This is a genomic window from Micromonospora sp. NPDC049101, assembly GCF_040648675.1.
Taxonomy (GTDB): Bacteria; Actinomycetota; Actinomycetes; order Mycobacteriales; family Micromonosporaceae; genus Micromonospora.
The window spans coordinates 56,886-113,806 of record NZ_JBEZED010000027.1 but is presented as its reverse complement, the minus strand read 5'-3'; the positions used below and the strand labels follow the sequence as shown (position 1 = coordinate 113,806).

Here is a 56,921-nt window from a genome sequence, read left to right as displayed (position 1 = left end):
GGCGTCGGAGGAGCCGCGTCGGGGCGGGCAGCCGAGCGGCGCCCGCCCCGACGGCGGATCACTTGGTCGGTCGACCGCCCGTGACTCCCAGGATCTCGCCGGTGACGTAGCTGGACTCCTGCGAGGCGAAGAAGACGTACGCCGGAGCCAGCTCCGCCGGTTGGCCGGGGCGACCCTCGGGGGTGTCGGTGCCGAACTGCTTCACCTTTTCCTCCGGCATGGTGGCCGGGATCAGCGGCGTCCAGACCGGGCCGGGGGCGACCGCGTTGACCCGGATGCCCTGCTCGGCCAGGTCGGCGGCGAGGGCCTTGGTGAAGTTGGCGATCCCCGCCTTGGTGGTGGCGTAGTCGAGCAGTTGCGGCGACGGGTCGAACGCCTGGATCGACGCCGTGTTGATGATCGCCGACCCCTCGGGCAGGTGCGGGATGGCGGCCTTGCAGAGCCAGAACATGGCGTACAGGTTGGTCTTGAACACCCGGTCGAACTGCTCGGTGCTGATCCCCAGGATCCCCTTGTCCTGCGACATCTGGTACGCCGCGTTGTTCACCAGGATGTCGATGCCGCCCAGGTCCCGCACGGTCCGGTCGACCAACTCCTGGCAGTACGCCTCGTCGGTGATGTCGCCGCGGACCGCGACGCCCCGCCGGCCGGCGGCCTCGACCAGCCGGATCGTCTCCCGGGCGTCGGCGTCCTCCTCCTCGCTCAGATACGAGATGAGCACGTCGGCGCCCTCCCGGGCGTACGCGATCGCGATGGCCCGGCCGATCCCGGAGTCACCTCCGGTGATCAGCGCCCGCTTGCCGTCGAGTTTGCCGCTGCCCCGGTACGACTCCTCCCCGTGGTCCGGCTTCGGGGTCATCTCCCCGGTCGAGCCGGGCGCTGACTGCTGCTGTGGGGGCTGACCGGACTGCTGGCCGTACTGGCTGGTCGGGTCCTGCTGGGTGTGCTGGTCCTCGCTCACTGAAAACTCTCCTCGCTGCGCGCGGGAAGCGGGGCCTTCCCGCGAATGTCCTCCCGGATCGCCCTACCCCGCCGTGGCCTGCGGAAACCGCTGCAACGATCGGGGCTGCCGTGGCGGGAGTGACCGGCGCTGGCTATGGTGCGCGAGGCGCCCACGAAGCGCGTCCACCCCCACGGAAAGGCACGTCATGACCTCTCCCTCCGGCCCGTCGCGCCGTCAGGTGCTCGTCGCCGCCGCTGCCGCGGCGACTGCTCCACTGATCGCCGCAGCGCCCGCGCAGGCGGCCGGCAGGCCCCGGCCGCGCACCTGGGACCTCACCCTCCTGGGCACGTCGGACACGCACGGCAACGTCCACAACTGGGATTACTACCGGGACGCCGAGTACGACGACAGCAAGCACAACGACATCGGCGTCGCGAAGTTGGCCACTCTGATCAACCAGATCCGCCGCGAGCGGCGCGGCAAGGCGACGCTGGTTCTCGACGCCGGTGACACGATCCAGGGCACGCCGCTGGCCACGTACTACGCCAAGCAGGAGCCGATCACCGCCACCGGCGAGAAGCACCCGATGGCCCGCGCGATGAACGTCATCGACTACGACGCGGTGACGCTGGGCAACCACGAGTTCAACTACGGGCTGCCGTTGCTGGACCTGTGGATCCGCCAGCTCGGCTTCCCGGCGCTCGCCGCGAACGCCGTCAACGCGAAGACCGGCAAGCCGGCCTTCCAGCCGTACGTCATCAAGAAGGTCTCCCTCGGTCTCGCCGCGCCGACCCTGCGGGTCGGCATCCTGGGGCTGACCAACCCCGGTGTGGCCATCTGGGACCGGGGCAACGTCGAGGGCAAGCTGCGCTTCGACGACATGGTCGCGACCGCCGCGAAGTGGGTGCCGATCATGCGGGCCCGCGGCGCGGACCTCGTGCTGATCTCCGCGCACGGCGGTGACAGCGGCACCTCCAGCTATGGTCCGGAGTTGCCGAACGAGAACCCGGTGGCGCTGATCGCCCAGCAGGTGCCGGGGATCGACGCGATCCTCTTCGGTCACGCGCACAACGAGGTGGTCGAGCGATTCGTCACCAACGAGCGGACCGGCGCGCAGGTGCTGCTCTCCGAGCCGTCGAAGTGGGGCCAGCGGCTCACCCGGATGGACTTCACCCTCACCCGGGAGCGTGGCCGCTGGGCGATCACCACGAAGGCCGCCACCATGCTCAACACCAACACGGTGGTCGAGGACCCGAAGGTCCTCGCGGCCGTGCGGACCCAACACCAGAAGACCATCGCGTACGTCAACCAGGTCGTCGCGCAGTCCACTGTCGAGTTGTCGGCGGCGGAGTCGCGCTACAAGGACACGCCGATCCTGGACTTCATCAACCACGTGCAGACCGAGGTGGTCGGCGCGGCGCTGGCCGGCACCGCGTACGCCGACCTGCCGGTGCTGTCGATCGCGGCGCCGTTCAGCCGTACCGCGGTCTTCCCCGCCGGCGACGTGAAGATCCGCGACGTGGCCGGGCTGTACGTGTACGACAACACCCTCGAGGCGGTCGTGCTCAGCGGTGCCGAGGTGCGCGCGTACCTGGAGTACTCGGTGAAGTTCTTCCGCACCCTCGCCCCGGGCGCCCCGGTGGACCCGGAGCAGATCAGTGACCCGGCCGTGCCGGACTACAACTACGACGTCTTCTCCGGCGTGGACTACGACATCGACATCGCCAAGCCGGTCGGGCAGCGGATCACCCGCCTGGTGCTGGCCGGCACCGACACGCCGGTGGCCGACAACGCGCAGTTCGTGGTGGCGGTGAACAACTACCGGCGCAGCGGCGGCGGCAACTTCCCCGGCATCGTGAAGACCCAGGTCTACAACGCGCAGCAGGAGATCCGTCAGCTGCTCATCGACTGGGCGCAGGCCAAGGGGACGATCAACCCGGACGACTTCTTCCAGCCGAACTGGCGGCTGGTACGCGAGGGCGTGCCGGTCTTCTGATCCTCGCGCAGCACACACGGGCCGTGGGTGGCGACACCCGCGGCCCGTTGCGCGTTCTCAGCCCTGCACGTTCCAGCGGATCGGGTCCTCGGACTCCTCCGGCCGGTCGCGCCCGGGATCGGTCTCGGTCAGCGCCACCCGCTCGTCGGGACGGACGGCGGGCGGCAACTCCCCGAACCGCGCGTGGCGCAGAAACGCGTACTCGTCATCGGTGAACGGCTGCTCGGTCATCAGCGCCTCCTGCTGCTCCGCTGTGATTGTCCGGCGGCCACGCCGGTCGGCGCCAGTAGCCGTGCGCACACCCCGCAAGGCATCCTAGGATACTGGGTGAGCGGTGGTGGCCTGGCGCGATGGATGGGACAACCGGTCCAGCACCGCGAGGGCCGCCCGGATCGGCCGCCGTCCCAGCATCTCGTCGAAGCTCGCCCGCCCCTGGCAGAACTGGACGAACATCCGCCAGCCCGGCGGGGTCGCCAACAGGGCGTGGAACACGTCCGGGCGGCGGGTGAACACGTCGAGCAGCCGAAACCCCGCCCGCATCTCCGGCAGTAGACGCTCGGCGGCCGCCCGCTCGTACCCGGCCAGATCACCGGCGGCGACCGCCGCGCCGGCCAACTCACCCGACCGCAACGCGAAGCTGATGCCCTCCCGGCTCCACGGCTCCAACAGCCCCGCCGCATCCCCCACGACCAGCACCCGACCGTTACGCAACGGCGAATCCTCCTCGCGGCACCGGGTCAGGTGGCCCGAGTCGTGCTCCGCCGGCAACCCGGTCAGCCCCAACCGGTCGACGAATTGCCGCAGGTACTCCCGGGTCCCCTCCCCCGCGCCCCGCCCGGCGATCACACCGACGGTCAACCGGTCACCCTTGGGAAAGACCCAGGCGTACGAGCCGGGCATGGCACCCCAGTCCAGCAGCAGCCGACCCCGCCACCGTTCCTGCTCGGCGGGCGGCACCGGAATCTCCAACTCCAGACCCAGATCCACCTGCCGGTACCGCACCCCGACGTGCCGGGCGGTCACCCCCGACGAGCCGTCCGCCCCGATCACGGCACGAGCCGCGATCGTCGTACCGTCGGCCAGCCGCAGGCGTACCCCCTCGGGGTCCTGCTCGATCGCGCGGACGGCGACCCGCTCCCGCACCTGCGCGCCGGCGGCGACCGCCGCCGCACGCAGCCGGTCGTCGAACTCCTCGCGGCGCACCATCGTCACCACCGGGCTGTCGTTGCGCCGGGTGAACTCCCGACGGCCATCCCGGGTGAACGTGACCCGGTCTACCCGGTCGTGCGCGGGCACCTCGATCCGATCACCGACGGCCGCCAGCGAGGTGCCGATCAGACCACCACCGCAGGTCTTGTACCGCGGGTGCGCGGCACGCTCGACAACAAGTGTGGAGACACCGGCGCGGGCAGCGGTGTAGGCCGCGGAGAGCCCGGCGGGGCCGGCGCCGACGACGACGAGATCCCAGACGATCACGGAAGCAGCCTAGTCTCCACCACCGTCGGACCCGCCGGCCGCCGCGACCGCCCGATCGGGTGTGCATCTTCGGTCACCGAGGGGGTAACCGACCCCGCGCAACCGCCACCGCGATGGCGGACGACACCGCCACGATGGCGGACGAACGAGTTCGATGGCGAACGAAGGAGGAACCATGCAGCAGGTGCAACTGTCGGAAGCCGAGCAACGGGTATACCAGGCGGTCACCACCCTGGAGGCACGCGGACAGGTGCCGTACCCGGACCTGATCGCCGAGGAGTCCGGGCTGACCCAGGAACAGGTGGGCAGCCCCCTGCACCTGCTCACCGAGAAGGGCCTGCTGCACCGCGAGGACTCGCCGATGGCGGGCCTCGACTTCGGTCCCCGGTTCTGCGCCCGCCAGATGGCGTGACCCGCGGAACCAGCCGAGACGATTCGCCCCCCGGTGACCCGGGTAGCGATCAACAATGCTGATCGACTGTCAACGGGGGGCACGATGAGTGCGGCGCACCCGCCGCAGCCGGTGGACGCGGCCGCGAACCGACGACGCTGGCAGGCCGTCGGCGTCGGACTTGTCGCCGCGTTCATGACATTGCTCGACGTGAGCATCGTCAACGTCGCGGTGCCGTCCATCGACCGGGCGCTGCGCGCCTCGTCGAGCGACCTGCAGTGGATCCTGTCCGGGTACGCGCTCACCTTCGGCCTGGCACTGGTGCCCGCCGGCCGCTTCGGCGACGCCCGCGGCCGAAGAAACGCGTTCGTCTTCGGCATCGCCCTGTTCACCGTGACCAGTGCGCTCGCCGGCCTCGCCACCTCCCCGACCTGGCTGGTCATCGCCCGACTGCTCCAGGGCGCCGCCGCCGGCATCGTCAACCCGCAGGTCATCGGGCTGATCCAGCAACTCTTCCGAGGGCCGGAACGGGCCCGCCCGTTCGGGCTGCTCGGCGCCACCATCGGCATCTCCACCGCCGTCGGGCCGCTGCTCGGCGGGCTGCTCATCGCCGTCGGCGGCGAGGAACACGGGTGGCGCTGGGTCTTCTTCGTCAACGTGCCGGTCGGCATCCTCGCGGTGATCCTCGGCTGGCGGCTGCTGCCCGGCCGTCCCGCGGGTCAACCCGGCTGGCGTCGACTCGACCCGGTCGGCGTACTCCTGCTCGGTGTGGGTGTGGTCCTGGTCCTGCTGCCCCTCGTCCAGGAGCAGCAGTGGCACAGCCCCTGGAAATGGGCGCTCATCCCGGCCGGCCTGGCAGTGCTCGTCGCCTTCGGGCTCTGGGAGCGGCGGTACGCCCGCAACCACCAACCGCTGTTCGACCTCGGGCTGTTCAGCCTCCAGTCGTACACCCTGGGCTCGATCCTGGCGCTCGTCTACTTCGGCGGCTTCACCGCGATCTTCTTCATCTTCACCCTGTTCCTCCAGATGGGCCTCGGCTACAGCGCGCTCGTCGCGGGCCTGGCCATCACCCCGTTCGCCCTCGGCTCGGCTGCCGCCGCCGTGCTCGGTGGCCGCATCGTCAACCGCATCGGCCGACCACTCGTCGCCATCGGTCTGCTCACCGTCGTGGTCGGGCTCGCCGCAACGGTGGTCGCACTGCACCTCGCACCGGACGCCCCGGCGCCCTGGGTCACCACCGGCCCGCTGCTCATCGCCGGCATCGGCAGTGGACTGGTGATCGCCCCCAACCAGACGATCACCCTCGCCGAGGTGCCGGTGGCGCAGTCGGGCAGTGGCGCGGGCATGCTCCAGACCGGTCAGCGGATCGGCGCCGCCGCCGGCATCGCCGCCGTCGGCTCGCTGTTCTTCTCCTCGCTGGCCGACAGCCGCGGCAACTGGACCACCGCCTTCGAACGGTCGCTCATGCTGGCCACCGGCATCATCGCGCTCGCGCTGATCTGCGCGCTGATCGACATCCTCCGCACGCGCCACCACAAGAACTGACAACAACACCAGGGGTACGCCGCTGGCCGGCACCCCGGTTACGGAGTGCCGGCCAGCGGCGGTGGTGCTGGTGCGGTGGCGCTCTCGTGCGGTGGCGCTGGTCGTGCGGTCGTGCGGTCGTGCGCTGGTGCTTTCGTGCGGTGGTGCCGTGCGGTGGGTCAGCTGTTCCAGTGCTGGCCGACCAGGTCGGTGGCCTGCTGCTCCCACTGGGCGTACGCATCCGGGTAGGCGGAGACCTGCACGGTCTGCGCGGCCTCGGTCAGGGGCATGTCCTGCCAGCCGTCGACCTGCTTGAGGCCCTTGAGGAACGCCGTCGTCGAGTAGGCCGGGTCGGTGATCTGCTCCGGGGTACCCCAACCCGAGCTCGGGCGCTGCTGGAACAGGCCCAGCGAGTCGTGGTCGTTCATATCGCCCAGGTGGCCCAGGTTCTCCAACTTCGACTCCTGCAGACTCGTCGCGATCGAGATGACCGCGGCCCGCTCGGGCAGACCCGCCTTCTTCGTCGCCGCGATGATCGCCTTGACGTTCGCGGTCTGCTCATCGTTGAGGGTGATCCGGGACTGCTCACCCTGCGGCTTCAGGGCGGTGCCCTGCACAGTAGCCGCGACGGGCTTGGCGTCGACCGGGTTGGCGTGCGCGGCGATCGGACCGGCGAACACACCACCGGCGAACGCGAGACCAGCAACGGACAGGACACTCTTACGCATGATCGTGTTCATGGGGGTTAGCTCCTTCGGGGGTAGGACCACCCGCTGCCACCGAGGGGGAACGGTGACGGCGGGTGTGAGCACCTCGTCCGGCGCCACACATACAAGGGGGAAAAGTCTTCGGGGTTCGGCGCCTGCCGGCGGGGATCGCTGCGGGCGTCGGAGTCGGCGACCTGCGAGCGAGGGCTCGTGGCGCCGGGGTCCAGGTGTAACGACCGGCGGGCCGGGGTCATTCCGGGGGCGGCCCACCTGCCGGCACCCTCGTGGAGGCGGTCGCCGGGCGGTCGTTCGCGGGGACTGCAACGACCCGGGGGCCGGGGTCATTCCGGGTTGGCCCCATCGCGCGGCACCCTGGTCGGGGCGGTGCCTGCGGTCGTTCGTGGGGACTGTAACGACCGGCGGGCCGGGGGCATTCCGACCTGCGGGATCCGCATCCCCAACCCCTGCGGGTCGGGCGGGCGGCAGGTCGTGCTGCGATCGTCAGGGTATGTAACGACCCCGGCCCGGCCACGATTCCGGCCCACGGATGCGACCGGTCACCACCCACAACCACCCTCCACCGGACAAACCACCCACAACGCCCGCGCCAACGACCCCGAACCGCCCCCACCGGGCATGATCCACTCGCCTTCACGGAAGTCGCGGTATCCCGCACGCCAGGACACCCCGATTTCCGCAAACCCGAGTCGATCAAGGCGGGTCACCCACGGCCGGAGGGTCACGGAACGGACAAAGGGCGCAGATGGGCTCGCATTCGGCCTGCGTTGGTCGAGCGGCGCTGATTTGGGCGCCTCCGCGGCCGGTGAACCGCGTCGACCTACCCGGCGCCCAACGCGCTCGGAGCCGAGCGCACCCGAAACCGTTCACCCAGCGCCGGCACACCCAAAGTCGGACATCCTGCGCCCGGGCGCGCCCAAACCCAGACGCATCCAGCGCGTGCCACCCCAGCGGCAGGCGCACCCAAAGCCAGGCCCACCCCGGGTCAGCCACCCTCCACAACCAGGCCCACCCCAGCCGACCACACCTACCACCAGGCTCACCCTCGGCCGACCACACACCCACCACGGCTCACCCTCGGCCGACCCCCCCACCGGGCTCACCCCGCCCGACCACACCCACCACCAAGCCACCCCCGGAAGGCCACAAGCCCGGACATCCGCGGGGCCGGACCGGACAGACGCTGGCGCCCGTCGGAGTGTTCCGACGGGCGCCAGCTTCAGGTGCGATCCGGGCGGGGCCCGGTGGTGTGCGGATTAGTGCGCGGCACCCCCGAGGCGCTGGCGGCGGCGCCAGGCCAGGGTCAGCAGCAGCATGACCGCTCCGGCGCCGACCAGGCCGCCGCCGAGCTTCATGGGCGTGCCGATGCTGTCACCGGTGACCGGCAGCGGCTGCTTCTTGTGCAGCACCCGCAGCTCGGTGCTGGCGGTACGGCCGGACTCCCGGCCCGTGGCGGTGAAGGTCAGCAGACCCGTCACCGAGGGGGTGTAGCTCTTGCTGAAGCTTCCCTGGGCGTTGGTGGTCGCCGTGAAGTTCAGCGGCGCGCTCGCCTGATAGGCCACCGCGGCCATCGCCACGGTGCTGCCGTCGCTGCGGCGAGCCGGAGCCTGACCGCCGGCCGGAGCAGCCAGCGGAGCCACCGTCACCACGATGTCGACGGTCTCGTTCGGGCCGAAGCCGGTGCCGGTCAGCACGACCGTCTCGCCGAGGAAGATCGTCGGCCGGTTGACGGTCAGTGACGCTGCGGCTGGCGGGTACGGCGGCGGTTGCGGCGGGTCGGTGGTCGCGCTGGGCGTCGGCTGCGGCTGTGCCGCCCCCGCTGCCGTCGGCACGGCCACCACGGCCAGGCCGACCGTGAGCGCCATGATGATGCGGGATAGCCGCATGATTGGTTCCCTCCTACTGGTCACAGCTTGGTGCGGAATGAACTTGGGTGGTCCATGGGCTGGCGGTGGGGGTCAGCCACAGCTCGGCCTGCCCGACGCCGGTCTTGGCCGTCAGCACGCTGACCTCCAGCACCTTCTCGGCGCCGGGGCCGACGTCGACGCTGGCGGTCGCCACCTGGCGGCGGCGTTCCGTGCCACTGCCAAGCGCCGTCTCGACCCCGTCGAGCCGGGCCTCGAGCACCGCCCCGCCAGCCGGGCTGAAGATCGACACCAACGTGCGAGCGGTGTACGGGTCGCCAGCCAGACCAAGCCCGAGGACGGATTCGCTAAGTCCGGACTTCGGCGCGGTCGAGCGCAGGGTCACCCGCAGCCGGAGCTCGCGGCGGCCGTCGGGCCGGCATTCGCCGACCGTGAGGTTCGCCGTCGGCCGCAGGTAGTAGCCGAGCTTCGCGCCGCTGCCGTCGTTGAGAAAGACGCCGACGGTCGGCACGGTGTCCTGCTCCGGAAGCGTCCCGGCCATCCGGCTCGCACCGAATGTCCGCTGTTCCTCAGGTCGGGCACTCCAGAACAATATCCGCCGTTCGGTGATAGCACGGTCAAATGCGGACAACAACACACGTGGGTTGACATTCTTCTTGAAGAAGGCGTCGAATACCGAAGCCGCCGATGCCGCGAAGAACTCGTCCTGCTGCCGGACGTTCAGCCGTTGGTAGCTGTCGTTGAGCAGGGTCTGCACGACCTTCTGGCTGGCCAGCGGAACCCCACCGGGCACCAGCACCGGGCCTGTCGCCTTGAGCAGGTACGACAGCACCACCGGGTCGACGGCGAGCACACCGTCGACAGTGATGCCGGTCGAGCGCCGGAACATCTCGCGGTACAGCGTGGCGGCGCTGGGAAAGTGCGGGGACAGATTGACATCGGCGGGATAGATGCCGGGCAGGTCGGTCCAGAGTGCCCGGATCTCGGCGGGCACCTTCAGCGCCGGGGTGAACCGGCCGAGCGAGGCACTGCTGCCCTGCTTGCCCATCTTCACCGCGCCGTTCTCCGCCTCGATCATCGCGTACGCGCCGAACATGCCGCCGGTGGCGCGCAACTCGGCGAGGTTCTGCGAGACCAGCAGGTATCGTCGCGGCCCGTTCGCGCCGAGCAGCGGCGGCAGCAGGCGGGCTCCCTGATCGGCGGCCGTGGTGAGGCTGGCCAGTCGGTCGATCTCGTCGCGTAGGTCCGTCAGGGCCTGCCGGACCTGGCTGACCAGCCTGTCGGTCGGCACCGCCTCCAGGTTTCGGCGCGTCCGCTGCACCGACTCGTTGACGCCGGTCAGCTCGGTGGAGACAGCGGTGAGCTGAGCGAGATCCAACCGACCGCCGGTCGGCACCAACCTGGTCAGGTCGGTGCGCAGCAGGGTCGGGAACGCCTCCCGGGCCAGTTCGTCGATGGCGATGGCGATCCGCCGTACGGCGTCGAGATCGTCACCCGCGACCGGCGTGCGCCGAGCGAGTCGCCAACTCGGATCGGCCGTCGTCGCCCGGGCGGCGCCGGACTGCTCCTGCAGGGCGGCGAGCGTGCGCAGGGCACGGTCGGTGTCCCCACCCACCACCTGGGCGCTCAGCTCCCGGGCCAGGCCGGCGGCGTTGAGCAGGTGTGCACGCGCCTGCCAGCCACGGAAGCCGATCCACCCGCCGGTCGCCAGTAGTAGCGAGCCGACGACCAGGGCACCGAGGAGCGCACGTCGCAGTCGGGCACGCCGACGGCGCCGGGACCGGCTCCGTCGCCGGGTCGGCCGTTCGCTTTCCGTCACACCACACTCCCGTTCGCGGAACCGGACAGATGGCCGGTTCCCTGACGTTCTTAGCACGCGCTGGGGAACTTCGTACCGTTATTGAGCTCTTCGCCCTTTAAGCGAGTTTCCTTCGCAGATCGCCGGCCGGCTCCGTGACCCGGCCTGCCGCCTCGTGCAGCAGCCGCTCGATCCGGTCCACCCCGGCGGGCAGCGACATCTCCCGCAGGTACGCCGTGCGCCCCCGGCGACCCATCTCGGTACGTGTCGGCGGCGGGATGGTGGCGGCCAGCCAGAACCGGTCGGCCAACGCGGCCCAGTCCTCCGGGGGGCAGGACAGCCCGGCCCGGACCCGCTCGACCAGCTCCGCGGTGTCCCCGCCGGCCGACGCGATCACCGGGGCGGCACAGGAGAGCGCCGCCTGGAGCTTGCCCGGCACCGTGCCGCGCAGTTCCGGAAGGTCGCGCAGCATGACCAGCTGATAGTCGGCGGCGGCGTACAGCTCGGGCATGTCGACAGGCGACCGCCGCTCCACGAAGCGGACGTTGGCCGCGCCCAACTCGGCGGCGAGCCCCCGGACCTTGCGCTCGGCCGAGCCCGAGCCGACCAGCACCAGGTCCATCGTCTGGTCCAGCGCCGCAGCCGCCCGGACCGCGGTCTCCAGACCCTGCCGTGCGCCGATCGTGCCGGCGTGCATCACCACGCACCGACCGTCTCGGCGGACCAACTGGCGCGCCGCCGCGCCGGGCGTCGCCGGATAGAAGATCCGCTCGTCGGTCCAGTTGAGGACCAGCCGGACCCGGTCCGGTTCGGCGCCGGCCGCGACGACCAGATCCCGCATCGACGGCGCGGCGACCGCGATCCGCGCGGCGGACCGGTAGATCCGGGTCATCGCGCTGCCCATCCGCGCCACCCAGCGCGCCTCGCCCGCCTCGTCGACGCCGTCGCGGCTCCAGACGTCCTGGACGTGCAGCACCGTGGGCACCTGCCCGAGCAGCCGGAGCACCCCCGCGGCGGCGAACGTCGTGGCCGGGAGTTGGAAGACGTACAGCGCGTCCACGTCCCTGAGGTAGCGGCGCGCGGCAAGCGTCGCGCTGCCGGCGAAGGAGAGGTAGCTGGCCATCCGGGCGCCGGTGGACGTGGCGCCTCCCGGGTAGCGGGGCACCCTCCGTACGGTCAGCCGCTCGCTGTGCGTCTCGTGGTGCCAACGCTGTCGCCAGCCGGGATAGACGTGTCCGCCGGGGTAGTCCGGAAACCCGGTGAGCACCCGGACCTCGTGCCCCCGCGCGGCCAACTCCTCGGCGAGGCTGCCGGGGATGAACGCGGGCTCGGGCGGGAAGTGGTAGGACAGGATGCCGATCTTCACTGCTGCGCCCCCATCCACTGCGAATCGGCGACGGCCGGCGCGGCACCTCGGCCGCCGGGTGGACGGCCCGCGTACGATGCCGACAACCCCTCCCTGCGCGGCCGCCGGCACTGACACACCGTCCTCGCGGTGTGGCCGCTCGCGTCCGCACCGACGAGAGGGGCACCGATGACTGATCGCGTGTTGTTCGTCTGCCACGCCAACCTGTGCCGATCACCGATGGCCGAGCATCTGGCCCGCCGCCTGCTGGCCGACCGGCCGGTCACCGTGGCCAGCGCCGGCACCGACGCGGTCGACGGGCTGTCCATGCATCCGTACGCCCTGGAGGTCGCGACGGAGAGTGGTGCGGACGCCGCGGCGTTCCGGACCCGAGGCCTGCGGCCCGAATACCTGGTGGACGCGACGCTGGTGCTGACCGCCACCCGGCGCCAGCGCTCGATCTGCACCGCGCTGGCGCCGAGCGCCCTGCACCGGACGTTCACCCTGCGCCAGTTCGGCCGGCTGGCGGCGGCGGCCGAGGCGCCCGCCGAGCCGGCCGGCGACCCGTTGCGGGCGGCGATCGCCGCCGTCGCCCAGGCCCGGGGACGGCTGCAACCCGCCGCCCCGGACGCGGACGACCTTCGGGACCCGATCGGCGGCACCTCCGCCGACTTCCGACGCTGCGCCGAGGAGATCGAACGGTCGCTGCGACCCCTCGCCGCGCTCATCGGGGCAGCCGGGTGAGCTCCTGGGTGTGGTCGGCGACGCCGTTGACCCCGGTGGTGGCCTCGCTGTGCCGGCCGGACATCACCCGGTCTGCCGGCACCGACGCCGGCAGGGTCGAGGCGACCACGCGGTAGGCCTCGTACTGGTACGCCTCGGCCTTGGCCACCTTGGCCATGTTCAGCACGCAGCCGAGCAGGCGGACCGAGACCGCGTGCAGCGCGCGGGCCGCCGCGGCCACCTGGGTCCGTGAGGTACGGCCCTGCTGGCTCACCAGCAGCGCACCGTCGGCCTGCACGGCCACGACCACGCCGTCGGTCACCGCGAGCAGCGGAGCGGTGTCGATGATCACGATGTCCGCCGACTCCCGCAGTGACAGCAGCAGATCCGACATCGCCTTGGACCCGAGCAGCTCGCTCGGGTTCGGCGGGGCGGAACCGCTGGGTAGCACCAGCATCGACTTGTCGCCCCAGCGCTGTACGACGTCGCCGACCTTCACGTCGCCGACGAGCACGTCGGTCAGGCCGACCCCGGCGTCCAGGCCCAGGTACTCGTCGACCTTCGGGCGGCGCAGGTCGGCGTCGACGAGCAGCACCCGCCAACCCGCCTCGGCCAGCGCGATGGCCAGGTTGCAGGAGAGCGTGGTCTTGCCCTCGCCCTGCAACGCGCTGGTCACGGCGATGACCCGGGCCGGCTCGTGGACGTCCACGAAACGCAGGTTCGTCCGCAGCTTGCGCACCGCCTCGGCGCGGGCCGAGGTCGCCGCGTCGCCGATGATGAGCGGCTCGGAGCGGGCGCTGCTCTCGTAGGGGATCTCGCCGAGCAGCGGACTGCCGGTGGCGCGTTGCAGGCCGGCGGAGTCCCGCAGCCGGACGTCGGCGACACCGCGCAGGATCGCCAGGCCGACGCCGAGCATCAGGCCGATCAGCCCGCCGAGGGTGAGGTTGCGGGTCGGCTGCGGCGAGACCGGACTGGCGCTGACCCGTGGGCCGCTGACTACCTCGATCTTGATCGGCGCCTTGCCCTCGGACGTCGTCTCGACCTTCTGCACCAGGTCGACGAACTTCGCGGCGAGCGACTCGGTCACCCGCAACGCCCGGGTCTGGTCGGTGTCGTTGACCGAGGCGCGCAGCAGCACGGTGCCGGTCTCGGTGGAGGTGGTCACCCGGCTCCGCACCTCGTCCGCGGTGAGGCCCACCGGGGTGTCGGCCACCACGCTCTGCGCCAGCCGGTCGCTGGTGAGCAGATCGGCGTACGACTTGACGCGCTGTTGGAGGAAGAGCCCACCCTGGTAGGCGTCGCTGACGCCGGAGTTGGGGGTGGTGACGAAGAAGGTCACCGAGGCGACGTACCGGGGTTGTGCCCGTACGGTCAGGAACGCCGAGGCGCCCAGGGCCACCATGACCGTGACCAGCACGACCCACCAGTGCCGACGCACGTGGCGCAATTGGCGGAGCAGGTCCATCAGGAGCGCCTCCGCGTCGGTCCGGTTACGCCAAAAAACTTCACGAAAACCCCCAAGGTCGTCTTAAACTCGTGAAACCATTAAAGCGGCTCATACGGCTTATGTCCGGAGTTAGGTGGTTCTGACTCTGACTCATGCGCCCGCATAACCAACCGGACAAAGGTGCATTCGGCTGCGGTGCGACCCGGGGAAAAAAGTCGGCGACCGACCGGACGGCCCCCGGTGGTCGCCACCGCACACGAGCCCGGATAAGGTCGGCAGCGGTGTGCCGGGAAGTCTGGTCGGCGAGTGGATCCCCGCCGTCCTGATGTCCCGAGGTGACCCCACAGATGACCGCCCCCTCTCCGCCACCGTCCGAGCAGCGGCGCACGGCCCGGCTGTTCGCCCGATCGTCCTGGCCCGAGGCCCGGCGCCTGGCCGACGTGCTGCGCACCGAGACGGTCGGTGGCGCGTTGCTGCTGCTCGGTGCCGTGACAGCGCTGGTCTGGGCCAACTCGCCCTGGTCCGACTCGTACACCCGGGTCGGCGACTGGGTGCCCTGGCCCGGCGGCGCGCCCTGGCACCTCGACCTGGACGTGGCCACCTGGGCGGCGGACGGCCTGCTGGCCGTCTTCTTCTTCGTGGTGGGCCTGGAGCTCAAGCGGGAGTTCGTCGCCGGTGACCTGCGCGACCCGCGCCGGGCGGCGCTGCCCGTGGTGGCCGCGCTCGGCGGGATGCTGCTGCCGGCGCTGATCTACGTGGCGGTCGTCGTGGCCGCGGGCGGGCCGGGGCTGCGCGGCTGGGCCATTCCGACCGCCACCGACATCGCCTTCGCGCTCGCCGTGCTCGCGCTGGTCAGCTCGCACCTACCCCAGGGGCTACGGGCCTTCCTGCTCACCCTCGCCGTGGTCGACGACCTGTTCGCCATCACCATCATCGCGGTCTTCTACACCGCCGACTTCCACCCCGTGCCGCTGCTCGCGGCGCTGGCGCCGATCGGGCTCTTCGCGGTGCTGGTGCAACGCGGCCGTACCTGGTGGTGGGCGCTGCTCCCGCTCGCAATCGCGGCCTGGGCCCTCGTGCACGCCTCCGGTGTGCACGCCACGGTGGCCGGCGTCCTGCTCGGCTTCACGGTGCCGGTGCTCGCCCGCCACCGGACGGCCGGCGGCCGGCCGGGCAGCACCGGTGCGGGGACGGACGAGGACGGGCTCGCCGCGCGCCTGGAGCACCGCTGGCGACCGGTGTCGGCCGGCATCGCGGTGCCGATCTTCGCCCTGTTCGCGGCCGGCGTCACCCTGCGCGGCACCGACCTGGGCGCCCTGCTGACCGACCCGATCGTCATCGCCGTCGTCGCCGGACTCGTGCTCGGCAAGGGCATCGGCGTCTTCGGCTCGACCTACCTGCTGGCCCGGTTCACCCGGGCCGAACTGGACGAGGACATCACCTGGTCGGACCTGCTCGGGATCGCCCTGCTGGCCGGCGTCGGGTTCACCGTGTCGCTGCTCATCGGCGACCTGGCCTTCGGCGCCGGCAGCCCGGCCGACGACCGGGTCAAGGTGGCCGTCCTGCTCGGGTCGGTGCTCTCCGCGGGGCTGGCCGCCACGGTGCTCCTGCGCCGCAACGCCACGTACCGCCGGGTGGCGCAGCGGGAACAGCTCGACGCCGACGGCGACGGGGTGCCCGACGTCTACCAGCGGCCCGCCGACCGTTGAGCGGTGGCCGGGCGTCAGCGGCGACGCTCGGCTGGCGGCGGCTCCTCGGTCTCCTCGACCAACGCCTCCGCCGCCGGTGCGGTGAGGTCGTCGCCCGGCACCGCCACCTCCTCGGCACGGTCCTGCTCGTCCGGCTTGCCCCCGGACGGCGGCTCGGGAGCGGTGCCGCTGCCGGCGAAGCCGTACTCGTTCGGTTCGTCGTGCCGGCTCATGTGGTCATCCTCCCGCTGTCCCCGGTTTCGCCTCTCACCGCCAACCGTAGGTGCTGATCGTCGCCCGCGCAGGGCGCCGGGGATTGTCGCCCGGACCACGGCGGTGAGCTGCTCAGCGCCTTCCCGAGCAGCTGACGCAGGGCGATGATCGCCACGGCGCCGGCCAGACCGTTCCACCCCGGCTCCCCGACGAGCCGGAGCAGGCCGGCCGCGGTCAGCAGGTCCAGCAACACCCGTACGGCGGTCCGCAGCGCCCCGGTGCTCAGCGCGGTGACCACCCCGACGACGAGCGCCAGCGCGGTGACCACCATGATCAGGACGCCGGTCACGGCCGACGCTCCCCCTCGGTCACCTGCCGCTGCTCCTGACGGATCTCCCGACCCAGGAAGTAGTTCAGCGCCGTCCGGATCGTCGCGATCGCCGCCAACTGGCCGATCTGGTCGAACGACGGGGACACCGCCGTGCGCAGCACGTCGGCGGCCAACTGGAATTCGAGGCCGAGAGTCAGGAACCGGCCCAGCGAGAGCCGGATCGGCGTGAAGACGGCGGCGGTGCGGTGCCGCAGCCCTTCGACCACGAACCGCACCGCCGCCCAGACCGCCCCCACGAAGATGACGAGCGCGCCGGCCACCTCCACCACGGCGACCAGCACCTGGTCGCCCTGGCGCAACAGCTCGGCCGGCTCCACCGGAGGCCGTTACCCGAACACGGGCCGGCTAGTCGGCACTCAGGTCAGCTCGTTGACCGCCTCCAGGATCAGCCAGAGGCCGGAGATGGCGAACAGGATCGCGGCGCCGTACTTGATGGCCTTCTCCGGCAGCCGGCGACCGAGCATCCGCCCGACCAGGATGGCCAACGCGTCCGCGGCCACCATGCCGATGGTGGAGCCGAGCCAGGTGCCGAACCAGCCGTACTTGGTGGCCAACGTGATCGTGGCGAGCATGGTCTTGTCGCCCAGTTCCGCCAGGAAGAACGCCACCGACACCGCCACGATCGCGGTCTTGCTGGTCTTCTCCGCCTTGCGCCGCTCTTCCTCGGTGAGCTTGTCACCGCGCAGCGTCCACGCACCGAAGCCGAGGAACGCCACGCCGGCCACCAGGGAGATCCAGTCGGTCGGCAACACCGCCCCGAGACCCACGCCGATGGCCACCGACGCCAGGTGCACCACCGCCGTGGCGACCGTGATGCCGATCAGCACCGGGATCGGTTTGAACCGCGTGGCGAAGGTCAGCGCCATCAACTGGGACTTGTCCCCCAGCTCGGCGACGAAGATGACGCCGAAGCTGATGACCAGCGCGGCGAAAAATCCCTCCATGACATCCTTCCCGTTCACGCCGGGAAGAGGTGACAGGGGCGCCCTCGACCCGGCTGCAACAGCCTGAGTCGAAGGTCTCGCCCGCCCCGGGAGAACCGGGGCCGCGTGGCCGGGTGCGGAACGCACCAGTATGTCGACCACGACATTGGGGGCTACTCCCCTTCGCGGACCCAGCCTATCGGATCACCGCAGGGCCGCGCCGGGATGGGTGCACCGTTCACCGCGCCCGCGCCAGCGTGACCCCGAAGAGCCCGTCCGGGTCGGTCCAGAACTCCGTCGCGGCGAAGCCGGCCGAGGCCAACTCCCCGGCGATCCCCTCCGGGCGGAACTTCGCCGAGACCTCGGTACGCAGCTCCTCCCCCGCGGCGAAGTCCACGGTCAGGTCCAACACCCGCACCCGCATCGGCCGGGTCGCCCGCAACCGCATCTCGATCCACTCGTGGGTCGGGTCCCAGAGGGCCACGTGCACGAACGCCCCCGGGTCGAAGTCCGCGCCCAACTCCCGATTGATCACCTGCAACACGTTGCGGTTGAACTCGGCGGTGACCCCGGCGGCGTCGTCGTACGCCGGCACGATCACCGACGGGTCCTTCACCAGGTCGGTGCCGAGCAGCAGCCAGTCGCCGACCTCCAGCGCGCCGCGCATCGCCGTCAGGAACTCGGCCCGCTCGGCGGGCAGCAGGTTGCCGATGGTGCCGCCGAGGAACACCACCAGCCGACGGCCACCGGTGGGCAGCCGGTCCAGTTGCCGGGTGAAGTCACCGACGATGCCCCGGACCCGCAGGCCCGGATAGTCGGCGGCGATCTGGGCGGTGGACCCGCGCAGCGCGCTGACCGACACGTCGAGCGGGACGAACGTGCCCAGGCCGCCCTGCCAGGTGAAGGCGTCCAGCAGCAGCCGGGTCTTCTCCGACGAGCCGGAACCCAACTCGATGAGGGTCTTGGCCCCGGTCAGCGCCGCGATGGCGGGAGCGCGCTCGGCCAGCACGGCCCGCTCGGCCCGGGTCGGGTAGTACTCGGGTAACCGGGTGATCTCCTCGAACAACTCGCTGCCCCGAGCGTCGTAGAACCACTTCGGTGGCAGCCACTTCGGCTCGGCGCTCAGCCCGGCGCGAACGTCGTCGCGCAGGCCGCGCTCCAGGTCGTGCTCCTCGAGGTAGATCTCCAACGGTTCCGCGGTCATGATTCGCCTCTCTGTTCGAACAAATCAGGTGGTGCCCCGACCGGTGTCGCTCACCGGACCGGCAGCGGACGTACCCGCACCTCGCCCGGGGTGGCCACGACCAGGTGCCCCTCCGGCACCGCCCGCCATCCCGGATCGTCGTCGTGCGGCTCGGAGGCCAGCAGCACCGCACCCGGCGACTCGCGGACCGACAACGCGTGCCCGGCCACGCTGGCGACCGCCCGTCGTCCGTCGGTGAGCAGCAGGTTGAGCCGCGACCCCGGGGCCGCCGCGGCCACGTCGGCCACCGTCCGCCCGACCGCCGTCTCCGCGTCCTCGCCGGCGCGCAGCCGATGCCGCACCAGCGCCCAGAGCAACGCCGAGTCGGTGGCGGCGTCCAGGGTGAGCAGGTCACGCACCGGCAGCCCGGCGGCGAGCGGCACCACCGCGTCCGGCCAGCCGCGGACCACACCGTTGTGGCTGAACAGCCACCGCCCCTCGGCGAACGGCGCGGCGGCGTTGTCGAGCACCGCCATCCCGACGGTGGCCGAACGCACGGCCGCGAGCAACGCGCCGGTGCGGGTCACCGCCGCGAGCTGCGCGATGGTCGGGTCGCTCCAGATCGGCTGCGCCCGGCGGTACCGCACCGGCTCACCGTCGCCCGGATACCAGCCGACCCCGAACCCGTCGGCGTTGATGGTGCCGCCGCCACGCATGTCGCGCGGCGCCCAGGACTGCCGCACCAGCGAGTGCGCGGGGTCGAACAGCACCTCGGCCAGGGTGACCGGCGGCCCCAGGTAGGCCAGGTGACGACACATCAGCGGACCGCCCCCGCCGGGCCGCCGATCGGGCGGTGGATCACCGGGACGACTCGTCCGGCCGGACGTCGCGGGCGCAGCGGAAACCGCTGAAGATCTGCCGCCGGATCGGGTAGTCCCAGTTGCGGAAGGTGCCCCGACAGGCCGAACGGTCGGTGCCGAACGAACCACCACGCAACACCCGGTAGTCGTCGCCGAAGAACACCTCCGAGTATTCGCGGTAGGGGAACGCCGTGAAGCCGGGATGCCCGTTGAACGTGGTCGAGGTCCACTCCCAGACGTCACCGATGAGCTGGTGCACACCCAACGGCGAGGCGCCGGCCGGGTACGCGCCCACCGCCGCCGGCCGCAGATGACGTTGGCCGAGGTTGGCGTGCGCCTCGGTCGGGTCGTCATCGCCCCAGGGATAGCGGCGGGACCGCCCACTCGCCGGGTCCCACCGGGCCGCCTTCTCCCACTCCGCCTCGGTCGGCAGCCGCTTGCCGGCCCACGCCGCGTACGCCTGCGCCTCGTAGAAGCACACGTGCACCACCGGCTCGTCGGCGCGGACCCGGCTCCACCGGCCAAAGCGCTGGTACGACCAGTCGTCGCCGTCCCGACGCCAGTGCATCGGCGCACTGAGCCGCTCCCGCACCCGGTGGGCCCAGCCGGCCGCGCTCCACCAGCGCTGATCGGTGTAGCCACCGTCGGCGATGAAGGCCGCGTACTGGCCGTTGGTGACCGGAGCCGCGTCGATGACGTACGCCGGCAGGTCGACGCGGTGCGCCGGGCGCTCGTTGTCCAGCGCCCACGGGTCGGTGTCGGTGCCCATGGTGAACTCGCCGGCCGGCACCAGCACCTCCCCACCGACCCGGGCGGACGGCTCGGGCGGCGGCGGGGCGTGCAGCACCGCCGGCCCCGACCGCAACTGGTGGGTGGCGAGCATGGTTTCGTCGTGCTGCTGCTCGTGCTGCACCAGCATGCCGAAGGCGAACCCGTCGGCGACCAACGGCCGCTCCGTGAACACCACCGAGTCGAGCAGGTCGTACACCTTGTCCCGGACGGTGGCCAGGTAGGCGCGGGCCTCGGCGGGCGGCAGCAGCGGCAGCGCCGGGCGGTCCCGGCGCGGCTGCTTGAACGCGTCGTACAGCTCGTCGATGTCGCACCGGACCGGCTCGCGGCCCCCGACATCGCGGACCAGCCAGAGCTCCTCCTGGTTGCCCACGTGGGCGAGGTCCCAGACCAGTGGCGACATCAGCGGCGAGTGTTGGCGCAGCAGATCTCCCTCGTCGACCGCCTCGGTCAGCAGTGTGGTGCGGGCGCGGGCGCGGGCCAGCTCCCCCGCGATCCGGTCGCGCAACCGCTCACCGTCGGTGTGCCCCGTCGTGCGCACGCTCATCTGTCTCGTCCTTCCGTCGCGGCGGCGAGCCGCCGTCGTACTCCGCGCTCGATCTCGTCGTGGACACCCGTCGGCAGGTCCAGCCGGGGCAGCGTGCGCAGCGCCAGGTCGAGCAGCGCCGCCGCGGCGGCGGCCAGCGCCGGATCGGCCAGGCCCTGCCGGGCGGCGGCCGACCAGCGGTCCGCCACCGGCGCGGCGATCGCGTGCGCCACGCGCACCGTGCCCGGATCGGTGAAGAGGGCACTCAGCACCGCCAGCGGGAGCCGCCAGTCCCGGCCGGGCTGGGTGTCCAGGTAGCGCAGCTCCAGGTAGCCGCGTGGCCGCACCGGCGGGAAGAGGGTGCTGACGTGGTAGTCGAGGTCGTCGGTGGTGGGTGGGCGGGGCAACGCGCCGTCGAGCCAGTCGGCGAAGGTCACGCCCGGTGGCGCGGCCCAGTCCGTGCCGTCCCGACGCAGGCAGAGCAGGGGCGCGGCCAGCACGTACCGGATCCAGGTGGCGGTCGGGTCCTCGTCGACGCGGCCGGGCGTCCAGGCCGGGCGGGTGCGGGCCGGGTCGATGGCCAGCCAGGCGGCCATCCGCGCGGAGGCCCATCCGGTGCGCCGCCCGGCGTGCCGGTTGGCCGACGCGAACACCGCGAGCAGCGGCGGCCCGACGGCGTGTGCGGCGGCCCAGCGTGCCGCGACCTGGTCCGGCTCACCGGCGTCGAGGCAGACCTGCAGGCCGGCGGTGCTGTACATCATCGTGCGGCCGGCCGGACCATGCCTGTCGAAGGCGCCGCGCATCGCGCGGTAGCGGGGAGTTTCCAGCACCGGGCGGGGCCGTCGGTGTGGGTCGATGCCGCTGCGGCCGAGGATCAACCCGGCGGCGGCCAGCAGGTCGGTGACCTGGGCGATGTCGGCCTCGGTGGCCTGGATCAACGCGGTGACCGAGGGGCGGGGCGGGGTGGAGATCTCCACCTGGCCACCCGGCTCGAGGGTCACCATGCCGCCGTGTCGCAGCGGCTCGGCCGGGCTGGTGGCATCCAGCGTGGTGGGGCTGTGCCGCCCCAGCGCCGCCCGGAGCCGCGCCAGGTCGACGGGTCGGGCGGGATCGGCGGCGTCGTGCACGGTCCATTCCAGTTCGACGCCGGTGAGTGTGGGTGGGCCGGTCTTGAAGCAGATCCGGGCGAGGTGCCGGACTGCGGCTGCGGACTCGCGCAGGATGGCTCCGCGGTCCAACTCGGGTGACGTCACCAACGGTCGGGATCCCCTCTCCGTGTGCCGACTCCGGGACACGATGCCACCGTAACCCCACCCACCGACACCCGCCGGGGGCGTGCACGGCACCACCAACCTCTGTCTAACAGACGAATTTCCCGTGCAGGGCGGAACGGAAACGCGTCAGCAGGGGCTGGTTACCGGGGGGTGAGGCGGCCCGTCGGCGGCGACGGTGGCTGGGGCTTCGTCGGCTCGGACGGCTTGCGCTCGGGCGTCAACCGCTGGCAGTACGCCTCGACCTCGGCGGGGCCGCCGGCGGCGGCGACCAGCCTCTCGAAGGCCGGCGTCCGCAACGCCTTCTCCCGCTCCTCGGGCTTCTTGGCCTGCCAGGCGCGGCACAGGCCGTGCAGGTTCCCGACGGGAGTGCTCGGGGCCGACGGTGTGCCCGGAGACGGTGGGCCTGGAGACGGTGCGCCGGGGGACGGGTGGCTCGGCGACGGTGGGCCGTGCGGCGCCGAGCGACTCGGATCGCCGGACGTGGACGCGCTCCGGTCGGGGCTCGGCGACGTCCGGGACGGCTCCGGTGCGACCGGGTCCGGTGCCCGGTCCCGGGTGACCGCGGCGAAGGCGGCCCCGGCCGTGGCGGTGGCCGCCACCGCGCCGATCCAGGCCACCGCGCCGGTGGTGAGGCGGCGGCGGCGCGGCCGGTGGGGCACGGATGGCGCCGGGTCGGCCCGCGCGGCCCGGAAGGCGGTAAGCGCGGCCTCCTCGCCGGCCAGCTCACCGGGCCGGGCCGGGCCGGCGGCCGCGGCGAGCAACCCCGCCACCGGGTCCGCCGAGGGGGTGGGCGACACGGGTACGCGGGCCTGCGGCGACGCCGCGTCCCCTCCCCGACCGGCCTGGTCCGACCGGGCGTGCAGGTCGGCGCGGGCCGCGTCGAGCAGCCGTTCGGTCTCGGCGTGGTCGACCCGCCGGAACGGGTTCATCCAGAATCCCCTCACGTCAGCCGTCCGCCGGCTCGGCGTGCGGTGCCCGCAGGGATGGGCCGCTGCCCGCCCGGGGCGGCGACCCACCGTCGACCTGGACGGACGACTCGACGGCGTTCTGCCGCTCCAGCAGGGCTGCGAGCCGGCGCAGACCGCGGTGCGCGGCGGTCCGGACGGCACCGGCCCGGCGGCCCAGCACCCGGCCCGCGGACCCCGCGTCCAGCCCGATCACGGCCCTCAGCAGGACCGCTTCGGCCTCGCGGGGCGGCAGGGTGGCGATCAGCGCCAGGGCGGTCTCGGTGCCGATCGTCTCGCTGGCGCCCTCGGCGGTGTCCGCCTCGCTGGCCAGGTCGACGAGCGCGTGCACCGGCACCGGCAGCGACGGCCGGCGGCGCAGCCTGCGCAGGTGGTCCATCGCCCGGTTGCGGGCGATCGTGACGGTCCAGGCGCGGAACTCGCCGCCGGTGAAGCTGGGCAGGTCGCGGGAGATCTGGAGCCAGGTCTCCGATGCGACGTCCTCCGCGTCCGCGCCGACCAGGGCGGTCAGATAGCGCAGCAGGCCCGGCTGGAGGCTGCGGTAGAGCAGGCGGAACGCGTCCTCGTCCCCGGCCTGCGCCGCGCTGACCGCCTCCGCCAACTCGCCGGTCATCCGCGGCCCACGGATCGTGCCGGCGTGGTCCGCCGCGGCACGGCAGAGCACGCGGTACGAATCGTCCGCCCGACAAGCACCCGCCCCGCCCTCCGCCAATCCGGACCCACCCGTGACCGAGGTCGTCGGGCCGGGGTGTCTGGTGGGCCAACGCCTGGGTCGTCCGCTCGGTGCGCCGACCGTCGAGATCGCCGGGGCGGCCCGAGCCGGGCTAACGCTAGGACGGGGCCAGCGGCGCGACAAGTTGGCGCCTTGTCACGGAAGAGTGACAATTATCAACCCACGGCTCGGGCGTGTCGCCGTCACTGCCCGTGACCAGAGGGTGCAAACCAGGCCTCGACTCGCCTTTCGGCCGCCGTCGCGCGCCCGCTCATCGAAATATGTCGGCTTTCGTCACGGGACGTCGTCGTACCGTCACAGAGACGCAGCGTCCACACAGGTCAGCCAGGTATACCGGCGCCGGGCACCCGTTCGGCCGACAGCCCGTGTCACGCCTGGGCGCGCGACTCTGGGTACGGTATTGCGGTGTTGTCATCGGAGGTCGTGCTCAGCGGTCGGTACCGCCTGGACGAACGTGTCGCTACCGGCGGTATGGGCGACGTCTGGCGTGGCGTGGACCTGATCCTCGGCCGGCAGGTCGCGGTCAAGGTGCTGCTGCCGACACTGGTCTCCGACCCCGACTTCATCGCCCGGTTCCGGGCCGAGGCCCGGATCATGGCGGCGCTGCGGCACCCCGGCATCGTGCAGGTCTTCGACTGCGGTGCGGAGGACCTGCCCGACGGCGCAGGTCGGGCGGACTACCTGGTCATGGAGTTCGTCGCCGGCGAGCCGTTGTCCAAGCGGATCGAGACGGCCGGCCGCCTCGACGTGGCCGAGACGATGTCGATCGTGGCCCAGGCCGCCTCCGCGCTGAACGCGGCGCACCGCGGCGGCATCGTGCACCGCGACGTCAAGCCCAGCAACCTGCTCGTGCTCGAGGACGGCTCGGTCGTCCTGGTGGACTTCGGCGTGGCGCGTTCGCTCGACATCACCAGCATCACCAGCACCAACGCGGTGCCCGGCACCGCCCTCTACATGGCCCCCGAGCAGGCCGCCGGGCGACCGGTCAGCGGTGCGACGGACATCTACGCGTTGGGCGCGGTCACCTACTGCTGCCTCACCGGCAATCCGCCGTTCACCGGCGACAACCCGCTCCAGGTCGCCGTCCGACACCTCGACGACGAGCCGCCGGAGCTACCGCACGAGATTCCCGAGGCGGTTCGCGCCCTGGTGTCCCGGGCCCTGGCCAAGGACCCGCAGGATCGGTTCAGCAGTGGCGCCGCCATGGCCGAGGCCGCCCGGACCGCGGTCACCGGCGGCGAGCCGCCCACCGCGCTGGCGGCAGCCGTTCCGTTGCGCGACGGCGGGCCGGGCGGCCGTACCGAGGCGGCGGCCGGTGCGGCGGTGGCGGGTGGGGCCCAGGCCGGGCGGGACCGACGGCGGGGCCCGCTGGTCGGCGCGGCGGTGGCCGTGCTCGTCGCGCTGATCGGGCTCGGGGTGGCCCTGGCGACGACGCACAAGACCAGCGAGAACCCGGCGGTGAAGCTGCCGAGCACCTCGCCGACGGTGGGGCCGAGCGGCCCGTTGGACCTGCCGGCGGGCAACGAGCAGGTCGCCACCGGTGGCCCGACCCGGCCCGACCGGTCGGCGTCGCCCGGCGTCTCCCCGTCGGCGTCGATCTCCGCCACGCCGAGCACGCGACCCAGCCAGACGACGAGCCCGACAGCGCCGGTGGTGACGCCGACGGCGACGACGGGGCCGACCACCGGCCCGACGGGTCCCGCGACGACCCCGTCGCCGGCGCCCACGCCGAGCGCGACGGAGAGCACGCCGACCGAGCCGGAGGGAGCGCCGGGCAACTGAGCGTCGGTTTCACCCAGCGCCGATAGTCCCACCAGCACCGATATCCCCAAAACGGACGTGCGTCGACGAACACCCCTCTAGGCTCTCCGCAGGTCATATCCACCATCTGCCGCGGGAGCCTGGGTGAGAGCTGAAAAGCTGGTCGTGATCGGTCAGGGATACGTCGGGCTGCCGCTGGCCATGCGCGCCGTCGAGGCCGGGCTGGACGTGGTCGGCCTGGACGTCGACGCCGACCGGGTGAAGCGTCTCGCCTCCGGGGAGTCGTTCGTCGAGGACATCCCGACCGACCGGCTGGGCCGGGCGTTGGGCAGCGGCCGGTACAACCCCAGCACCGAATACACCGACGCCGAGGGCTTCGACATCTGCGTCATCACCGTGCCGACCCCGCTGCGCGACGGCACCCCCGACCTCAGCTTCGTCGAACAGGCAGGTGTCAGCCTCGGCCCGTACGTGCGCCCGGGGTGCACGGTGATCCTGGAGTCGACGACATACCCGGGCACCACCGAGGAGTTGCTGCGCCCGCTGCTGGAGTCGGCCAGCGGGCTGCGCAGCCCCGGTGACTTCCACCTCGGCTACAGCCCGGAGCGCATCGACCCGGGCAACCCGACGTGGCGGTTGGAGAACACGCCGAAGGTGGTCTCCGGCGTGGACGCGGCGTCGCTGGCCCGGGTGGACGAGTTCTACAGGCGCCTGGTGGAACGCACCGTGCCGGTGGACTCGACCCGGGTGGCCGAGCTGACCAAGCTGATCGAGAACACGTTCCGCCAGGTCAACATCGCGCTGATCAACGAGCTGACCATGCTCTCGCACCACCTCGACATCGACGTCTGGCAGGCGATCGACGCCGCTGAGACCAAGCCGTTCGGCTTCCTGCCGTTCCGGCCCGGCCCCGGCGTCGGCGGGCACTGCCTGCCGATCGACCCGTGTTACCTGTCCTGGCAGGTCAAGCGCCGCCTCGGCCGGCAGTTCCGGTTCATCGAGTTGGCCAACGACATCAACCACGAGATGCCCGAACACGTCGCGCAGCGGATCATGGCGGGCCTGAACCGGGACGGCCGGGCCGTCAGCGGCGCCCGCCTGCTGCTGCTCGGCCTCGCGTACAAGAAGAACACCGGCGACATGCGGGACTCCCCCGCGGTCGACGTGGCCCGCCGGCTGCGGGCCATGGGCGCCGAGGTGCACGCGGTCGAGCCGTACGCCGAGGCGCACCACATCCCGGATGGCGTCACCGTGGTCGAGCTCACCGCGCAGGAGGTCCGCGCCGCCGACGCGGTGGTGGTGGTCACCGACCACGACAGCTTCGACTACGACCTGGTGGTTCGGCACGCCCGCTACGTCTTCGACACCCGCAACCGGTGCGTCGGCCCGATGGTCGAGCGCCTGTAGACCCGGCACCGCTGGCCGGTCCCGCCGCCGGGAAAGACGGCGGGACCGGCCGGCGGATGTCCGTCCGCACTCCCTGCCGGCCGCACCCACCGGCGGCAGGGCCGCGCCCGCCGGCAGCGGGACCGGTCACTGGTCGGCGAGCGCCTCGACGACCGGGCGGGACAGCGCCCGGCGGGCCGGCAGGACCGAGGCCAGCAGGGCGGCCACCACCGCGACGCCGAGGATCAGCCCGAGCTGGCCGAGCGGCAGCACCAGGTGGAAGTCACCGCCGAGGCGGGTCAGCAGCGCCATCGCGGAGGCGCTGACACCGGTGCCCAGCCCGACGCCGAGCACCGCGCCGACCAACGCCATCAGCACCGCCTCGACGGCGAGCACCGCCCGCATCCGTCCCCGGGTGAGCCCGACCGCCCGCAGCACGGCGTTCTCCCTGGTCCGCTCGACCACCGACAGGCTCAGCGTGTTCGCCACGCCGACCAGGGCGATCACCACGGCCAGGCCGAGCAGCGCGGTGACGAAGGCGAGCAGCATGTCCACCGTGCCGGTGAGCATCTTCTTGTACGCGCCCTGATCCATCAGGTTGACCGTCGGGTAGCTGCCCAGCACCGTCTCGATCGCGTCCCGGGCCCGCTCGACGCTCACTCCGGCGGCGGGGTCGATCTCGGCCAGGAAGCCCCGCTGACCTCCGAAGAGCGCGGCGAAGTCCGCGTCGGACATGTCGATGACGTGGCCCGCGGGCGCGTCGGCGGACGTGTCGTCGGTGACCACGGCCGCCACCTGGAACGACCGGTCCGCGACGGTCACCGGGGAGCCGACCCGCAGGCCGCGTGCCTGCGCCAACTCCCGGTGCACCAGCACCTGCCCGGGCCCGACCCGGGTGGCGTCGCCGGCCACCACCTCGCTCAGGGTCCGGCTCACCAGCGCCGGGTGGGCCGCCCGGATCTCCACACCGGCGACGACCGTGTGGCGCTGCTCGTGCACCACCCCCAGCTCGGGGCGGGCGGCCAGCTCACCGGTGAGGGCGGCGGGAAGGTTCTGGCCGATTCCGCTGACCACGAAGTCCGTCCCGATCTGGGCGTCCACGCTGCGTTCGATGCCGTCCTTGGTGCTGCGCGCGCCGACCATGAAGGCCGACACCAGTCCGATCCCGATCACCAGGGCGGTGGCGGTCGCGGCGACCCGCCGTGGGTTGCGGACCGTGTTGGCCACCGCCAGCGCGCCGGTCGCCCCGAGGACGCGGCGGGCCGGCCAGCCGAACACCCGGGCCAGCGCCGGGACGAGCACCGGCCCGAACAGCACGATCCCGAAGAAGGTCAGCACCCCGCCGGCCGCCACCAGCACCAACTGGCCGGCGCTGGCGGCACCGGCCAGCGCGGCGACACCAACGGCCAGCAGCACCGCGCCGAAGGCCAACCGAACCCGACCGGCGCTCCGGCTCGGCTGCACGGCGGCGTCGGTAAGCGCGGCCACCGGTGCGATCCGGGTGCCCCGCCAGGCCGGGAGCAGGGCGGCGCACACGGTGAGCGCGGTGCCCAGCAGCAGACCGGTCAGCACCGTCGAACCGGTCACGCTCAGGCCACTGGTGCCCGGCACGTCCAGGTGCGACATCAGCAGCCGCATCCCACCGGCGAGGCCCACCCCGAGCAGCACCCCGAGCGCGGAGGCGACCAGCCCGAGCACCGCCGACTCCAGCAGGGCGGCCCGGAAGACCTGCCCCCGGGTGGCACCGATCAGGCGCAGCAGCGCGGTGCGCCGGGTGCGCTGGGCCAGCACGATCGCGAAGGTGTTGGCGATCACGAAGCCGGCCACCACCACGGCGACCCCCACGAAGATCAGCAGCAGCATCCGGAACTGGTCCGCGTTGCGGACCGCCTCCTCGACGGCCTCGTCGAGGATCCGCTGGCGACTCTTCACGGTGGCGTCGCCGCCGGCCACGGCACGCACCCGCTCGGTCACCGCCGCGACGGAGACACCCGGGCGGGCCGCCACCATGATGCGGCCGTAGCCTCGCTGGCCGGTGAGGGCCAACGCGTCCGGCCCGACCAGGCCGACGAACGGGCCGCCGACGTCGCGGACGGTGCCCGCCACGTCGACGGTCCCCACCAGGGTGTACGCGCGGGCCGCACCGCCGCTGCCGCCGACGCGGACCTCGGAGCCGAGCGGGAAGCCCTCCTCGGCGACCGTCGGCGCGTCCAGCACCACCTCTCCGGCCCGGTCGGGCAGCCGCCCGGCGACCACGTCGTACGAGCGCAGGGCCTGCTCGGTGGGGATTGCCACGAGCATGGTGAAGCCGAGCACCGGACGACCGTCAGAGCCGAGGAGCCCGCCGGTGTTGGTCAGCTCGCCGTCGGCGGCGACCACCCCGTCGACCGCACGCACCCGGTCGACCAGAGCCGGGGACAACAGCTCCGCGCCGGTCGCGTAGACGCCCAGGTCGGTGTGTCGGTCGAAGGTGCCGGCCCGCTCGTACGCGCCGTCGCGCATCCCGTCGACGAAGATCATCGTGCCGGCGACGAACGCGACACCGAGCACGACGGCCAGTGCGGAGAGCAGCATGCGCAGCGCCTCGGCACGCAACGAGCGCAGGGTCAGGCGGATCATGCGGGGCTCCCGGTGCAGGTGGCGGATCGGACCCCTCCGACGCTATGGCCGGAGCCGGTCGGTTGAGCTCCACCGGAGTGCTCGACCTGCGTGCGCCCCGGGTCGCGCCGCGCCCACCGCCGGCTACGACCCAGGTCGTACGCGGCGTCATCCGCCGGGTGTCACCAGCCCACTCTCGTACGCCAGGACCACCGCCTGAACCCGGTCGCGCAGTTGGAGCTTCGCCAGGATCCGACCGACGTGGGTCTTCACCGTCGCCTCGGCAACGTGCACCCGGGCGGCGATCTCCGCGTTGGACAGGCCCTGTGCGACAAGCAGCAGCACCTCCCGTTCCCGGTCGGTGAGCTGCGTGAGGCGCGGGTCGGCGCTCGGGGCGGCACCGAGTTGCCCGGCGAAGCGGTCCAGCAGGCGCCGGGTGATCGACGGTGCCACCACCGAGTCGCCCTGGGCCACCACCCGGATCGCGGCCAGCAGCTCCTCCGGCGGGACGTTCTTGAGCAGGAACCCGCTCGCCCCGGCCTGGAGTGCGGCGAACGCGTCCGCCTCGGTGTCGAAGGTGGTCAGCACCAGCACCCGGGGCCCGCCGGCGGGTCGGTCGGCGCAGAGCCGCCGGGTCGCCTCCACCCCGTCCATGGTGGGCATCCGGATGTCCATCACCACCACGTCGGCCTCGGTGCGGGCGAGCACCCGCAGGGCGTCCGCGCCGTCGATCGCCTCCCCGACCACCTCCAGGTCGGGCTGGGAGCCCAGCACCATCCGGAACCCGGCGCGCACCAGCGCCTGGTCGTCCACGATCACCACCCGGACCGTCATGCCGCGATCACCTCCGTCGCCGGGTCAGACGGTAGCGGTAGCCGGACTTCGAGCTGCCAACCCCCGGCCGGTCGGGGGCCGGCGGTGAGACTGCCGTCGTACACCGTCACCCGCTCCCGCATCCCGAGCAGACCGTGACCGCCGGACGGCGCCGGGCTGACCAGCGGGCGACCCCGGCCGTCGTCGCGCACCCGGACCACGACGGCCTCGGCGGTGTACGTGAGGGCAGTCTCGACGACGGCGCCGACGCCGGCGTGTTTGAGGGCGTTGGTCAGCGCCTCCTGCACCACCCGGTAGACGGTCAGCTCCAGCCCCGGCGGCAGGGACGGCTGGTCGCCGGTGACCGTGCTGCGGATGTGCAGCCCGGCGTCGCCGAACCGGGCCAGCAGGTCGGGCAACTCGGCAAGCGCCAGCCGCCGGTGCTCGGGGTCGGCGGCCACCGCGAGCTCGTCGCCGCCGGTCGGGCCGGCGTCGCGCAGGACGCCGACCAGCCGGCGCATCTCCTCCAGCGCCGCCCGGCCGGTGTCCGCGACCACCTTCACGGCGGTGCGGGCCTGGGCGGGGTCACGGTCGAGCATGAACCGGGCGCCGTCGGCCTGGACGATCATCACGGCCAGGCTGTGGGCGACCACGTCGTGCAGTTCGCGAGCGATCCGGGTGCGCTCCTCGGCGACCGCCGCCCGGGACTCGGCCTCCCGTTCGCGTTCCAGAGTGGTGGCCCGCTCCTCCAGGCTGAGCACGTAGAGCCGGCGGGTCCGCACGTTCAACGCGACCAACCACACCGCGCCGGTGACCAACGCGTACCACAGCGCGGTGACCCACCAGCTGATGACGCCGGGAGTCTGCACGGCGGCGAGCACCACGCCCACGGCGGCGGCCGCGCCGGCGAGCACCGCGGCGCGCAGCCGCTCGCCGTACTTCACCACGCTGTAGAGCGCGATGAGGACGGCGACGTCGAAGGGCAGCGGGCCCCACTGGGCGATCACCTGCACCAGGCCGAGCGCCGCGATCACCACGGTCACCGCGCCCGGGTGCGCGCGGCGGAACAGCAGCGCCACGGCCATCCCGACACAGACCAGCGCGGCCGCCCAGCCGCCGGCCAGGTTCGCCGCGCCGGCCAGGCCGATGAGGGCCACCGCCGCGGAGACGGCCACGTCGAAGGCGACGCTGCGCAGCGGGCGACCGACCATCGTGCGTCTCACGGTCACCCAGCGTACGTGCCGCGGGGCGGGGCCCCGCGCGTCGGCCGGGTCGGACGATCCCGGTCGGCGCGGCTCAGTGGGCGAGAACCTCGCGCATCCGGTCGATCTCGACGGTCTGCTCGGTGGCAAGCGAGGTGGCGAACTCGTTGAGCGTCAGGTCGGAGCCGACCGTGAGCAGGTTGGTGGCCATCTCGATGGCGCCCTCGTGATGCGCGGTCATCATCCGGACGAACAGCCGGTCGAAGTCCGGGCCCCGGGTGGCGGCGAGCTGCCGCATCGCCTCGGGTGTCTGCATGCCGCGCATGGTGCCGTGGTCGTGCCCCTCGGCCTGCGCCGGGAGGCCGCGAGTCTGCAACCAGCCCCGCATCATGCCCATCTCCGGCCCCTGGCTGGCCCGGATGCGCTCGGCGAGGGCGCGCACGTCGGGATCGGCCGCGCGGTCGGCGGCGAGCTCGGCCATGGCGAGGGCCTGCGCGTGGTGCGGGATCATCATCCGGACGAACAGGACGTCCAACGAGTTGTGCGGCGCGGGGCCGGCGTCGCGGACCTCGTGGGCGGCGCGGGTGGCCGCCGCCTCACCGGGGCGGCCGGGCGCGATGACGGTCAGGTCGGTGGGGACCGGGCTGACGGTCGGCGTGGGTGATGTGGAGGTGGCCGGCGCGGCGCCCTTGTCGGTGTCGCCGCCGGAGCGGTGCACGACGACAGCCACGAGCGTGAGCATGAGCGCGAGTGTGACGATCGCCAGGGTTCGTGCGCGCCGGTTGGTCATGGGCCACTCCCTGGAGTCGAGGTCACCGCGATGCTATCCATTGACGCAGGCACTTTGATGTGACCCGGGTCACATCGACGTTCATCGCCGGACGGTAAGGTGTCGACAATCATCTTCCCCTTGCGAAGGGCCTCGCCGATGATCAGACCTCACATGCCACGGCCACGCCACCTGCGCATCGTGGCGCTCGCCACGACCGGCCTCCTCGTCGCCAGCGCGCTCGTCGCCCCGGCGAGCAACGCCCAGGTGGCGCCGCCGTCGGCCCCGCCCACCAACACGATCCCCGGCGTCGACGAGATCGTGAGCAGCCCCAACCTGCGACAGATCGCCAACGTGCCCAAGGTCGCCCCACTGGACGCGACAAACAGCGACATCGCCTTCCAGGGCAGGTACGCGTTCGCCGGCAACTACAACGGCTTCGTCATCTACGACATCTCGCGGCCCAGCGCGCCGACGGTCACCGCCCGGGTGCTCTGCCCGGGGTCGCAGAACGACATCTCCGTCCACGGGGACCTGCTCTTCCTCTCCACCGACTCGTCGCGCAGCGACGACTCCTGCACCAGCACCCCGCAGGGGGCGGACGTGAAGGGGTCCTGGGAGGGCATCAAGGTCTTCGACATCAAGGACAAGGCCAACCCGCGCTACATCAAGTCCGTCGAGACGGCCTGCGGCTCGCACACCCACACCCTGGTGCCGGGCAAGGACCGCAAGGCGGTCTACCTGTACATCTCGTCGTACAGCCCGCGAGCCGAATTCCCGGACTGCCAGCCGCCGCACGACTCCATCTCGATCGTCAAGGTGCCGCTGAAGAAGCCCACCGACGCGGCGGTGGTCGCCACTCCGAACCTCTTCCCGGACGGCGGCTTCCCCGGCAGCGAGACCGGCTCGGCGACGGCCGGTTGCCACGACATCACCGTCTACCCGTCGAAGGACCTGGCCGCCGGCGCCTGCATGGGTGACGGCCTCCTGCTCGACATCAAGAACCGGGAGGCGCCCCGGGTCATCAACCGGGTCCGGGACACCGTCAACTTCGCGTTCTGGCACTCGGCCACCTTCAACAACTCCGGCACCAAGGTGGTCTTCACCGACGAGCTGGGTGGTGGCGGGGCGGCGACCTGCAACGAGGCCATCGGCCCCAACCGGGGTGCGGACGCCATCTACGACATCGCCGGCCGCGGTGACGCCCGGACGATGACGTTCCGCAGCTACTACAAGATCCCGCGCGTCAACGCGGCCACCGAGAACTGCGTAGCGCACAACGGCTCGTTGGTGCCGGTGCTCGGCCGGGACATCATGGTCCAGGCGTGGTATCAGGGTGGCATCTCGGTCTGGGACTTCACCGACTCGGCCCACCCGAAGGAGATCGCCTTCTGGGAGCGCGGCCCGCTCTCGGCGGACACGTTCGTCGGCGGTGGCACCTGGTCGGCGTATTACTACAACGGCCACATCTACTCCAATGACATGGTCAAGGGCCTGGACGTCCTGGAGCTGAACGACTGGCGTACCTGGTCGGCGAAGCTGACCCGCTACAACGAGCTCAACGTGCAGACCCAGCCCAGCTACCTGGGCTGGTAGGCACCGCGCAGCACACCGGGCCCGGTCCCCCGATCCAATGGGGGGCCGGGCCCGGTCGCGCGGGTGGGACCGGTCACCTCGGCGGGGGTTGCCGGCCGGCCGGCCGTCAGCTGTGCCAACGTGAGCAGACGTGAAGCCCGCAGCCCCGCCCGAGCCGTCCGTGCGTTGGCGCCCGCACCCGCTCGACCTGGTGGCTGTCGTCCTGGCGGTGGCCGGCGCGGGCTGCGCGCTGAGCGGGCTGCTGCCACCGGCGGAGACCACCGCCACCCTGCACCGGATCCTGCCGCTGTTGCTCTTCCTCGGCACCGTGATCGTGCTCGCCGAGCTGACCGCCGTGGCCGGTGTCTTCGACGTGCTGGCCAGCCGGCTGGCCATCGCCTCCCGGGGCAGGTGGGCGGCGCTGTTCCTGCTCTGTGGTGGCCTGGCCACGCTGACCACCCTGGTGCTCAACCTGGACACCACCGCCGTGCTGCTCACCCCGGTGCTGCTCGCGTTGGCCCGCAACCTACGCGTCCCGGCCGCCCCGCTCGCGGTCACCACCGTCTGGCTGGCGAACACCGCCAGCCTGCTGCTGCCGGTGTCGAACCTGACCAACCTGCTGGCCGCCGACCGGGTCGGTTTGACCCCGTTGGCGTACGCCGAGCGGATGGCGCTGCCGCAGCTCGCCGCGGTGGCGGTCACCATGGCGCTGCTCTGGTACGCGTGGTGGCGGCGGGATGGACCGGTCGGCGGACGGTTCGTTCCGCCGAGCCGGCACGTGCCGGCCGACCCGGTGCTGCACCGCGTCGCGCTCGCCGGCTGCCTGCTCTTCATCGCCGGCATCCTCGCCGGGGTGGAGATCGGTCTCGCCTCCACCGTCGCGCTCGCGCTGGTGCTCGTCGGGTTCGTCGTCCGCTCCCCCGCCACGCTGCGTCCGCACCTGGTGCCGGTGCGGCTGCTGCTGTTCGTCGTCGGCCTGTTCCTGGTGGTGCAGACCCTCGGCCAGCACGGGCTGGACGACCTGGTCGCCGGCCTGCTCGGCGCCGACGGCGGTGCGCTCGGCGCGTTGCGGGCCGGCAGCACGGGGGCGGTGTTGTCGAACGCCGTGAACAACCTGCCGGCCTATCTGGCCGGCGAGGCGGTGCTGCCGAGCGCCGACCACACCCGTCTGCTGGCCTTGCTGATCGGCACCAACGTCGGCCCGCTTGCCGCCCCCTGGGCGTCGCTGGCCACCCTGCTGTGGTTCGAGCGGTGCCGGGCGGCCGGGGTGGCGGTGCCGTCGAACCGGTTCGTGCTGACCAGCACCCTGCTCGCGGTGACCGGCACGCTCGCCGCGGTCGGCGCGTTGCTGCTGGTGAGCTGAGCCCGCTCGGGCCACCATTGAATGGTTCTCACCCTGTTGCGACGTATGACCCTCCACGTCGTGTTATCTACCTGAAGCGCGAGATGACCGTTTATGCTAGGTCGACACCGATTCGAGTAGGAGAACCGATGACATCGCACCGCGAACTGGACACAGTCCCGACAGCCGCCTCGGACTACCGGCCGCCGACGATCCAGCGCCTGGGCACCCTCGCCGAGCTGACCAAGGGCGGCACCGTAGGTCCGGACGACGGCCTGGGTGGCGGCGGCGACGGTTCGCTCTGACCCGTCGCCGCCCGACATCGTGGGAGGACCGCCGTTGCTGACGATCCGCCGGGCACAGCGTCGGTTCGGTCGTCGGGTGATCTTCACCGACCTGGACCTCGACGTTCCGGTGGGTGCCCGGGTGTTCCTGGGCGGCAGCAACGGATCCGGCAAGACCACGCTGCTGCGGTGCCTGTCCGGCACGCTGACCCTCAGCGCCGGACAGGCCACCGTCGGCGGCCACCCGGTCGGCTCACGGCCCGCCCGGCACCTGACCAGCGTGTGCCTCGCCCCGGAACAGGGCCTGTACGAGACGCTGTCGGCACGGGAGAACGTGGCCCTCGTCGCCCGACTCCGGCTGCCCCGGCGAGCCGTCCGCGCGGCCGTCGCCCGGGTCGAAGCCGAACTGGACCTGGCCGGCTACGCGACGGTCCCGGTGCAGCGGTGCTCGGCGGGCATGCGAGCCCGGGTCAGCATCGCGCGGGCTCTCGTCGCCGCTCCCGCGCTGCTGCTGCTCGACGAGCCAGGCCGCTCCCTCGACGAGACGTCGCGGGAGCTGTTGTGGCAGGCGCTCGACCGGCGACCCGAGCTGACCTGCGTGATCGCGTCGCACCTCGCCGACGACCGGGACCGGTGCCAGTCCGCCCTGACCCTCACCGGGCAGCAGACGACGACGCCGAGCACGGCGGCCGTGTCGTGACCTCGACCAGCTCCGCCGCGACCACCAGCCGGGCCGCGGGCGCCAGTCCGCTCGCGATGATCCTCGCCCTGGTCCGCCGCGACCTGGGCGACCCGCGGCAGTTCCGGTTGCCGCTGCTGCTGGACCTCGCCTTCGGGGTGGTGAACCTGGTCGTCTTCCTGTTCATCTCCCGGGTGCTCACCCCCTCCTCGGGCACCGACCTCGCCCACTCGGCCAGCTACTTCGACTTCGTGGCGGTCGGCATCACCTTCCTGCTCGTCCTGCAGGCCGCCACGACGCAACTGACCGGTCGGGTGATCCGGGAACAACGCAGCGGGACACTGGAGGTGTTGGCCGCCCAGCCCATGCCGGTCACCGCGCTGACCATCGGGACCGCCGGCTACCCGTTCCTGTTCGCCCTGCTGCGCTCCTGCGTCTACCTGGCGATCCTCGGCACCGTGCTCGGCCTGCACACCGGTCGCGCCGACTGGTGGGGAGTCGCGGTGCTGCTGATCGCCGGCACCGCGTCGGTGCTGGGCATCGGCATCGCCCTCGCGGCGTTCACCGTGGCCGTCGGGCACGGCGACGCCGCCGCCCGACTGTTCGTCGTCGGGCTCACCTTCGTGTCCGGCACGTACTTCCCGGTCTCCGAACTCCCCGGTCCCCTGCCGGAGCTGACCGCGGTGCTGCCCAGCCGGATCGCCCTGGACGGGCTGCGCGCCGCGCTGGCCGGCGGCGACTGGGTTTGGTCGGCCCTGGCGCTGCTGGGTGCCACCGCGCTCCTGCTGCCGGTGTCGAGCTGGGCCTTCGCGGGGGCGCTGCGGGTCGCCGCCAGCCGCGGCACCCTGAAACGCGATTGAGGGTACGACATGCTCCGTCCGACCCCGTTCGACCTCGCCACCGGAACGCTTCTTGGTGTCGACGAGCCGCCACCACGTCGGCTCGTTCCGGCCGGCGTACCGGACCCGTTGGGCGCGCTCGACGCCGCCGTCCTGCCCGGCCTGACCCGCCCACCGTGCGTGGTCAGCTTCTCGGGCGGGTTGGACTCGTCGCTGATCCTGGCGGTGGCCGTCCGGGCGGCCCGCCGGGAGGGGCTGCCCGACCCGGTGCCGGTCACCTGGCGGTTCGCCGAGGCCCCCCGGGCCGACGAGTCGGACTGGCAACAGCGGGTGATCACGGCACTGGGGCTCGGCGGTTCGTGGCAGATCCTGCGGGCCGCCGACGATCTGGACCTCGTCGGGCCGGTGGCCCGCCGGCTGCTGCACCGCCACGGCGTGGTCCATCCGGTCAACCTGCACCTGCACCTGCCCATCGCCGAACTGGCCACCGGCGGCACACTGCTCACCGGTGCCGGCGGCGACCAGATCCTGGCCGGGTGGCGTCGTGCACCGGCGGCCTCGCTGCGCGCCCGACTGTGGTGGCTACGGCACGCCGCGCGTACCCGGCAGGGGCCGGCGGAGTCGTTTCCGTGGCTGCGCGCGGAGGTCGCCCGCGAGGCGCACCGCGCGCACCGCGCGGAGCAGCGTGCCGAACCGCGCCGCCTGCGGCAGCGGATCGCCTGGCACACCCGCCGCCGGGACCTGCGGACGACCTGCTCGGCGCTTGCCGCGTTGGCCGCCGAGCACCGGGCGACCGCGATCCAGCCGCTGCTCGACGAGGGCTTTCTGGCCGCGTTGGCGCTGCGGTTCGGCGACCACCGGGGAATCGGCCGGGACCGGCTGCTCGCGGAGATGGCCCGGGGAGCCCTACCGGCCGAGGTCACCGCGCCCCGCCGCAAGGCCCGTTTTCTCGAGGTGTTCTTCCGGACGCCGACCCGGGAGTTCGTCAGCTCCTGGGACGGCTCCGGAGCCGACGAGGGGTTGGTCGACCCGGAGGCCCTCCGGGAGATCTGGTCGCACTGGCCGATCCCCGGCGGCACCGCCAGCCTGGTCCAACAGCTCTGGCTGGCCGCCAACCCACCCGACTCCGCCGGCCGGCCGGAGCGTTCCGAGATCGACATGGAGGTCACGCCGTGACAGAGCAGGAGATCGTGCACCGGGTCGACCCGGACCGGGTGGCCTGGCGGGTCGCCGGCGAGGAGGTGGTCGTGCTGGACACCAGCAACTCGGTCTACTTCGGACTGGACGCCACCGGTGCGCTGCTGTGGCAGCGACTGGTGACCGGCGCCACCAGCACCGAGTTGGTCACGGCACTCGTGCAGACCGCCCCGGTGGACCGGGAGCGGGCCCGCGCCGACGTGGCCGCGTTCCTGGCGGACCTGCGCGGGCACGGGCTGCTGGTCCAACGCCCCTGACCGACTCCGTCGGCCGGACGCCCCTGACCGACTCCGTCGGCCGGACGCGACGACAGGTCACGGCGGGCGGGTTGACGCCGCACCGGCCAGCGGTCAGCCGCGATCGCTGCGGTGCGCCGCGCGTACCTCGTTCAGTGCGGCCGGGAGCCGCCCCGTGTTGCGGGCCAGCCGGGCCAGGTGCGCCAGCAGCAGACCGACCGGGCCTCGGCGGGCCAGCGGGCTGGCGTGCCGCATAGACGCCGGTGTCGGAAACAGCCGCGGGCCGAGGTGCCGCAGCCGGTCGACGACACCGGGCAGCTCGGCGAGCTGCGCGATCGTCAGCGCGGCGGGTGAGGAACGGTGGGCCCGCAGCCACAGCGCCGGCGTGCCCTGTCGGGGCAGGGCCAACGTGGTGGCCAGGGCCGCGCCCGCCGGCGTCAGGCGCAGGCCGAGCGCGAACGACGGCAGTGCCCCGGTCAGTGTGGCGAGGTCGGCCGCCGATCGCCAGGTGGCGACGGGAAAGACCGTAAGCGCCCGCCGCAGGTCGGCACCCGGCCGGTCGGAACGGCCCGGCGCGGCGGCGTGCAGCGCCACCAGCAGGGCGGCGCCTGCCTCGTCCGGCACGGCGACCAGGCCGCCGGCCAACCCGATCCGTTGCGCCGAGGCAGACAGCCCGGCCCACAGTGCCTCGGGATCGGCCACCCCGTGGAAACCGCGGTGCAGGTCGATGGTGAGCGACAGCGGGCCGGGCATCCGCCACGGCCGCTCGTACCAGTGCGACCGGTGGTCGGGGCGACCCTCCGGGAGCGCGCTGACACAGCCGAGGTCGGCGAGCGTGCGCTGCGCGAGGTCGAACGAGGCGGGGGCGACCAGCAGGTCGACGTCGGTGTAGAGCCGGTGCCGCTCCTGGCCCAACCGGCGGGCCAGCCCGGCCCCCTTGAGCAGGATGGCCTCCACGCCCCGGGCGGCCAGCGCCGCGCTGACCCGGACCGCGGCCGTGTCGAGGCTCAGGCAGCGGACCGCCGACGGCAGGTCCGTCACCGGGTCGCTCCCACGGCCGAGGTGGCGGCCACGGCGTCGACCACCAGCCGGTGGGTGTCGTCGAGGGCGGCCCAGTCGTGCGGCCGGGTCAGCTCCCACGCCGGCAGGGCGGCGAGCGACAGCAGCGCGCCCGGGTCGGAGGGCAACTGCCCGAACGACCGCCGGCTGGCGAGCCGGGCCAGCACGGTGGCGCCGGGCAGCCGGGCCAGGCTGACCTCGTCGCCCCAGCGCAGGAACAGCCAACCACCCAGGGGGACGTGCGGCGCGATCGGCGGCAGCCACACCCGCAGCAGGTCGCCGGCCCGGACCGGCCGGGTGGGCAGCGCCACCCCCGGCACCGGCCGCCGCAGGTCGACGCAGCGCGGGCCGGCGAAGGCGTCGCCGCCGTCGACGACCAGGATGTCGTCGGTCAGGATCGACACCCCCCGGGCGGCCAGGGCCGCAAGCAGGCTACTCTTGCCGGCGGTACGCGGGCCGAGCAGCGCCCAGGCGCGACCGGCGAGCACGAACGCGCCACTGTGGAACGCCTCCCGACCCGCCCACCGGTTGACCGTGGTCGCCACCGGCGCGAGGTACGGGTGGGCCAGCACGTCCGCAGCGAGCGGTGGCCCGTAGAAGGTGGCGATCCCCCGCAGTCGGTCCACCGCGAGGGTCCGCCCGTCGGCGAGGATCCGGGTGCCCCGCCGGCCGTCCAACGGCACCGGCGGTGGTGGCAGCACGTCCACCTGGCGGACCCGTACGGCGGGCCACCCGAGGGCCGCGCCCTCGGCCGGCGGCAGCTCGGACGCCTCGTCCAGCCCGTGCACCCGCAGCCCGTAGACGCCGCAGCCGGGTGTCGGCATGATCTCCCCGCTCATCGTCTGCTCAACGATCATGGGCGACGGCACGGTGCGGGTGGCGCTCGTCGTGACGCGCCACCCGCACCCCTGTTCGCTGAGCGTCAGCGGATGGTGCCGCTGTCGACTGTCAGCTTCTGCGACTCCTTCAACCGCTTGGCGTCCGCCTCGCGCTGCTTGGCCGTCTTGGTGCCCTTCGCCGATGGCGCCACCGTCGGGACCACGCCCCCGCCGATCGCGTCCACGTCGTACGCCACCCACCATGATCCGGGTGTGTCCACCGCGAAGGTCAACGCGATGTGCACCGACGCACCCGGTGCCAGACCACCCAGGTCGAACGGGATCGTCAGGGTGGTGCCCAACCCACCACCCGGTGGGTTGGTCGCCGGCGAGTCCATGTGCAGGTTCCGGACCAGCAGCGTCCGGCCGTCGCTGATGGTGACGGACGTCGTCGGATTGGCCGGGTTGACCAGCCGGAGGTTGGAGTGCACCGCGGGTGACGGTCCGCCGGGGTACGGCGCCCCGTTCGCCGCGCTCAGTGACGTGATCCGGACCCGGGCCTGGGTGATCGCGGCGCTGGACCGGTTGGTCAGCGTCCGCCGGATCACCAGGCTGTTCCCGGTGCGAACCCGGTTGGGAACAGCCGACACGGCCACGTTGGGGTCGAACAACGTCGACTGGATGGCGGCGTTCTGTTGGTAGGTGCCGAGGGTGTTCTGTGGCGACGGGCTGCCGAGTGTGGACGGGACCCCGTTGATCGGGCCGAGCACTGTGGCGACCAGCCGGAAGTCGGCCTGGTTGTTGGCGGTGTCCTGGAGGTTGCCGGCGACCCGGAGCCGGTTCCAGGCGTGTGGGACGAACGGTGGCGCGTTGAAGGCGGGCAGCGGCGGGCCTTCGGAGAAGCCAGGCGTCGAGCCCGCCCGGTCGGTGACCGTGCTCGCCGCGTCCGGGGCGACAAGCCGCAGCCCGCCCTGCCCGAGGCTGGGGACGATGAGGTCGGGCTGGATGTTGAACAGGGAATAGTCGGCTGCCGCGATCAGGAAGCCGCGTCGGGGACCGAGCGGCCGGGCGCTGCCCGGGATGGTGATGGACAGTCCGCCGGGCGCCTCGACCTTGAAGCCGGCGATCGGCAGGTTGATCGAGGTGCTGTTGACGACCGAGACGAACTGGTCGGTGACCCCGCTGATGCCGGACTGCGCGAACTGGTCGATGACCACCTGGCGGGGCAGCGCGGACACCTCGATCGCCACCTCGTTGGACACCGCCTCGCCCAATGGACCGGTGCCGTCGTACTGCGCCCGGAACTGGTTGTGCCCGAACGCCGGCACCTGGACGTCGAAGCTGGCCACGTTGAGGGCCAGCGGGAAGGTTCCCAGTGGGGTCTCCACCCCGTTGGGCAGCTCGTCGATGAGCGTGACGCTGCCCTCGGCGACGCCGGGGCCGACGATGACCTCGAAGTGCACCGCCGTGCCGAAGGTGGTGGCGTTTGTGGACGCGGTGAGCGTGGCCACGCTCTCGGCCTGGACCAGGATTCGGATGGCCCGGGTGGCAGTCTGGCCGTTGGCGTCGGTCACCCGGACCGTCGACGGGAACGCGCCGACCGCGGTCGGCCGGCCGGACAGCAGGCCGGTCGCCGCGTCGAGGGTGAGCCCGGGCGGCAGGGCACCGGAGGCCAGGCTCCAGACGAACGGCGCGCTACCACCGACGACGTTGAGCTGGTCGGCGTAGGGCGCGTCCACCTCACCCAGCGGCGGCGGTGGGAAGGTCAGTGTCGGCGCCTGGTTGACAACCAGCACGATCAGTCGGGTGCCGGTCTGGCCGGCTGAGTCGTTGACGCGGATCACCACCGGGTATTCCCCGGGGGTGGTCGGTACGCCCGAGATGCCGTTGGTCTGCGGGTTGAGCAGCATCCCCGGTGGCAGTGTGCCCGAGGCGATCGACCAGGTGAACGGCGGCACACCGTGGGTGATGTTCAGGGTGGCCACGTAGGCGATCCCGACGGTCGCCTCGGTCGGGTGGTCGAACAGCAACGTCGGCGACACGTTCGCGATCACCAGATCGGACAGCGGCGACTCGGGGCCCGTGCCCTCGGCGGTGCGGGCGGCCACCGTGAACCGGTAGGGAGTGGTGGGGACCAGCCCGGTCACGGTGTTGGTGGTGGACGGTCCGAAGGTCTGGGCGGGCTGACGCACGCCATTCACCCAGGGCGTGACGATGTAGTTGGTGATCGGTGAGCCGCCGTCCGAGCCGGGCGTCCAGCTCAGTAGGGCCGTGGCGGTGTCGGCGGTGACCGCGACGATTGCCGGTGCGGCCGGCAGCGCCATGATCTTGGCACCAGCGGAGCGCTTACTGGCCGGGCCGACGCCCTCGGCGTTCTTCGCGGCCACAGTGAAGGTGTAGGTGGCCCTGGCGGTCAGGCCCTCGATCTTCCGGGTGGTCGTCGACTCGTCGAAGGTGACGGTCTTCGCCTTCTTGCCGTTGCGGTACGCGGTGACCACGTACCCGCTGAGGGCCGAGCCGCCGTCAGCCGGCGCCTTCCAGTTGACCGTTGCCGTCCCGGCACGCCAGGACGCGGTGGGCCGCGCCGGCGCGGCCGGTGGCTGCGCCGGCGCGGCCAGCTCGGCGATTCGCTGCGCGGCGACGGCCGGCGCTGCCACCGGCGCCACTACCGGTGTGGGGGTGCGACTCGGGGCGCGAGCCGAGGCCGCGGTGGGGGCGACGAGCAGACTGACGATCAGCGCCAAGATTGCGGCGCATGCCGTGACGGCCCGTGGACGGGCACGGAGCACTGGGGACATGGATGTTTTCTCCCTCTCCCGGGGATGAGGGCCACCGCGGACGGGGGAAGGAGGCAGGCGGCCGACTGATAGTCCTCGGCGGCCACGCGCCTGCTGCCCCCGGCCGCAGGGCGACTGGCGGAAATCCGACCGTCACTCACGGAATGGCTTTCGCGTACTGAGTGACGGATCTCTATCCACTCCTACCAGTTTTCCCAGGTCAGGCCACATTCGGGCGGGGAAAGTGTACTGCCATGGGCGGAGGCTGTCCGGATTCCGACTGCCGTCGCGTCCTTTCCCGCAGCGGACGCGACGGCAGGGCCCGCGTCAGTCCCGGTACACCGCGAGCTGGAGCTCGGTGACGCCCTTCTCCGGCTGGTCCGGGCAGTAGTCCAGGTACACCTCGCGGGCGAAACCGTCGGCACGGTAGCCGTTGTCGTCGATCCAGCGGGCGAGCACCTGCATACTCTGGTCGACGTCGTCCATAGGGCCATGATGGACGATCGTCGCGGCGGCGCCCAGCGCGGGCAGGTCGCGTACCTCGACATCGGCAACTGTCGACGCGCCGACGGCGACGGTCACCCCGGCGTGCACCAGCACCGCATCGCCGTCGCCGTCGGCGGCCGGCTCGTACCAGGCGATGGTCGGCCCCGCCGGGGTGATCCCGGCCTCGGCCAGCCGGCGGAACAACTCCGGGTACAGCGGCCCGATCACCGGGCTGATGTCCTGACTCTGGTAACTCGACGCGACAGCGGTCAGCTCCGCGACCCGCACCGGTGCGATCTCCTTCAGAACGACGTCCTGCGTACTCATCGTGCCCTCCAACTCGATCATCCGGAGCCTCGCCCCGACCGCGGCCAGCCGGGCGGCGTCCGCGGCCAGTTGCTCTTCCAACTGGGTACGACGCAGCCGCAGCATGCCGCGCAGCTCGACCACGTCGACGGCGTCGTCGACGATGACCCGCACCTGCTCCAGGGTGAGGCCCAACTCCTTCAGGGCGATCACCCGGTTGAGCCGGCGCAGTTGGTCCGCGCGGTAGAACCGGTATCCGGTGTGCCTGTCGACGGCGGCCGGCCGGAGCAGCCCGATGCTGTCGTAGTGACGCAGCATCCGTACCGACACCCGGCCCAGTCGGGCGAAGTCTCCGATGGTGAACATGGTCCCCTCACGCTCGTCCCTGACACGGTGTCAGAGTCAAGCGTCGGGTCAACCGGTCGGCGAGCGGCGGGCCGGGCGCGGGCCGACCAGCCGGCGGACCATCGGCGCGGCGTTCCACCGGGCGGCGCCGACCAGGTCGCGGGCGTGCTCCAGCACCGTGTAGTCGGGCCGGTCGAGCCCGTCGGCGATGGCCCGGTCGAGGTCGTTGCCACACCGGCTCAGCACGGTGTCGAAGTCGCGGCGCACCGGCTGCTGCAGGTCGTAGCCGAAGGAGCGGTGCAGCCGGGCGAAGAGCGGCTTGTACAGCCGGACCCGCTCGTGCAGACCCGACGAGTACGACATCGGGTTCTTCGGCCGGCGCAGGACGTAGTCGGGCAGCACGTCGGCGAACGCCCGCCGGACGATCCACTTCTCCTGCCCGTCGCGCACCTTCAGGCCCAGCGGCAGCCGCATCGCCAGCTCCACCACGCTGAGGTCGAGAAACGGCACCCGCGCCTCCACCCCGTGGGCCATGGCGGCCCGGTCGACCCGCTGCAACTCGGTCCGACACAGGTTGCGGATCCGGTGCAGGAACAGCCGGCGCGCCGCGCCCGGGCCGACCTGGCGGTACATCGGATACCCACCGAACAGCTCGTCGGAGCCGTCGCCGGTCAGCACCACCTTGATCCCCAGGTCACGCAGGCGGCGGAAGATCGGCACCGAGACGACCGCGTTGATGATGTCGCCGTACTCGGTCAGCTCGCAGATCCGGATCGCCTCGCGCACGTCGGCGAGCCGGATGTCACGCGGACGCAGCTCGACCACGACGTGCGGCACGTCCAGATCGGCGGCGAGCCGCCGCGCGTACGCGACGTCGGGGCTGTCCGCGACGCCCACGGTCACCGCGACGCAGTCCGGGTGGATGTCGCGCACCTGGCGCAGGATCAGCGAGCTGTCCAACCCACCGGAGAGCACCACCCCGACGGTCAGGTCGGTCTCCACCCGCATCCGGATGGCGTCGCTGAGCGCGGCACGAACGAGCAGGCGGGCCTCGTCCGGGTCGTCGATGACCGGCAGGCCCGCGCCGATGGTGAGCAGGTCGACGTACGGGTCCAGTCGGACGTGCCCGTCGGCGTCGGCCCAGCCGTGGTGACCGGGTGGCACCTCGACGATCGGGGCGCCGTGCCCGACGAGCGCCTTGACCTCGGAGGCGAGATGCAGACAGCCCGGCCGACGGGACCAGTACAACGGTTTGACCCCGAGCGGATCGCGGGCCAGGTAGGCCCGGCCGGTGGCCCGCTGCACGACGGCGAACGCGTACTCGCCGCGCAGTCGGGTCACCGCCGCCTCGCCCCACTGCTGGAACGCGGCGAGCAGCACCTCGGTGTCGCTCTCGGTGCGGAACGCCTGACCGAGGCGTGTCAACTGCGCCCGCAGCTCCCGGTAGTTGAAGATCTCGCCGTTGAAGCAGAGCAGCCAGCCCTCGTCGGTCGACGTCCACGGCTGCACCGCCCGGTCCCGGTCGACGACGCGCAGGCGGCGGGTGCCGGCGAGCAGCCCGCTCTCGGAACGGGTTTCGGTGACCTCACCGCGCGGGGCCAGGACGGCCAGCATCCGTCGGAAGGTCGTCGGGTCGGCCTCGGGGCCGATGCTCAGGGCGATGCCGCACACCGGGTCAGACCCCCATCTCGGCCTCGTACGCCTGGCGCAGGCGGCGTCGGGCGGCGGGCGCGAGGCACAGGTGCCACGCCTGCCCCTCGTCGATCACGTTGACCTCGCCGGCCTCCTGCCGGGCCAGCAGCAGCCCGGCCAGCGCCTGGCGCGCACCGAACCGCTCGAACCAGCTCAGCTCGACGTCCACCGAGTAGCCCAGACAGTGCCCGCTGGGCAGCATCGCGGCGTAACCGAGGCGCCGCAGCCGGTACTGGTGCTCGGTGCTGCGGACCAGGCTGGTCACCCACAGCGGCGGGGTGTGCGGCGGCGCGGCGGCGGCGAACTCCCGCGCCAGGTCGTTGAGCAGCGCCACGACCTCCCGGCGGGCGCGCCGAAACAGCAGGCCGGCGGTCTGCGGGGCGGCGTCCGGGCGCAGCCGACGTCGCAACCCGCGGGCGGCGCGGCCCAGCAGGGTGGCGGGCTGCTCCTGGTAGCGGAACCGCAGCAGGTCGCGGCGACGCAGCCACTCCAGGTCGACCAGCTCCGCGCTGCCGTTGACCTGGTCGTCGGTGACGAACGTCGGGGCGTCCTGCCACCACAGCACGTCGATGCGGGACAGCAGGTAGATCCGCACCAGCGCACTGAGGTCACGCGCCGAGGTGCGCTCGTTCGGCTGGTAGCGGGCCATCTCCAGCAGCAACGTCTCGCGCGCCCCGAGCAGCCCCTGCGGGGTGGCGTCGAGGACGGCGGCGAGCGCCGGCTCCCGCAGTCGCTCGTCGATGAGCACCTGGCGGGCCCGGGTACTCGGCGCGTCGGCCAGGGCACCCACCTCGACGAGCAGGTCGGCGACGGCGGCCCGGTAGGCGGCGAGGTCGGGCTCGGCGGTGGACCGGCGACGGGGGGTCGTGCCGGAGGGCCGGCGGCGGGCCGGCGCGGTGGGCGAGACGGGCGACCCCGGTTGCTGACCCGGACTACGGCTGGGCACTCGCATGACGGGGTCCCTTCTGGCACTGGGTGGATCGCCCTGAACACACCGTAATCAGCCGGACCGGACCAGATCGAACAATCCTCCGATTCACCCCGAAAAGAGCCGGACGTCGCGCCCCGCTATGCGCCGAACGGCGGAACGCGTCGTACCAGCGCGTGATCAGACGCTGACGGATTGCCGCCATACTTCGTGAATGGCTGACGACATCGCAACGACACGATGGGCGGGGGCGGCTTCCACCTCGATGGCGGCGGACGACCCGGTCGGCGGGGCGAATCCCTTCGCGACGACCGCACTGCGGACCGCCCTGGTGATCGTCGCGCACCCGGACGACGAGGCTCTCCTCTGTGGCGGCACCATCGCCCGCATGACCCAGGCCGGGATGGACGTCCACGTCGCCTCCCTGTCGCGCGGGAGCCAGGGCAGGGACAAGGCGTTCGACGCCTGCTGCGAGATCCTCGGCGCAACCGGCGAGGTCGGCGACCTGGAGTCCAACGACCTGCGCATCGACGGGGATCTGGTCACCATCACGGATGCGTTGATCGACGCGCGCCGCCCGGATGTCGTGATCACCCACGGCCCCGGTGCCGGGCAGAACCAGGACCACAACGCGATCTGTCACGCCGTACGGATCACCGTCAGCCGCAGCCGTCATCCGACGATGCTCCTCCTCGGCCACCCGACCCTCGCCACGACCGACTTCCGCCCGACCTTCTTCGTCGACGTCACGAACGTCTGGTACGCCAAGATCGAGGCGCTCGCCGCGTACCGGCAGATTCTCGACCGGGACTACATGAGCGAGGAGTACCTGCGGGTCAAGAGCCGGTGGTGGGCACAGGTGGCGGGCCGCGAACGAGGGCTGTGCGAAGCCTTCGAGATAGGCCTGTGGCGTCCCGCCCCGGCGTAACCCCCCGCGCGCCCCGACACCCCGCGCCCCGCGCGGTCGACAGCGGACCGGCGCGTCCGGTGCCGCGCTTGCCTGCTGCCCCTACTCTGAAGGAGCCACGGCGCCACTTCGGCAAGTCGAGGCACGAGCGCCCGCAGCCCGGGCGGATAGAAGTAGCCGCATGAACTGGACGAAGTTCAGAAGCGACCGCACCCCTCACCGACTCCGCGCCGTCGCCGATCTGCAGTTCCCGGCCAGCGGGCGGGAACGCCTCCGAAATCGGTACCCCCATCTCGGTGCCGACGACATCGTCCTCGTCGAGACCGCAACCCGGCAGTGGTTCCGGCTCGTCGTCCGCCATCCCGGTGCGAAGCTGTCCGTGCCGTCGGTGGTGGTGGACGACCTGTGGCAGGCACTGACCCTGCACACGCGGGACTACGCCGCCTTCTGCGACGCCGCGTTCGGGCGCCTCCTGCACCACCAGCCGGGGCCCGCGACCGGCGGCGACCCGCCCAACGCCGAGCGCGGTTCGCTGCTGCTCGCCACGCTGGGTCACGCCCGCCGGGACGAGGGTGGCGACCCGACCAGCCTTCCCCTGCTGTTCCGGGTCGACCAGGAGCTACGCATCCCCGACGGCAAGCGCTACCTGGCCGACTGCGGCGGCCGTGGCGAGTGTTTCCCGGTTGCCGAGCGGGTCTGCCTGCAACACCTCGGCGGGCCGGGCAAACGACCCAAGCCCCGCGGCATCCGCGGCAATCTGCCCTTCCTGGACGGCCGCCACGGCTACGCCGGCGGCTCAGGTGGGGTGGGTGGTGGCGAGTTCAGTGGCGGTAGCGACGGCGGGGGCGGGGGCGACGGCGGCGGGAGCAGCAACTAGGCGAACGCCAGGACAAGACCCGTCAACGTGGCGACGACCGTGATCCCACCGACCAGATAGAGCCACCCGGCGTTGAGCCCGACCCCCCTGCCCTCGATCTTGTCCATCCGGCTGCCCAGATCGGCGAGGTGCTTGGCGTGGCTGTCCCGCACCACCTCGAACTCGACCCTGGCGATGAACGTCTTGGTCTGGTCGGAGAGGGTCTGCCGGAACTCGTTGACGCTCTCGAACCGTTTCTCGGTGGCGATCTCCGCCTTCGTCACCGCCTTGTCGGCCGCCGCGAGACCCAGCCCGACATGTGCCGCCTGCGCCTCGATCTTGGTGGCGAGATTCGCCAGCTTGGCGTCGATCAGCCGCTCGAGGGCGTTAAGGCGCTGCTCCACCCGCCACTCCAGCAACTGGCGGGCGTCGTCGGCCGGCTCGCGGCTTCTCGGGGCTGGTTGTTCGCTGCCCACTTGTCACAGCTCCTCCCCTGCCGGTGCCGCCACGGTCCTGCCCGCCGCTCGTCACCGCTGACAGCAGGAGGGCTGAGGCAGGCCCACCCTAAGCCCGACAGCGAACAAAAGGCCAGGTCAAAGCACATATACGACAGCGACGATCCACGTCGCGGCTGCCACTCGGCGGTGGAATCGGCTCGGCGACCTCGTCGACACGTACCCCTGGCGCTGTGACACATCGCCCACCCCGAGGGTCACCGAACCCGAGAGCCGATACCTACAGTCGGGCCATGAGCGTCGACGAACACGTGCGGGCCGCGTGCGAGCCGTCTACCCCGGCAGCTTCGCTCCCCTCACTCCCGGGCATCTGAACGTGGTGGACCGGGCACGCGCTCTCTTCGATCACCTGGTCGTGCTTGTCGGGTTGACCTCCACCTACTGCCGTCGCCACGAGATAGCGGTGATCGTCCGCGGCCTGCGTAACACCACCGACCTGCGGGCCGAGTACAAGCTCGCCGCGATGAACGAGTCGCTGGGTGTCGCCACGGTGTTCCTGCCCGCGCGGCCCGACCTGGCCGCGGTGTCCTCGACGGCGGTACGCGCGCTGGGCACACTGCCGTCGCCACCGCGCTCGTAGCGCAGCCCCAGGGCGGGCGGGCTCGGGCCGGTGACCGTCGCCGCGATCCGCCGTACGTGGGGCCCGGTCCCACGACGACCTCAGCCGAGCCGGGTCAACGGGGTCACCGTCCGATCCGTACCGTCATAGCTGCGCGCGCCGACGAAGTCGCCTGCCGGGCGCTGCCCACCGCTCACGGCACGGGCCCGGCGCAGGCCCGCGTCGCGGAACCGCAGGGCCAGGCTCAGGTGTGGCACCCACTCCCCCGGCGCGTGCCACGGCCGCTGCCCGTCGGCCTCGGCGAGCACGTCCCAGACGGCCGCGTGCAGCGCGGTCAGGGCGGGCGTCGGTCGCACGAGCCAGACCAGCGGGGCACTGCCGTCGAGGACGACGACACGGCCGAGGGTGACCGGCACCGGTAGCGCGGCGTCGAACAGCTCGGCCAGACGGTGCGCGACGCCGGGCGGGAAGTCGTCCACCGCCGCGAGCGTGAGGTGCGGCCGGTTGGTCGGGTGGATGTTGCGGGCCAGGCTGGGCAACCCCGCCGCCGCCAACCGGCCCCAGACCACCCGGACCGCGACGTCCAACCCGGGCGAGCAGACCAGTTCCACGGTACGCACGCGCCCACGCTAGCCCGACGGCCGGCACCGTCCACGCGGATCGGGCCGAGCGCGCCGCTCACTCTCTCGTCACTCGTCCACCTGTCGCCGCACCGATCTGCCCGCCCGCCTCGCGCGGCGGGGCAGCCAGAGCCCGCCCACCACCAGCACCACGATCACCAGGAGGAGCAGCCAGCGCATCTCGGCCTCCGATCCAGGACGCCCGGCAGACCCCGGGAGTTCGCTCCTGCTTGCCCGGCCACTGGCCCCTCCCAAACACCTCCGGGTCGACGGTGGACACCGGCTTGCCGGTGCTGCTGCAGTCACCGCCGCCGACCCAGCAGACCGCCGTCCCAACCGCCCACCCGCGCGGCGTAACGCCGGCGAGCGTCGAACGTGAACCGGTCCACCGCCTCCCCGTCCGACACGCTGATGCCTGTGAGTCATCTTGATGACTCACAGGCATCACGCTCGTTGGGGATACCCCGGTCCGCAGCCAGATCGTCCTCCGCGAAGGACGCGCCTTAGAGCCAGCCGTTGTCCCGGGCGGCGCGGATCGCCGCGGCCCGGTCGGCCGCGCCGAGCTTCTGCACGGCGGCGGACAGGTGGTTGCGGACGGTGCCGGTGGACAGGTGCACCCGGCGGGCGATCACCGCGACCGGGGCGCCGAACTCGGCCAGCCGCAACGTCTCCAGCTCGCGGGGCGTCAGCGGGCACGCGGGCAGGGTCAACGCGTCGGCGGCCAGCGACGGGTCGACGTACCGGCCGCCGGCGTGCACCCGGCGGATCACGTCGGCGAGCGCACCACCGGGCGAGCCCTTGGGCAGGAACCCGCGGGCACCGGCGGTCAGCGCCTGCCGCAGGTGCCCCGGGCGGCCGTGCCCGGTCAGCACGACCACCGCGCACTCGGGGCGAACCCGGGTCAGTTCGGCGGCCACCGCGATGCCGTCCAGACCGGGCATCTCCAGGTCCACCACCGCCACATCCGGGCGGTGCGCGAGCGTCGCGGTCACCGCCGTGGGTCCGTCGGCGGCCTGGGCCACCACGTCGATGTCCGGTTCGAGGCCGAGCAGCGCGGCGACCGCGACCCGCATCAGGTCCTCGTCGTCGGCGAGCAGGACGCGGATCACGACGCCACCGGCACAGTCGCCTCGAGGGTGAACACGCTGTCCTCCCGGCGGACCCGCAGCTCTCCCCCAGCCGCGGCCAGCCGGTCGGCCAGGCCGCGCAGGCCGTGGCTGTGCTCGTCCGGGCCGCTGTCGTCGGCACCGTCGTTGGCGATGGTCATCCTGGCCCCGTTCTCGTCCCGGTCGATGTGGATCCGGCACCAGTCGGCCCGACTGTGCCGCAGCACGTTCGTGCTCGCCTCGCGCAGCACCGCCGCCAGTTCGGTGGCGGCCGACTGGGGCAGCTCGGCAGGCGGCGGCGACACCGTGCAGCGCACCCCGCAGGACCGCAGGACCCCCGCCACGGCGGCCAACTGCTCACCGAGGTCGACCGCCCGGTAACCGTGCACGGTCTCGCGGACCTCGGTCAGCGCGGACGCCGCGAGCCGTTGCACCTCGGCGGCTTCCCGACCGGCCCGTTCCGGGTCGACCGGCGCGAGCCGGGCGGCGAGTTCGGCCTTCAGCGCGATCACGGTGAGGTGGTGCCCCAGCACGTCGTGCACGTCGCGGGCGAAGCGCAGCCGCTCCTCGGCGGCAGCCAGCCGCACCTGCGCGGCCTGGCCCTGCCGGGCGTCCACGAGCAGGCCCCAGAACCAGATCTGCAACCCGTTGACGGCCGCCACGGCCGCCCCGATCCCGCCGGTCACGGCCAGGTGACGCGCGATGGACCCTCCGGTCCACACGGCGACCGCCACCGCCACCAGCAGGACGCCGGTGGCCATCGCGAGCGCGGCGCGCAGTCGCAGCAGCAGCGGCGCCATGCCGATCAGCGCCGCGCCCAGCCAGGCCCAGGTCGGCCACCTGCCGGCCGCCACCGGGCCCACCAGCGGAACCGTCAGCACCGCCGTCCCCGCCAGGCTCACCTGGGCGCGGCGACGCCAGCGCGAGTCGAGCCACGGCGTCACGGCCGCGTACAGCACGACGGTCTGGGCGGTCACGAAGGCGAGGATGCCGACCGCGCCGAGCACCACCCGGCCCGGGGCTGGCTCGTGGGTCAGACCGACCGCCGGGAGCAGGACGCTCACCCAGACGCCGGTGACCAACGACAACAGCGTCGCCTGCCGGGCCCGGTGCAGCCGGCGATCCGACCGGGATGTCACCGCCTCGCTCGCCACCCGTCGATCCTAGGACCGCCCGACACCCGGCCCACCCCCACGAGCGTCACGGTTGAACCGTGCGTCGCGCACGGTTTTCCGATGACGAACGGTTCTGCCCACCGCGCCGCGCCGCCGGCAGGGTCAGGGCATGGAAAAGACAGAGTTGTACGCGGACACCGCCACCGCCGTACCCCCGCCCGCGACGGCGCCCACCGCCCAGCCGGCGGCCTCGGACGCGGCGCTCCCGGACGCGGCGCCGGCCGCCGGTGCGCGGCGGCTGCTGTGGCATCTCGGCGAGATGGCGCTGGCGATGCTGGCCGGGATGCTGCTGCTCGGCTCACTGTGGGACGCGGCCGGCGCCGTGTCGGGTCTCGCCGGAGCGCTGCGCCGGCCGGACGTCGCCGCGCTGGTGATGGCGACGAACATGACAGTCGGGATGACGGTGTGGATGCGCTACCGGGCGCACCACTGGCGCGCGGTCGGCGAGATGGCCGCCGCGATGTACGTCCCGTTCCTGCTGCTGATCGTGCCGTTTCGGGCCGGTCTGGTCGACGCCGACGCGCTGCTGCTCGGCGGTCACCTGCTGATGATTCCCGCGATGGTGCTGGTGGCGGTCCGACACCGACACGAGGCACCGGCACCGGTACGCCGAAACCGGGTCGTGGTGGCGCTCGCCCACCGCTGGCCGGCCGGGTTGGCGCTGCTGCTGACCGTGGACATGTGGGTCGACCCGAGCGTGCTCAGCCCGTGGACGATGCTGGTGCTGCCCGGCGGTTACCTGGTGATCGGCATGGCCCGCCGCACGCTGGGCGGGCGGGGCGTGCTCGCCACCCAACTCGCCGGTCTGGCCGTCTGGGTCGCCCTGATCCTGGTCGCGGTGACGGTCGGCGGGCGGACCGCCGACTGGCTGGTGGCGATCGGGTGGTTGGTGCACGCCGGCTGGGACGTGGTGCACCACCGCAAGCGCCGGGTGGTGCCGCGCGGCTACGCCGAGTTCTGCGTGGTGCTCGACGTGGCCGTCGCCGCGGTGATGGTGCTGGCCATCCTGACCACCGACGCCTGACCCCGCCCCGGCCTCAACCGCTCTTGTGCCGGTCGGCGCAGCGGCCCGGACGGCGTAATGAAAGGCTTGGCACATGAGTTCCGCACCTGCACAGCACGACGCACCGACCGACGCACCGATTGACGCCAGCCCCGGCGGCACCGACGAGGTGAGCGCCTTCACCGATCTCGGGCTGCGCGCCGAACTGCTGGGCGCGCTCGCCGCCCTCGGGTACGAGGAGCCGACCCCCATCCAGCGGGAGGCGATCCCGCCGCTGCTGGAAGGGCGCGACCTGCTGGGTCAGGCGGCCACCGGCACCGGCAAGACGGCGGCGTTCGCGCTGCCGCTGCTGAACCTCATGACGCCCCACCGCCGCGACGGCGACCCGGTGGCGCTGGTGCTGGTGCCGACCCGGGAGTTGGCGGTGCAGGTCTCCGAGGCCTTCCACCGCTACGGCAAGGACCTCGGCGCGCGGGTGCTGCCCATCTACGGTGGGCAGCCGATCGGGCGGCAGTTGCGGGCACTGGACAGCGGCGTGGACGTCGTGGTGGCCACCCCGGGGCGGGCGCTCGACCACATCGCCCGGGGCACCCTGCGCCTGGGCGGGCTGGCCACGGTGGTGCTCGACGAGGCCGACGAGATGCTCGACATGGGCTTCGCCGAGGACATCGAGGCGATCCTGGAGCACGCTCCGGCGCAGCGTCAGACGGTGCTGTTCTCGGCCACCATGCCGTCGCGCATCGACGGGATGGCCCGGCAGCACCTGCGTGAGCCGGTCCGCATCGAGATCGGCCGGGAGCAGACCGTCGCGGGTGAGGCGCCCCGGGTGCGGCAGAGCGCGTACATCGTGACGCGGGCCCACAAACCGGCCGCGTTGGGCCGGGTGCTGGACGTGGAGTCGCCCACCGCCGCGATCGTGTTCTGCCGCAGCCGCGAGGAGGTGGACCGGCTGACCGAGACGATGAACGGCCGGGGCTACCGCTCCGAGGCCCTGCACGGCGGGATGAGCCAGGAGCAGCGCGACCGGGTGATGGGCCGGCTGCGGGCGGGCACCGCCGACCTGCTGGTGGCCACCGACGTGGCCGCCCGCGGGCTGGACGTCGAGCAGCTCACCCACGTGGTCAACTACGACGTCCCGTCCGCGCCGGAGTCGTACGTGCACCGGATCGGCCGGGTCGGGCGGGCCGGCCGCGAGGGTGTGGCGATCACCCTCGCCGAGCCGCGTGAGCACCGGATGCTCAAGACCATCGAGCGGGTGACCGGCCAGCGGATCACCATCGACAAGATCCCCACCGTGGCCGACATGCGCACCCGCCGGTTGGAGCTGACCCAGGCGGCGCTGCGGGAGAGCCTGCTGGAGGACGACCTCGACCCGTACCGGGTGATCGTGGAGACGCTGACCGACGAGTTCGACCTGATGGAGGTCGCCCTCGCCGCCGTGAAGCTCGCGCACGAGGTGACCTCGCCGGGCGCCGACGACGAGGAGGAGATCCCGCAGGTGCCGGTGCGCGCTCCCCGCGAGGGTCGACCGGAGACCGGCGGCCGGGGCGGCGACCGGCGGGGCGGCGGCCGGCCGCGCTCGGGCGGCGGCAACACCGTGCAGGTCTTCGTCGGCTTGGGTCGACGGGCCGGGGTCCGTCCGCAGGATCTGGTGGGTGCGATCACCGGGGAGACCGGGATCCGTGGCCGCGACATCGGGTCGATCGAGATCGCCGACCGGTTCTCGCTGGTGGAGGTGCCGCAGGGGGTGGCCGACGAGGTGATCTCCGGGTTGCGGCAGAGCACGATCAAGGGCCGCAAGGCCACTGTGCGCCGCGACCGCGGGGGCGACGAGCGCTGAGCACGCCGCCGGCGACCGCCGGGGTACGACGGTCGCCGGCGCGGTGGATCAGAAGGAGTACGGGCCGAAGCGGCCCCAGGCCACCACGGCGGCCAACACGAGCAGCACCGCACAGGTGATCGCGCCCTGGATCTCGGTACGACGCTCGGCCGCCGTGTCGCGCTGCTTGCGGTCGCGCAGGTGCACGGAGATGCCGCCGATCATGACGACGACCAGCCCGACGGCGGCGAGCGGGGTGAGCACGGTGGCGATGCCGGTGAGCGGGGGCAGCACCAGCCCGACGGCGGCCAGCAGCTCGACGGCGCCGAGTGCCTTGACCTGGGTCGGTGGGACCGGGTCCACCCACCGCATCAGCTCACGCAGCTTGTCCTTGGATTGGGTCAGCTTGGCGAAGCCGGCGCCGGCGAAGACGGCGGCGAGCAGGATCTGGATGATCCAGAGCACCAGGTTCACGGGGGTTCCTCCAGGGGACCGCCTCGCGGCGGAGAGGCAGTTGAGGGTTCACGCGGGACAGTAGACCTCTTTCCGCGTACCAAAGGACCCCCGCCGTCTCCGATGACGGCGGGGGTCCTTTGGGGTTGCGGCGTCAGACCGTGAAGAGCGCCGGACCGTCCAGCGTCTCGACCTCGGCCGGGCGCAGCGCCAGGGCGAGCACGTCGGCCACGTCGGCCAGGGTGTGCACGGTCAGCGCCTCGCGCACCTCGGTCGGCAGGTCGTCCAGGTCGGGCTCGTTGCGCGCCGGGATGATCACCTCGGTGAGGCCGGCCCGGTGCGCGGCGAGCAGCTTCTGCTTCACCCCACCGATCGGCAGCACCCGACCGGAGAGCGTCACCTCGCCGGTCATCCCGAACTCGGGGCGGACCGGGCGGCCGGTGACCAGCGACGCCAGGGCCGTGACCATGGTGATGCCGGCGCTCGGGCCGTCCTTGGGCACCGCGCCCGCCGGAACGTGCAGGTGGATCCGCCGTCCCGCCAGGGCGTTCGGGTCGATGCCGAGCCGGCGCCCGTTGGAGCGCAGGTACGACAGCGCGATGTGCGCCGACTCCTTCATCACGTCGCCGAGCTGGCCGGTCAGGGTCAGCCCTGGCTCGCCCTCCATGCTCGTCGCCTCGATGAAGAGCACGTCCCCACCGGCACCGGTGACGGCGAGGCCGGTCGCCACACCGGGCACCGCCGTGCGCTCGGCCGACTCCGGGGTGAACTTCGGTCGGCCCAGGTAGCCGGTGAGGTTGTCGGTGTCGACGCGTACCGGGGTCGGGTCGGTCGCCAGCGTCACCGCCACCTTGCGCAGGATCTTGGCCAGGGCACGCTCGAGCTGCCGGACGCCGGCCTCCCGGGTGTACTCCCCCGCGATCAGCGCGAGCGCCTCGTCGGCGACGCCGACCTCGTCGGCGGTCAGCCCGGCCCGATCCCGCTGCCGGGGCAGCAGGTGGTCGCGGGCGATGGCGACCTTCTCGTCCTCGGTGTAGC

Annotated in this window: 53 protein-coding genes (1 of these 53 only partly in view); 19 read left to right on the top strand and 34 right to left on the bottom strand. The window is 72.5% G+C overall.

Going from position 1 to position 56,921, the window contains the following annotated elements; translation table 11 throughout:
• Positions 1–58 precede the first annotated feature (58 nt).
• Positions 59–961: an SDR family oxidoreductase gene (locus tag AB0B57_RS29470; RefSeq protein WP_357076887.1), complete on the bottom strand. Its 903-nt coding sequence runs from the start codon at positions 959–961 to the stop codon at positions 59–61.
• A 187-nt stretch (positions 962–1,148) separates the two neighbouring features.
• Between AB0B57_RS29470 and AB0B57_RS29465 the strand changes: the two genes are divergently transcribed.
• Positions 1,149–2,939, top strand: a complete 1,791-nt coding sequence (locus tag AB0B57_RS29465) for a 5'-nucleotidase C-terminal domain-containing protein (RefSeq protein WP_357076884.1) — start codon at positions 1,149–1,151, stop codon at positions 2,937–2,939.
• 57 nt (positions 2,940–2,996) lie between these two features.
• Here AB0B57_RS29465 and AB0B57_RS29460 read toward each other — a convergent pair whose 3' ends face one another.
• Both AB0B57_RS29460 and AB0B57_RS29455 read right to left on the bottom strand, forming a co-directional pair.
• A complete protein-coding gene (locus AB0B57_RS29460; protein WP_167362358.1) occupies positions 2,997–3,170 on the bottom strand; it encodes a hypothetical protein in 174 nt (57 codons plus the stop codon).
• 84 nt (positions 3,171–3,254) lie between these two features.
• Positions 3,255–4,415 carry a geranylgeranyl reductase family protein gene (locus tag AB0B57_RS29455; protein WP_357076881.1) on the bottom strand — a complete coding sequence of 387 codons (1,161 nt, stop codon included), beginning with the start codon at positions 4,413–4,415 and terminating at the stop codon, positions 3,255–3,257.
• Positions 4,416–4,590: 175 nt separating this feature from the next.
• Here AB0B57_RS29455 and AB0B57_RS29450 point away from each other — a divergent pair, with 175 nt between their 5' ends.
• Together AB0B57_RS29450 and AB0B57_RS29445 are read left to right on the top strand one after the other, a co-directional pair.
• Entirely contained in the window at positions 4,591–4,827 is a 237-nt protein-coding gene (locus tag AB0B57_RS29450) for a hypothetical protein (RefSeq protein ID WP_112587077.1), read from the top strand.
• 84 nt (positions 4,828–4,911) lie between these two features.
• Positions 4,912–6,351, top strand: coding sequence for an MFS transporter (locus tag AB0B57_RS29445; RefSeq protein WP_357076877.1), 1,440 nt, complete (start codon positions 4,912–4,914; stop codon positions 6,349–6,351).
• Between the two features lie 158 nt (positions 6,352–6,509).
• On the opposite strand, the gene AB0B57_RS29440 is transcribed toward AB0B57_RS29445, so the two are convergent.
• The 4 genes from AB0B57_RS29440 to AB0B57_RS29425 form a co-directional block, all read right to left on the bottom strand.
• Complete coding sequence (locus AB0B57_RS29440; protein ID WP_357076874.1) at positions 6,510–7,070, bottom strand: hypothetical protein; 561 nt, start codon at positions 7,068–7,070, stop codon at positions 6,510–6,512.
• 1,241 nt (positions 7,071–8,311) lie between these two features.
• Positions 8,312–8,941: a hypothetical protein gene (locus AB0B57_RS29435; RefSeq protein WP_357076871.1), complete on the bottom strand. Its 630-nt coding sequence runs from the start codon at positions 8,939–8,941 to the stop codon at positions 8,312–8,314.
• 13 nt (positions 8,942–8,954) lie between these two features.
• Entirely contained in the window at positions 8,955–10,739 is a 1,785-nt protein-coding gene (locus AB0B57_RS29430; protein WP_357076868.1) for a DUF4012 domain-containing protein, read from the bottom strand.
• 97 nt (positions 10,740–10,836) lie between these two features.
• On the bottom strand, positions 10,837–12,084 hold the full coding sequence (locus AB0B57_RS29425) for a glycosyltransferase family 4 protein (protein WP_357076865.1): 1,248 nt from the start codon (positions 12,082–12,084) through the stop codon (positions 10,837–10,839).
• 168 nt (positions 12,085–12,252) lie between these two features.
• Here AB0B57_RS29425 and AB0B57_RS29420 point away from each other — a divergent pair, with 168 nt between their 5' ends.
• Entirely contained in the window at positions 12,253–12,807 is a 555-nt protein-coding gene (locus AB0B57_RS29420) for a low molecular weight phosphatase family protein (protein ID WP_357076862.1), read from the top strand.
• On the opposite strand, the gene AB0B57_RS29415 is transcribed toward AB0B57_RS29420, so the two are convergent.
• Entirely contained in the window at positions 12,788–14,251 is a 1,464-nt protein-coding gene (locus tag AB0B57_RS29415; RefSeq protein ID WP_357076859.1) for a polysaccharide biosynthesis tyrosine autokinase, read from the bottom strand. The genes AB0B57_RS29420 and AB0B57_RS29415 overlap by 20 nt on opposite strands.
• 329 nt (positions 14,252–14,580) lie before the next feature.
• Here AB0B57_RS29415 and nhaA point away from each other — a divergent pair, with 329 nt between their 5' ends.
• Positions 14,581–15,942, top strand: a complete 1,362-nt coding sequence (gene nhaA, locus AB0B57_RS29410; protein ID WP_357076856.1) for a Na+/H+ antiporter NhaA — start codon at positions 14,581–14,583, stop codon at positions 15,940–15,942.
• Between the two features lie 14 nt (positions 15,943–15,956).
• Here the strand turns inward: nhaA and AB0B57_RS29405 are convergent, their stop codons facing one another.
• From AB0B57_RS29405 to AB0B57_RS29360, 10 genes are all read right to left on the bottom strand, one after another.
• Positions 15,957–16,154, bottom strand: coding sequence for a hypothetical protein (locus AB0B57_RS29405; protein ID WP_357076853.1), 198 nt, complete (start codon positions 16,152–16,154; stop codon positions 15,957–15,959).
• Positions 16,151–16,483, bottom strand: coding sequence for a hypothetical protein (locus AB0B57_RS29400; RefSeq protein WP_357076850.1), 333 nt, complete (start codon positions 16,481–16,483; stop codon positions 16,151–16,153). The genes AB0B57_RS29405 and AB0B57_RS29400 overlap by 4 nt, the downstream gene beginning before the upstream one ends.
• Positions 16,480–16,842 (bottom strand): DUF1622 domain-containing protein, encoded by a 363-nt coding sequence (locus AB0B57_RS29395; RefSeq protein WP_357076847.1) that lies wholly within the window; start codon positions 16,840–16,842, stop codon positions 16,480–16,482. The genes AB0B57_RS29400 and AB0B57_RS29395 overlap by 4 nt, the downstream gene beginning before the upstream one ends.
• Positions 16,843–16,881: 39 nt before the next feature.
• Positions 16,882–17,469 carry a TMEM165/GDT1 family protein gene (locus tag AB0B57_RS29390; protein ID WP_357076844.1) on the bottom strand — a complete coding sequence of 196 codons (588 nt, stop codon included), beginning with the start codon at positions 17,467–17,469 and terminating at the stop codon, positions 16,882–16,884.
• Positions 17,470–17,686: 217 nt separating this feature from the next.
• Positions 17,687–18,652 carry an L-histidine N(alpha)-methyltransferase gene (gene egtD / locus AB0B57_RS29385; protein ID WP_357076841.1) on the bottom strand — a complete coding sequence of 322 codons (966 nt, stop codon included), beginning with the start codon at positions 18,650–18,652 and terminating at the stop codon, positions 17,687–17,689.
• 50 nt (positions 18,653–18,702) lie between these two features.
• The gene (gene egtC, locus AB0B57_RS29380) at positions 18,703–19,449 is read right to left on the bottom strand and encodes an ergothioneine biosynthesis protein EgtC (RefSeq protein ID WP_357076838.1); all 747 of its coding nucleotides are present in this window, start codon (positions 19,447–19,449) and stop codon (positions 18,703–18,705) included.
• 40 nt (positions 19,450–19,489) lie between these two features.
• Complete coding sequence (gene egtB, locus AB0B57_RS29375; RefSeq protein ID WP_357076835.1) at positions 19,490–20,827, bottom strand: ergothioneine biosynthesis protein EgtB; 1,338 nt, start codon at positions 20,825–20,827, stop codon at positions 19,490–19,492.
• The gene (gene egtA / locus AB0B57_RS29370; protein ID WP_357076832.1) at positions 20,824–22,062 is read right to left on the bottom strand and encodes an ergothioneine biosynthesis glutamate--cysteine ligase EgtA; all 1,239 of its coding nucleotides are present in this window, start codon (positions 22,060–22,062) and stop codon (positions 20,824–20,826) included. Before egtA ends, egtB begins: the two co-directional genes overlap by 4 nt.
• A 158-nt stretch (positions 22,063–22,220) precedes the next feature.
• Positions 22,221–23,009, bottom strand: coding sequence for a hypothetical protein (locus AB0B57_RS29365; RefSeq protein WP_357076829.1), 789 nt, complete (start codon positions 23,007–23,009; stop codon positions 22,221–22,223).
• Positions 23,010–23,025: 16 nt separating this feature from the next.
• Positions 23,026–23,658 (bottom strand): RNA polymerase sigma factor, encoded by a 633-nt coding sequence (locus AB0B57_RS29360; RefSeq protein ID WP_357076922.1) that lies wholly within the window; start codon positions 23,656–23,658, stop codon positions 23,026–23,028.
• Between the two features lie 525 nt (positions 23,659–24,183).
• On the opposite strand from AB0B57_RS29360, the gene AB0B57_RS29355 reads away from it, so the two are divergent.
• A complete protein-coding gene (locus AB0B57_RS29355; protein WP_357076826.1) occupies positions 24,184–25,560 on the top strand; it encodes a protein kinase in 1,377 nt (458 codons plus the stop codon).
• A 123-nt stretch (positions 25,561–25,683) separates the two neighbouring features.
• A complete protein-coding gene (locus AB0B57_RS29350) occupies positions 25,684–26,946 on the top strand; it encodes a nucleotide sugar dehydrogenase (RefSeq protein WP_357076823.1) in 1,263 nt (420 codons plus the stop codon).
• A 126-nt stretch (positions 26,947–27,072) separates the two neighbouring features.
• On the opposite strand, the gene AB0B57_RS29345 is transcribed toward AB0B57_RS29350, so the two are convergent.
• The 4 genes from AB0B57_RS29345 to AB0B57_RS29330 all read right to left on the bottom strand — a co-directional run bounded on the left by AB0B57_RS29345 (position 27,073) and on the right by AB0B57_RS29330 (position 32,328).
• Positions 27,073–29,544, bottom strand: a complete 2,472-nt coding sequence (locus AB0B57_RS29345) for an ABC transporter permease (RefSeq protein WP_357076820.1) — start codon at positions 29,542–29,544, stop codon at positions 27,073–27,075.
• A gap of 147 nt (positions 29,545–29,691) precedes the next feature.
• Positions 29,692–30,357 carry a response regulator transcription factor gene (locus AB0B57_RS29340; RefSeq protein ID WP_357076817.1) on the bottom strand — a complete coding sequence of 222 codons (666 nt, stop codon included), beginning with the start codon at positions 30,355–30,357 and terminating at the stop codon, positions 29,692–29,694.
• Complete coding sequence (locus AB0B57_RS29335) at positions 30,354–31,565, bottom strand: sensor histidine kinase (protein ID WP_357076814.1); 1,212 nt, start codon at positions 31,563–31,565, stop codon at positions 30,354–30,356. The genes AB0B57_RS29340 and AB0B57_RS29335 overlap by 4 nt, the downstream gene beginning before the upstream one ends.
• Before the next feature lie 67 nt (positions 31,566–31,632).
• Positions 31,633–32,328 carry a DUF305 domain-containing protein gene (locus AB0B57_RS29330; protein WP_357076812.1) on the bottom strand — a complete coding sequence of 232 codons (696 nt, stop codon included), beginning with the start codon at positions 32,326–32,328 and terminating at the stop codon, positions 31,633–31,635.
• Between the two features lie 138 nt (positions 32,329–32,466).
• Here AB0B57_RS29330 and AB0B57_RS29325 point away from each other — a divergent pair, with 138 nt between their 5' ends.
• The 7 genes from AB0B57_RS29325 (at position 32,467) to AB0B57_RS29295 (ending at position 38,480) form a co-directional block, all read left to right on the top strand.
• Positions 32,467–33,903 (top strand): hypothetical protein, encoded by a 1,437-nt coding sequence (locus tag AB0B57_RS29325; RefSeq protein ID WP_357076811.1) that lies wholly within the window; start codon positions 32,467–32,469, stop codon positions 33,901–33,903.
• A 130-nt stretch (positions 33,904–34,033) separates the two neighbouring features.
• Positions 34,034–35,245, top strand: coding sequence for an SLC13 family permease (locus AB0B57_RS29320; RefSeq protein ID WP_357076808.1), 1,212 nt, complete (start codon positions 34,034–34,036; stop codon positions 35,243–35,245).
• 128 nt (positions 35,246–35,373) lie between these two features.
• A complete protein-coding gene (locus AB0B57_RS29315) occupies positions 35,374–35,529 on the top strand; it encodes a lasso RiPP family leader peptide-containing protein (RefSeq protein WP_357076804.1) in 156 nt (51 codons plus the stop codon).
• A 34-nt stretch (positions 35,530–35,563) separates the two neighbouring features.
• Positions 35,564–36,208, top strand: coding sequence for an ATP-binding cassette domain-containing protein (locus AB0B57_RS29310; RefSeq protein WP_357076801.1), 645 nt, complete (start codon positions 35,564–35,566; stop codon positions 36,206–36,208).
• Entirely contained in the window at positions 36,205–37,047 is an 843-nt protein-coding gene (locus tag AB0B57_RS29305; RefSeq protein WP_357076798.1) for an ABC transporter permease, read from the top strand. The genes AB0B57_RS29310 and AB0B57_RS29305 overlap by 4 nt, the downstream gene beginning before the upstream one ends.
• A 9-nt stretch (positions 37,048–37,056) precedes the next feature.
• Positions 37,057–38,202, top strand: coding sequence for an asparagine synthase-related protein (locus AB0B57_RS29300; protein ID WP_357076795.1), 1,146 nt, complete (start codon positions 37,057–37,059; stop codon positions 38,200–38,202).
• Positions 38,199–38,480 (top strand): PqqD family protein, encoded by a 282-nt coding sequence (locus AB0B57_RS29295; RefSeq protein WP_357076792.1) that lies wholly within the window; start codon positions 38,199–38,201, stop codon positions 38,478–38,480. The genes AB0B57_RS29300 and AB0B57_RS29295 overlap by 4 nt, the downstream gene beginning before the upstream one ends.
• A 93-nt stretch (positions 38,481–38,573) precedes the next feature.
• Here AB0B57_RS29295 and AB0B57_RS29290 read toward each other — a convergent pair whose 3' ends face one another.
• The 6 genes from AB0B57_RS29290 to AB0B57_RS29265 all read right to left on the bottom strand — a co-directional run bounded on the left by AB0B57_RS29290 (position 38,574) and on the right by AB0B57_RS29265 (position 46,894).
• Positions 38,574–39,500, bottom strand: a complete 927-nt coding sequence (locus tag AB0B57_RS29290; RefSeq protein WP_357076789.1) for a nucleotidyltransferase family protein — start codon at positions 39,498–39,500, stop codon at positions 38,574–38,576.
• Entirely contained in the window at positions 39,497–40,375 is an 879-nt protein-coding gene (locus tag AB0B57_RS29285) for a hypothetical protein (RefSeq protein ID WP_357076786.1), read from the bottom strand. The genes AB0B57_RS29290 and AB0B57_RS29285 overlap by 4 nt, the downstream gene beginning before the upstream one ends.
• Before the next feature lie 65 nt (positions 40,376–40,440).
• Positions 40,441–42,993 carry a fibronectin type III domain-containing protein gene (locus tag AB0B57_RS29280; RefSeq protein WP_357076782.1) on the bottom strand — a complete coding sequence of 851 codons (2,553 nt, stop codon included), beginning with the start codon at positions 42,991–42,993 and terminating at the stop codon, positions 40,441–40,443.
• A gap of 447 nt (positions 42,994–43,440) precedes the next feature.
• Positions 43,441–44,271 carry a MerR family transcriptional regulator gene (locus AB0B57_RS29275; protein WP_357076779.1) on the bottom strand — a complete coding sequence of 277 codons (831 nt, stop codon included), beginning with the start codon at positions 44,269–44,271 and terminating at the stop codon, positions 43,441–43,443.
• A gap of 48 nt (positions 44,272–44,319) precedes the next feature.
• Complete coding sequence (locus AB0B57_RS29270; protein ID WP_357076776.1) at positions 44,320–45,921, bottom strand: asparagine synthase-related protein; 1,602 nt, start codon at positions 45,919–45,921, stop codon at positions 44,320–44,322.
• 4 nt (positions 45,922–45,925) lie between these two features.
• Positions 45,926–46,894 carry a DUF5715 family protein gene (locus tag AB0B57_RS29265; RefSeq protein WP_357076773.1) on the bottom strand — a complete coding sequence of 323 codons (969 nt, stop codon included), beginning with the start codon at positions 46,892–46,894 and terminating at the stop codon, positions 45,926–45,928.
• 190 nt (positions 46,895–47,084) lie between these two features.
• On the opposite strand from AB0B57_RS29265, the gene AB0B57_RS29260 reads away from it, so the two are divergent.
• Complete coding sequence (locus tag AB0B57_RS29260; RefSeq protein WP_357076770.1) at positions 47,085–47,798, top strand: PIG-L deacetylase family protein; 714 nt, start codon at positions 47,085–47,087, stop codon at positions 47,796–47,798.
• Positions 47,799–47,958: 160 nt separating this feature from the next.
• Entirely contained in the window at positions 47,959–48,654 is a 696-nt protein-coding gene (locus AB0B57_RS29255; protein ID WP_357076767.1) for a hypothetical protein, read from the top strand.
• On the opposite strand, the gene AB0B57_RS29250 is transcribed toward AB0B57_RS29255, so the two are convergent.
• On the bottom strand, positions 48,651–49,109 hold the full coding sequence (locus AB0B57_RS29250; RefSeq protein WP_357076764.1) for a hypothetical protein: 459 nt from the start codon (positions 49,107–49,109) through the stop codon (positions 48,651–48,653). The genes AB0B57_RS29255 and AB0B57_RS29250 overlap by 4 nt on opposite strands.
• Positions 49,110–49,410: 301 nt before the next feature.
• On the opposite strand from AB0B57_RS29250, the gene AB0B57_RS29245 reads away from it, so the two are divergent.
• Entirely contained in the window at positions 49,411–49,728 is a 318-nt protein-coding gene (locus AB0B57_RS29245) for an adenylyltransferase/cytidyltransferase family protein (RefSeq protein ID WP_357076761.1), read from the top strand.
• 80 nt (positions 49,729–49,808) lie between these two features.
• On the opposite strand, the gene AB0B57_RS29240 is transcribed toward AB0B57_RS29245, so the two are convergent.
• The 3 genes from AB0B57_RS29240 to AB0B57_RS29230 all read right to left on the bottom strand — a co-directional run bounded on the left by AB0B57_RS29240 (position 49,809) and on the right by AB0B57_RS29230 (position 52,587).
• Positions 49,809–50,327 (bottom strand): 2'-5' RNA ligase family protein, encoded by a 519-nt coding sequence (locus tag AB0B57_RS29240; protein ID WP_357076759.1) that lies wholly within the window; start codon positions 50,325–50,327, stop codon positions 49,809–49,811.
• Between the two features lie 503 nt (positions 50,328–50,830).
• On the bottom strand, positions 50,831–51,436 hold the full coding sequence (locus tag AB0B57_RS29235) for a response regulator transcription factor (protein ID WP_357076756.1): 606 nt from the start codon (positions 51,434–51,436) through the stop codon (positions 50,831–50,833).
• Complete coding sequence (locus AB0B57_RS29230; RefSeq protein WP_357076753.1) at positions 51,433–52,587, bottom strand: histidine kinase; 1,155 nt, start codon at positions 52,585–52,587, stop codon at positions 51,433–51,435. The genes AB0B57_RS29235 and AB0B57_RS29230 overlap by 4 nt, the downstream gene beginning before the upstream one ends.
• 130 nt (positions 52,588–52,717) lie before the next feature.
• Here AB0B57_RS29230 and AB0B57_RS29225 point away from each other — a divergent pair, with 130 nt between their 5' ends.
• Together AB0B57_RS29225 and AB0B57_RS29220 are read left to right on the top strand one after the other, a co-directional pair.
• Positions 52,718–53,632, top strand: a complete 915-nt coding sequence (locus AB0B57_RS29225) for a DUF6010 family protein (protein ID WP_357076750.1) — start codon at positions 52,718–52,720, stop codon at positions 53,630–53,632.
• A 73-nt stretch (positions 53,633–53,705) separates the two neighbouring features.
• A complete protein-coding gene (locus AB0B57_RS29220) occupies positions 53,706–55,451 on the top strand; it encodes a DEAD/DEAH box helicase (protein WP_357076747.1) in 1,746 nt (581 codons plus the stop codon).
• Between the two features lie 48 nt (positions 55,452–55,499).
• On the opposite strand, the gene AB0B57_RS29215 is transcribed toward AB0B57_RS29220, so the two are convergent.
• Together AB0B57_RS29215 and lon are read right to left on the bottom strand one after the other, a co-directional pair.
• Positions 55,500–55,904 carry a DoxX family protein gene (locus AB0B57_RS29215; protein ID WP_357076744.1) on the bottom strand — a complete coding sequence of 135 codons (405 nt, stop codon included), beginning with the start codon at positions 55,902–55,904 and terminating at the stop codon, positions 55,500–55,502.
• A 133-nt stretch (positions 55,905–56,037) separates the two neighbouring features.
• Positions 56,038–56,921 carry the final stretch of an endopeptidase La gene (gene lon, locus AB0B57_RS29210; RefSeq protein ID WP_357076741.1) on the bottom strand. It continues 1,447 nt past the right edge of the window, so only the last 884 of its 2,331 coding nucleotides appear in the window; the start codon falls outside the window, past its right edge; the stop codon is at positions 56,038–56,040.

Coding starts and splice junctions, on each gene's coding strand:
- AB0B57_RS29465 (WP_357076884.1), top strand. CDS start 1,149: ATGACCTCTCCCTCCGGCCCGTCGCGCCGTCAGGTGCTCGTCGCCGCC.
- AB0B57_RS29460 (WP_167362358.1), bottom strand. CDS start 3,170: ATGACCGAGCAGCCGTTCACCGATGACGAGTACGCGTTTCTGCGCCAC.
- AB0B57_RS29450 (WP_112587077.1), top strand. CDS start 4,591: ATGCAGCAGGTGCAACTGTCGGAAGCCGAGCAACGGGTATACCAGGCG.
- AB0B57_RS29445 (WP_357076877.1), top strand. CDS start 4,912: ATGAGTGCGGCGCACCCGCCGCAGCCGGTGGACGCGGCCGCGAACCGA.
- AB0B57_RS29440 (WP_357076874.1), bottom strand. CDS start 7,070: ATGAACACGATCATGCGTAAGAGTGTCCTGTCCGTTGCTGGTCTCGCG.
- AB0B57_RS29435 (WP_357076871.1), bottom strand. CDS start 8,941: ATGCGGCTATCCCGCATCATCATGGCGCTCACGGTCGGCCTGGCCGTG.
- AB0B57_RS29420 (WP_357076862.1), top strand. CDS start 12,253: ATGACTGATCGCGTGTTGTTCGTCTGCCACGCCAACCTGTGCCGATCA.
- AB0B57_RS29415 (WP_357076859.1), bottom strand. CDS start 14,251: ATGGACCTGCTCCGCCAATTGCGCCACGTGCGTCGGCACTGGTGGGTC.
- nhaA (WP_357076856.1), top strand. CDS start 14,581: ATGACCGCCCCCTCTCCGCCACCGTCCGAGCAGCGGCGCACGGCCCGG.
- AB0B57_RS29405 (WP_357076853.1), bottom strand. CDS start 16,154: ATGAGCCGGCACGACGAACCGAACGAGTACGGCTTCGCCGGCAGCGGC.
- AB0B57_RS29390 (WP_357076844.1), bottom strand. CDS start 17,469: ATGGAGGGATTTTTCGCCGCGCTGGTCATCAGCTTCGGCGTCATCTTC.
- egtD (WP_357076841.1), bottom strand. CDS start 18,652: ATGACCGCGGAACCGTTGGAGATCTACCTCGAGGAGCACGACCTGGAG.
- egtC (WP_357076838.1), bottom strand. CDS start 19,449: ATGTGTCGTCACCTGGCCTACCTGGGGCCGCCGGTCACCCTGGCCGAG.
- egtB (WP_357076835.1), bottom strand. CDS start 20,827: ATGAGCGTGCGCACGACGGGGCACACCGACGGTGAGCGGTTGCGCGAC.
- AB0B57_RS29365 (WP_357076829.1), bottom strand. CDS start 23,009: ATGAACCCGTTCCGGCGGGTCGACCACGCCGAGACCGAACGGCTGCTC.
- AB0B57_RS29360 (WP_357076922.1), bottom strand. CDS start 23,658: ATGACCGGCGAGTTGGCGGAGGCGGTCAGCGCGGCGCAGGCCGGGGAC.
- AB0B57_RS29345 (WP_357076820.1), bottom strand. CDS start 29,544: ATGATCCGCCTGACCCTGCGCTCGTTGCGTGCCGAGGCGCTGCGCATG.
- AB0B57_RS29340 (WP_357076817.1), bottom strand. CDS start 30,357: ATGACGGTCCGGGTGGTGATCGTGGACGACCAGGCGCTGGTGCGCGCC.
- AB0B57_RS29330 (WP_357076812.1), bottom strand. CDS start 32,328: ATGACCAACCGGCGCGCACGAACCCTGGCGATCGTCACACTCGCGCTC.
- AB0B57_RS29325 (WP_357076811.1), top strand. CDS start 32,467: ATGATCAGACCTCACATGCCACGGCCACGCCACCTGCGCATCGTGGCG.
- AB0B57_RS29315 (WP_357076804.1), top strand. CDS start 35,374: ATGACATCGCACCGCGAACTGGACACAGTCCCGACAGCCGCCTCGGAC.
- AB0B57_RS29300 (WP_357076795.1), top strand. CDS start 37,057: ATGCTCCGTCCGACCCCGTTCGACCTCGCCACCGGAACGCTTCTTGGT.
- AB0B57_RS29285 (WP_357076786.1), bottom strand. CDS start 40,375: ATGATCGTTGAGCAGACGATGAGCGGGGAGATCATGCCGACACCCGGC.
- AB0B57_RS29275 (WP_357076779.1), bottom strand. CDS start 44,271: ATGTTCACCATCGGAGACTTCGCCCGACTGGGCCGGGTGTCGGTACGG.
- AB0B57_RS29265 (WP_357076773.1), bottom strand. CDS start 46,894: ATGCGAGTGCCCAGCCGTAGTCCGGGTCAGCAACCGGGGTCGCCCGTC.
- AB0B57_RS29260 (WP_357076770.1), top strand. CDS start 47,085: ATGGCTGACGACATCGCAACGACACGATGGGCGGGGGCGGCTTCCACC.
- AB0B57_RS29255 (WP_357076767.1), top strand. CDS start 47,959: ATGAACTGGACGAAGTTCAGAAGCGACCGCACCCCTCACCGACTCCGC.
- AB0B57_RS29225 (WP_357076750.1), top strand. CDS start 52,718: ATGGAAAAGACAGAGTTGTACGCGGACACCGCCACCGCCGTACCCCCG.
- AB0B57_RS29220 (WP_357076747.1), top strand. CDS start 53,706: ATGAGTTCCGCACCTGCACAGCACGACGCACCGACCGACGCACCGATT.